The organism is Dokdonella sp. (assembly GCF_035511235.1).
Lineage (GTDB): Bacteria > Pseudomonadota > Gammaproteobacteria > Xanthomonadales > Rhodanobacteraceae > Dokdonella.
Genome location: NZ_DATKFQ010000006.1, coordinates 1 through 56,234, shown reverse-complemented (window position 1 = coordinate 56,234; position 56,234 = coordinate 1). Strand labels below are relative to the sequence as shown.

The window sequence follows — 56,234 nt, the reverse complement described above, 5'->3', positions numbered from 1 at the left end:
GCTGCGCGAGGGCTTGGCGCGCTGGCCGCCCACCTCGATCTTGCCGGTCTCGATCGCCTGCTTGGCGAGGCTGCGCGTCTTGAAGAAGCGCGCGGCCCATAGCCACAGGTCCAGACGGACTGCGGCCGGGGCCGCTTCGTTTCGGGATTCGGAGGATGTCATCGATCGAGTGCAGCGGCGACGCCCGGGTTCGGTCTCCGGCGCGGCGCCTGAACGGATAGGCGAGAACGAGGCGCGACATCGTCCACCGCGTGACGGCCACGGTCAATCTCGGACCATGCTGCGTTCAGCTGCGCGATCGGTTCGCGTGGGGCCGCACCGGCAGCGCGTCCGCATCGCGCCCGACCGCTGCGGCGACGCGCCCTGGCCCCCATCGTATGGTGCGCGTTCGGCCGGCCGGGCGCTCACACCGCCGAACCATGGCACGTCTTTGCGTGTAAGCGCGCCCTCGACCGTTCACGCCGCCATCGTCGGTCTGCGGCGAGCCGGCGCCTCTCGAGCGGCCGTGCGGTCGTACCCGCGTCGAGCGGCGGCGCCCCGGCCGGTATCGGCTCGGCCGGATGCGGCACCGGTGACGCCCTCATCGCCGGCGTGCCGACCGCCGCTGCACCGGATTGTCGATCTGGCGCATGTCCGTTCGTCGGCAGAATGGACACCGCATTCAGGTCGCATCCGCGAATCTGAAGCAGGGCCAGCCGGTCCCCCCTCATCCTGGAGCCAAACCATGATTTCGAAGAACACCATCTGCCTGTGGTACGACGGCACGGCGCTCGAAGCGGCCACGTTCTACGCCGAGACGTTTCCCGACAGCGCGGTCAAGGCGGTCCACCGCGCGCCCGGCGACTTCCCGTCCGGCCAGCAGGGCGACGTGCTGACGGTCGAGTTCACCGTGCTCGGCATCCCCTGCCTCGGCCTCAACGGCGGTCCGGCGTTCAAGCATAGCGAGGCGTTCTCGTTCCAGGTCGCGACCGACGACCAGGCCGAGACCGACCGGCTGTGGAACGCGATCGTCGGCAACGGCGGCCAGGAGAGCGCCTGCGGCTGGTGCAAGGACAAGTGGGGCCTGTCGTGGCAGATCACGCCGCGCGTGCTGACCCAGGCCTACACCAGCGCCGATCCGGCGGCCGCCAAGCGCGCCTTCGACGCGATGATGACGATGCGCAAGATCGACATCGCCGCGATCGAGGCGGCGCTGCGCGGCTGACGCCGGCCACCGCAAGGGCAACCATGAAACCGATCCTGACCGCCTTCGAACGTTCGCCCGACCGCGGCAGGGGCCTGGCGCGCGACGTGCGCGTGCGCTGGGCACTGGAGGAGGCCGGCGTGGACTACGACGTGCGCCTGCTCTCGTTCGAGGCGATGAAGCAGCCCGCGCATCTCGCGCTGCACCCGTTCGGTCAGATCCCCACCTACGAGGACGACGAGCGGGTGCTGTTCGAGTCCGGCGCGATCGTGCTGCATCTGGCCGAGCATCATCCCGGCCTGCTGCCGGCGGACGCCGCCGCGCGCGCTCGCGCGGTCGCCTGGCTGTTCGCCGCGCTCAATACGGTCGAGCCGCCGATCGTCGAACGCGGCATGGCGCTGCTGTTCGAGCGCGACCAGCCCTGGTACGCCGAGCGCATGCCGATGCTCGAGCAGCGCGTCGATATGCGGCTGGCGCAGCTGTCGGCCCGGCTCGGCGATGCCGACTGGCTCGACGGCGCCTTCAGCGCCGGAGACCTGATGATGGTGTCGGTGCTGCTGCGGCTGGGCCGGCCGGGGCCGCTCGACGCCTATCCGAACCTGTCCGCGTACGTCGCACGCGGCGAGGCCAGGCCGACCTACCGGCGTGCGTTCGCCGAGCAGCTGGCGGTGTTCAATCGAAGTGCCGACCCGAGCGGCTGAGACGGCGAATGGCGCGGGCGGGCCGGGTCCGGTCGCGTCCGAACGGAGGTGTGCGGCAACCGCGCACTCTCAACCCGTCGCGTGAGTACCCCTCGTCAAACGCTCGCGGATTGGCGGTGGCTGCCGACCTCGCTCCGATCCGCTGTGCGGGGCGCGGCCCGTCCGCAGCGATGCCGTACATCGTGCTCATCGAGGCAGATGGAAGTTTACGTACTGCCCCTCCCGCTCTTTGGATCGGGCAAAGACACTGCAGCAGCTTGCCGATACCACAGGATCAATTCAGGCGCCGTCCCGACTCGAGCGTCACGGGCATACTGAAAGCAGGATCCGTCGCATCGACGGCGGCGAGACGCTGCGTCAAATCCTCGTCGGTCAGAGCGCCCTCGCGATGCAGCCATCTGAACCGGCTGCGGCACTGGTCCGGCGATTCGTTCGTCGGCATGAAATCGTACTCGCGCCGCAGATGAGCGGCGCGACGCTTCGCGATTTCATCCAGTACGGTCGAGCCTTGCGAATCGTCGATCACGAAGATGTTGCCGTGTCGGGTCGGCACGACCGTGAAGCGAGTCGAGCGCACGCGATAGATGACATAGCACGCCGCACCGATTGCGAGCCAGATCGAGAATTGGGGTCCCTTCTCGCTGGCAAAGCTCAGCGCCGTCAGTACCGTCCCGAGCGCCAGCCATAACAGTCCGGCGTTGCGAAGCCACTGGTTGCGCTCAATCAAAGTTTGCCGATCGCGGCTGATGTCCTCGTAGCGGACTGAGAACGAACGACCGCCGGAACTGTCCTCCAGTCCATAGTCGAGCTCCTCTTCACCGAAGTTGAAACGGATTCTGTTGGAATTTTTGGCTTGCTTGATTTCCATCGCTGCCCCGTGCCTGCACTCTCCTGGCCATCCATCCGCCTACTGGATCGACGGCTGAGTGTTCAGAGCGTACCGCATGCCGACCGGTGGCGCCGAGCATGCGTTCGGCACGCCATATCACCGACAATGAGGGCCGCAGGCAAACCGGATCGGCTCCGCCGGATTTGACACCGCTAGGACGCACTGCCTACCTCCCATCTGCGACCAAGGAAGACGCGTCGTATGCGGTCGCATCAGTCGCGGACCGGCCTCTTCAATCCGATTCGCCGTCAAACTCAGATCAGATGGCGAGGCCTCTCCGAACGGCCTCAATCTGCGGCTCGCTCGAATCGCAGGCGCCGCACGCGGTTACCGAAGCTGACCATCAACGTGTCCGCCGTCGCCTCCAGACGCAACGGCCCGGTGACCAGTCCGCCGTCCGCAGCGAGCTCGAGCCCGCCCCAATCCTCGACGATCGGCCCGGCAGCCAGCGGCGACCGTATCGTGACCTGGACGCCGTCGCCCGCGGCACGGATCGTGTAATCGATCCGCGTTTCCGGCGAGCGCCAATGGCCGACCAGCGCCGCGATCGCCTCGCTCGAGGCTGGCGGCGCCTCCTTGCGCGGCAAGCGAGCGGCCGACGCCTGGGGCTCGGGCCTTGCGCGGTTCGACAGACGCTCGGCGATCGCATCGGGATTCACGTCGCTGCGATTGCACAGCACGATCGCGCCGACCGATGCCTCGGCCTGTCGCAGGTACTGCGCGCGGAATCCCTCGGAACCGCCGTCATGGCTCAGCCACAGCACACCGTCGCGCCGTTCCAGGCCGACGCCGGCGCCGTACGGCGTGCCGAACTCCGGCAGCACGGCCGTCTCGCCGTTCGACAGCCGACCGGGTTCGAAGAACATCGCCTTGACTGCCGGCGACCAGACGCCCTCGCCGCTGCGAAATGCCGCATCGAAGCGGACCAGATCGCGAACCGTCGTCACCAGTCCGCCCGAGCCCGGCAGGCTGGGCTGGTCGTCGGCGATGCGGAAGCCGCCGGAGCGCAGCGGCCGGTAACCGTGCGCGATCGGCGTGCGCGCATCGAATCCGGTGTCGCGCATGCCGAGCGGCGCGAAGAGCTCCTCGTGCGTGAAGGCCGCGAGCGACCGGCCCGACACCCGCTCGACGAGCTGCGCCAGCATCAGATAATGGCCGTTGGAGTAGCGCGCCTGGCTGCCGGGCGCAAAGTTGTTCGAGTCCAGGCCGCGCATCATCGCGAGCACCGCGTCCGGCACGACCTCGGCCATGCGCTCGATGCCGGCCAGTGCCATCAGCGAGGTGTGGTCGCGCACGCCGGCGGTCTGGTTCAGCAGCTGGCGCACCGTCGCGCCCTGCAGGGCGCCGGCCAGATCGGGCAGCCAGCGTTCGGCCGGCTCGTCGAGCCCGACGCGCCCCTGATCGACCAGTCTCAGGACCGCCAGCGCCGTGAACTGCTTGGATGCCGAGGCGATCAGGAAACGCGTGTCGCGGGTGATCGGCACGCCCGCCTCGAGGTCCGCGTAGCCGGCCGCGTCGAAGGACGCGCCTGCCGTTCCCAGCGTCGCGACCGCACAACCGGGCTGGCGGCCTTCGCGCAATGCCGCGAGCGGACCGCGATGGACGCAGCCGGCTGCCAGTAGCGAGGCGAGACATGTCACGACGAGCAGCTCGATCCGCATTGCGTTCATATGGACCTCCGGACCCGGCGAATGCTAGCGTCCGGCTCCGGCTGAGCGCCTGTAGATTTCGGAACCGGTATCCACGTGTCCGCCCTGCCCCTCTCGTTGCGGATGGATTGGCGGCCGGCCGCGCCCGATCTGCGCCGATTCGTCACCGCGTTCGCGGAACGCCGCGATGCGGCCGCATGCGAATCGATGCGCGAGCTGCCGGTACCGGTACCGCTGCTGCAGATCATGCTCGACTCGGACTTCTGTCTGGCCGGCACGCACGGCTACGAAGCCGCGCCGAGAGCGGCCTTGTGGGGTCCGACATCGACTACCGCCCGGTCGCGGACGTGCCGTCCGCTGCATGTCTTCGTGGCCGCGCTGACCGTTCGCGGCGCGGTCGCTCTGGGCCGATCTGCAGCGGGCTGCCTGGCCGACTCCCGGACGCCGCTGGATGCGCTGCTGTCCGCCGCGTCGCGCCGGCTGTACGCCCGCGTCGAGGATGCGTCCAGTTTCGAAGGCCGGGTCGCCGCGACCGAACACTGGCTGCGCGAGACGTTCCGCGATGCGGCCCGGGCCGACCCGGCCGTCACGACGATCGAGGCGATGCTCGATCATCGCCTCCACGGCCCGGTGTCCGGCATCGCGCACGCAGCCGGCGTTTCCGAGCGCGCACTGCACAAGCGCTGCGAGCGTCTGATCGGACTGTCGCCGAAGCGGCTGCTGCGGATCGCGCGTCTGCAGCGCGTGCTGGCCGCCGTGCATCCTTCGCCGTGGCTGAGGCGCGCCAGTCCGGACCAGGTCCGGCTCGAGTTCACCGACGACGCGCATCTGGTCCACGACTTCAAGAGCCTGACCGGCCTGACGCCGTCGGCGTATCGCCATGCCAAACTCGCCAGCGGCGACCGGCTGGTGCACACGCTGATCGACGCTCCGGTCTCCTCCGGTTCCTGATCGGGCCGCCGATGCGCATCGGTCGCGCCGAGCGGATCGTCGCGATCGCTAGCCCTGCGGTATGCCCCGCATGTCGGGCAGCTGGTGCGCGATGCCCTTGTGGCAGTCGATGCAGGTCTTCTCGCCGGTGCCCAGATACAGCTGATGGATCTGTGCGGCGCGCGGTGCCTGGCGCGTGAGATCCATCGAGTCGTACTGATGGCAGTTCCGGCATTCGAGCGAGTCGTTGGCTTTCAGACGCGCCCACTCGTGCTTGGCGAGCTCGAGCCGGTTGTCGAGGAACTTCTCGCGCGTGTCGATCGATCCGAAGATCTTGCCCCACACTTCCTTGGAGGCCTGCATCTTGCGCGCCATCTTGTCGGTCCAGTCGTGCGGCACATGGCAGTCCGAGCAGATCGCCCGCACGCCCGACCGATTGTTGTAGTGGATCGTCGTCTTGAGCTCGGCGAACACGTTGCTCTTCATCTCGTGACAGCTGGTGCAGAACGCCTCGGTATTGGTCGCCTCCATCGCGGTGTTGAATCCGCCCCAGAACACGATGCCCGCGATGAAGCCGCCGAGCGTCAGGAAGCCCAGGCTGAAATGCAGGCTCGGCCGCCACAGCGTGGTCCAGAACGGCGCAATCCGGCTGCGAATGCGCCCCGGTATCGCACGAAGCCGCCTGCCGATCATCGGACGCCTCCTTCCGGAATCGTCGTGTTGAGACCCTCGTACCGGTTCGCGATCAGCGGCTGCGCGTCGGTCTGGACGACGTGACACTGCACGCAGAAATAGCGGCGCGGCGAGATCTCCTCGAGGATCTTCCCGTCGCGCGTCGCGTAATGCGCCGGGCTGACCGGCGGCGCAAGGAAGGTCTGCGCATTGGATCGCGTGTGGCAGAGCATGCAGCGGTTGGTGTTGCGCGTGAGCTGGTAGTTGTCGATCGAGTGCGGAATCGTCGGCGGCTGCATTTCGTAGTTCACCGGACGGATGCGGTCGAAATTCTCGACGCGCGCCATCGCCGGCGGTGTCGCATCCGCATCGATCGGCACGCCGCGCCGCATCGGGTCGATCTGACCGGGCGCGCTGATCAGGACCGGGGCGCTCGGCGCCCGGTGCGGCGTCTCCTCGTGCTTGGCCCCGCATCCGGCCAGCATCGCCGAGGCGAGCAGCGCGATCGTCGCGACCGCTTTCATGCCATCACCACCTTGACCGCGCACTTCTTGAAGTCGGTCTGCTTGGAGATCGGACAGGTCGCGTCCAGCGTCGCCTTGTTGATGAGCTGGGCGGCATCGAACCAGGGCACGAACACCACGCCGGCCGGCATCCGGTTGCGGCCGCGCGTCTCGACCCGGCTGCGTATCTCGCCGCGCCGCGAGACGATCCGCACCTCGTCGCCGCGCTTGAGTCCACGCGCCTTGGCGTCGTCGGGATTCATGAAGACGACCGCCGACGGGAACGCCTTGTAGAGTTCGGGCACGCGCATCGTCATCGATCCGGAGTGCCAGTGCTCGAGCACCCGTCCGGTCGACAGCCACAGGTCGAACTCGGCGTCCGGAGACTCCGCGGGCGGCTCGTACGGCAGCGCCCAGATCACCGCCCGCCCATCCTTGTTGCCGTAGAACTGCCAGCCACTGCCCTTCTTCACGTAGGGATCGGTGCCTTCGTGGTAGCGCCAGAGCGTTTCCTTGCCGTCCATCACGGGCCAGCGGATGCCGCGTGCCGCGTGGTAGGCGTCGAACGGCGCGAGGTCGTGGCCGTGGCCGCGCCCGAACTCGGCGTATTCCTCGAACAGGCCCTTCTGCACGTAGAAGCCGAACGCGGCCGCCTCGTCGTTGGCGTAACCGGCCTCGACTTGGTCCACCGCAAACCGGTCCACCTTGCCATTGCGGTACAGCACATCGAATAGTGTCTTTCCGCGATACTCGGGATGGGCGTCGAGCAGTTCGGCCGGCCAGCACTCCTCGGTCGTGAAGCGCTTGGAGAACTCCATCAGCTGCCACAGGTCCGACCGCGCCTCGCCCGGCGCCTTGACCAGCTGGTGCCAGAACTGGGTGCGCCGTTCGGCGTTGCCGTAGGCGCCTTCCTTCTCCACCCACATCGCGGTAGGCAGGATCAGATCGGCCGCCTGCGCGGTGACGGTCGGATACGGATCGGAGACGACGATGAAGTTCTCGGGGTTGCGATAGCCCGGATAGCCCTCGTTGCCGAGGTTCGCCGCGGCCTGCATGTTGTTGTTCGCCATCACCCAGTAGGCGTTGAGCTGGCCGTCCCTGAGCATGCGGTTCTGCTCGACGATGTGATAGCCGACCTTGTCGACGATCACTCCGTGCGGAACCCGCCAGATCTCCTCGGCGTGCTTGCGGTGCTCCGGATCGGTCACGACCAGATCGGCCGGCAGGCGATGCGCGAACGTGCCCACCTCGCGTGCGGTGCCGCAGGCGGACGGCTGGCCGGTCAGCGAGAACGGACTGTTGCCGGGCGTGGCGATCTTTCCGGTCAACAGGTGGATGTTGTAGACCATGTTGTTGGCCCAGGTGCCGCGCGTGTGCTGGTTGAAGCCCATCGTCCACAGCGACATCACCTTGACCGCAGGATCGGCGTAGAGCTCGGCCAGGTGCCTGAGCCAGCCCTGCTCGACGCCGCTCAGCACGGCGACGTGCTCGAGCGTGTAGGGCTCGACGAACGCCTTGAACGCCTCGAAATCGATATCCGCGCTGCCGGTGGGATCCTTGGCGTGGGCCGCTGCAAGTTCGAGCGGATGGTCGGGACGCAGGCCGTAGCCGATGTCGTCGTTGCCGCGCTTGAAGCGGACGTGCTCGCCGACGAAGGCCTCGTTGACGCGCCCGCTCTGGATGATGTGGTTGGCGATGTAGTTGAGGATCGCCAGGTCGGTCTGCGGCTTGAAGATGATCGGGATGTCGGCGAGGTCGAAGCTGCGGTGTTCGAACGTCGACAGCACGGCGACCTTGACGTGATCGTGCGAGAGCCGCCGGTCGGTGACGCGTGTCCACAGGATCGGATGCATCTCGGCCATGTTCGAGCCCCAGAGCACGAACGCGTCGGCGGCTTCGAAGTCGTCGTAGCAGCCCATCGGCTCGTCCATGCCGAAGGTGCGCATGAAGCCGGTCACCGCCGAGGCCATGCAGTGACGCGCATTGGGATCGATGTGATTGGAGCGGAACCCGGCCTTCATCAGCTTGTTGGCGGCATAGCCTTCCCAGACCGTCCACTGGCCCGAACCGGCCATGCCGATACCGGCGCCGCCCTTCGCCCGCAGCACGCGCTTGAACTGCGCGGCCATGACGTCGAACGCCTCGTCCCAGCTCACCGGCTCGAAGTCGCCGTCCTTCGCGAACTGCCCGTCCTTCTTGCGCAGCAGCGGCGTGGTCAGGCGGTCGGTCCCGTACATGATCTTGGACAGGAAGTAGCCCTTGATGCAGTTGAGTCCGCGGTTGACCTCGGCCTCTGGATCGCCGTGCGTGGCGACCACGCGGTTGCCCTGCACGGCGACCTGCACGCCGCACCCGGTTCCGCAGAAGCGGCACGGTGCCTTCGACCACTTGACCTCCGGTGGCGGCTGCGCGGCGGCGGCGTCCGCGAAGCGGACCGGCACCGCCATGCTCGCGGCGGTGGCGGCCGCGCCGACGGCGCTGGCGCGGATGAACTCTCGGCGTGTGGTCATCGCGGATCGTCCTCGTGGGCAGCGGGCTGGAGGATGTCGTCGAGCGCAGCGCGCGCCTCGGCGTGGTGATAGACGAGACTGGCGCTGATGACGCCCCGCGTCGCCTGGATCGCCTCGATGCAGGCGAGCATGTCGCGCGTGCCTTCGCCTTCGTGCAGCACGATGCAGCGCCCGGCCTCGCGCGTGGCGACCTCGGCACCGGGCATCGCGGCGACGAGCCGGTCTATCGACGCGGCCGCATCCGGGCGATGACGGACGACGATGCTCGCGATATGGATCTCCTCATCCATCGCACGCCTCCGGCGCGGACAGCGCGATGGCAGAGACCGGACACACGCCGATGCAGGCACCGCAGCCGGTGCAGCGCGATGCGTCCAGCTCCACGCGTGCGCCGCCCAGCGCGGGCCGGAAGCGGATCGCAGCCTCGCCGCAGGCATCGCGGCAACTGAAGCAGGTCACGCCGTTGAGGGTCAGACACGAGGGGGCGACCTCGGCCCGAATCGTCCAGGGACCGGCCGCGTCGGCTGCGAGCGCGCCCGATTCGCAGGCATCGACACATCTGCGGCAGAACACGCAGGCACCGAGGCTCGGATCGAACACCGGATGGCCCGCCTCGCCGCGGCGCAGCACCTGTTCGGGGCAGGCGGCGACGCAGGCATCGCAGGCCGTGCAGAGATCGAGGAAGCGCGCTTCGGCGATCGCCCATGGCGGGCGCAGCTGACGTGCGACGGGCTCGCCTCCGCGCAGGAATGCGCGGCGTCCCGGCGAGAACGGCACGTCCCCGTTCATATGCCCGGCGGCCCGTTGACGAGCTGCCACATCCAGACCAGAAAGCCGTACGCGGCGACCACGCCGACCGCGAGCACCGGAAACAGCACGACCGTGATGAACAGGAAAAGCTGGAGTTCCCTGCGCTTCGAGCCGGAATCGACGATGCCTGGCTTCATGAGATCCATCCTGATCCGCCTGACCGACCCTAGCGCGATATCGAGGCGATCAAAGCGACACGGTTCACACCCTATCGGTGCCGGCAAACCCGGCTCGGCGCCTCGATGCGCGGTGCATCGCAACAATCCGCGCGCCTGTCCGCGCGCGTTCGCCGCGGCGATCGGCCGCCGTCCGGATCGGTCCGGGATGCGCCGCGAGCGCGACCGTCGTCGGCGCGGCGCCCGTCGCGCGGCGGCGCGGCCGCGCACCGGCCGGTATCACCGCCGCCGGACATCGAGCCGCGCCACGCGCGGCGCCGCGAAGCGAGCGTCCGCGACGGGACGCAGCGCAACATCACCGACAGGCAGGCCCTTTTCGTTCAGGCGCAGCAAGCTGCTATCGGGCGATGCGGCCACTTCGCGTGCGCGCATCGCCGATGGCGCCGCCTTTCGGCGACACGACGTCGCCGCGAGGCATTCTCGATCGGCCAGCGTGACGCTGCCTTCGGCTTGGGCTAACGTGACCGCCGGTCGCCAAAGGGGTATCGCTCGCATGATCCGGACTCGCATGTGGCTGGCGGCGCTGGCGGTCCTCTGCGCGCTCGGCCTGTATGCGTTGCGCCCGCGGCAGGCTGTCGTGCCGGCCGATGCGCCGGCCGAGCCGGCAAGCCGAGCGGAGACGGCCGCCGCGCCTGACGCGGCGGCCGAGTCCGCGGTTCGATCACCGGACAGGCGCAACCCGCCGGCCGCCGCGCCGCAGCAGGCGCACGAAGCGCAACCGTCGGTGCCGCCGGTCCCGGCACTGCCGCCCGACCACCTGGAAGCGGAGACGCCGCTGCTGGCGGAGATCGATGGCCATCGGGGACTGGACGGCGCCGCCGTCTCGGCGCTGATCAGAGGCGACCGGTTTTCGGACTTCATGGATCGGCTGCAGCGCGAAGCGGCCACGTCTGCGCTGGCGCTGGACCTCACCGAGCTCTACGCGCAATCGGCCGAGCAGGCCCGTGCCGGCAGCGACGACGGCGAACTGGCGATTCGCCTCGTCTGCGGACTCACCGTCTGCGCCGTCTCGGCAGCGGCGCCCTCCAAGGACGTGTTCGACACCTGGTTCCAGGCCTTCATCGGCAACCCGGAGATCCCGCCGTACGGCGCGGGCCGCTACGACATGCTCACCGCCGCCGGCACCGTCGAGCATCGGATCGTCTTCTCGAGCGATCGCGATCGTCAGCACGTGATCATGCCGCGCACGAGACCGGCAACCCCCTGACGGCGACGCTCGCAGCGGCTCGGGGCACGATGGCCGCGTGTGCCGTCACCGGCACCCGAATCACGCCAGATCGCGCGCCCCGTAGCGATCGCTAACGCGCGCTATGCGCCCGCCTGCGCGCACCGCCTGCGGAAGGACGCCCCCGCGGAGTAGCGGAGCGCCGGCGGGTCCGTCAGCTTCGGGGCGTGTGGCGACCGCGCGGCGCAGCCGGCGCTGGCGCGACCTGCCGGTCCGGAGACGCCGCCGCTCGCGAGCGCGTCCAGACATCAGCGCGCGGCGCTGCGGACGCGGCGCGCGCCGCGCCGCGCAGACGCAAGGTCAGGCCCTTGAGGAAGTTGCGCAGCATCTGATCGCCGCAGGGCCGGTAGTTGCGGTGCCCGGGCTGGCGGAACAGCGCGGAGAGCTCCGGCTTGGACACGGCGAAGCCCGCCGCGGCGAACACCTCGTGCATGTCGGCGTCGGTCAGTTCGAAGGCGATGCGCAGCTTCTTGAGCACGAGGTTGTTGCTGATGCGCGCTTCGATCGGGCGCGCCGGCTGGTTCTCGTTCCGTCCGCGACGATGCACGATCAAGCCGTCGAGGAAGCGCGCGAGCACGGCGTCGCTGCACGGCTGGTGGCCGGGCTCGTCTTCCTTCAGCAGCCATGCGCGGACCTCGTCCTTGTCGAGAACGAAAGCGGGATCGGCCAGTTGAACGATGTCGATCACCTTGGGCTCGCTGAGGTCGAGCATGAAACGGACACTGCGCAGGACATCGTTGAGGATCATGGATTCAGCATGCAGCCAAGACAGGGCTCGCAGTGTACCCGCGAGGTGCCTGCGATCGCGGCCCCTTCGATTGCGGCATCGGCGTCCCAGGGTACTCTGGGGTGCCGCCGCGCAACAGGACACGCCACCATGCCCGCACGCGCCACGCTCCGCATCGCCACGTTCAACGTCAACGGCATCGGCACGCGCCTGGGCCATCTGCTGGCGTGGCTCGAGCGCGAGCAACCGGACATCGTCGCGCTGCAGGAGCTCAAGGCCAGCGACGAGGCGTTCCCGATCGCCGACATCGAGGCGGCCGGCTATGGCGCGCTATGGAGCGGCCAGCGCAGCTGGAACGGCGTGGCGATCCTCGGCCGCGGCGTCGGGCCGGTCGAAAGTCGCCGCGGCCTGCCCGGCGATCCCGGCGACACGCAGAACCGCTATCTCGAAGCGGCCGTGCACGGCGTACTGGTCGGCGCGCTGTACCTGCCCAACGGCAATCCGCAGCCGGGGCCGAAGTTCGACTACAAGCTGGCCTGGATGGCGCGCCTGACCCGGCATGCCGAGAGCCTGGTCGATCTGCCGCATCCGGTCGCGCTGATCGGCGACTACAACGTGATCCCGACCGACGCGGACGTCTACGACCCGAAGGCCTGGCGCAAGGACGCCTTGTTCCAGCCCGAGGTGCGCGAGGCCTTCGCGCGCCTGCTCGAACAGGGCTGGACCGACGGCCTGCGCGAGGCGCACGGCCCCGGCACGATCTACACGTTCTGGGACTATTTCCGGCAGCACGCCGAACGCGACCGCGGCCTGCGCATCGACCATCTGCTGCTGAACCCGGCGGCCGCCAAAGGCCTGCGCCATGCCGGCGTCGACCGCTGGGTGCGCCTGCAGCAGAAGGCCAGCGACCATGCGCCGACCTGGGTCGAAATCGCCAGGCCGCGATCTCCGCGCTGAGCCGCGATCCGCGCGCTCCGCCGGATCGCCCGGCATCGGTCCGGTCGTGATGCGCCTGCGCTGACATCGTGTCACCGGTCGGCCGCGCTTTCGCGTAGAGACCAGGCGGGTCTGTGCGGCCGATCGCGCAGGCCCGTGACGAATCGCATCCCGACGAGCCCCCACATGGTCTTTGATGTTCGAATCGAAATCGACGACGCGACCGGCGCGCTCGTACTCGCGCTGGCGACCGTCGAACGGCGCGGCTACACGATCCGCGCCGTGCAGGCCTGGCGGGCCGATCCGGCATCGCCGATGCGCGTGCGGATCGGCGTGGAGTCCTCGCGCCCGATCGAGCCGCTGCTGCGCCATCTGCGCAACCTGTGCGACTGCATCGAAGCGGAGATCGACACGAATGCCGACGGCGCGATGCGACCGGCGCATGGCGACGGCGCCTGATGTCCGCAGCGCGACCCGGCGGCCGGTCGCCGCCGACTCACGAGAACGTCGTCAGCCAGGCGTAGTGGGTCGGCGCGGCGCCGCCCGCCGCCTGAAGCGCTTGGCGCGCATGCGCGCGTCGCCCGGCCATGCGGTCCGGCATGGCGCGCTCGGCGAGCATCCGGCCGATCAACAGATCGAGTTGCCAGACCTGCGGCCGCTCGGCACTGCCGAGGGCGGCCGCCAGTTCGCCGCGCATCGCTTGCAGCTGGACCAGGGCTTCCGGATCGCGTGCGACGGCCCATTCGATCCAGGCCTGATGCGCGCGGCTGCGCAGCGTGGCCGGCGCGGCCGGCCCGAGACTGTCGGAGAACTGGCGCACCGCCGCGGCGATGTGACGGCGCGCGCCGGCCGTATCGCCGTCGGCCAGGGCGCAGCGCGCCAGGCCGTCCTCGATCTCGCCGAGCTCGGCACTGGGCCCTACGCCGACGCGCCCGGTGGTCTCCTCGAGCGCGATGCGCAGATCGCTGCGCGCGCCGTCGATGTCCGCGCGCTGCAGGCGCAGCTCGCCGAGCATCCAGCGCGCACGCGCGACCAGCCTGGTCGGCCCGCTCTGCCGACGCAGCGCATCGACGCGGCTCGACAGCTCGCGCAGGTCCGGCGTGGTGTCGCCTGCATACAGGGCGATCTTGAACCGCGTCATCTCGATCAGCGCGCGCTGGTCGGGATTGAACACCTCCAGGCGGCCGACCGTGTCGCGCACCTCGGCCGACAGCGCGGCGGCGGCGGCGTAGTGCCCGACCCAGGCCTCGCACTGCGCGATCTGGTTGGTCGCGACCAGGGTGCTCTGATGCAGCGGGCCCAGCGTCGAGCGCATGCCGGTCGCGATCTGCCGCAGGGGCTCGATCTGTCCGGCGCAGTCGCCGAGCGAGACGCGCGCGACCGCGACGTGGAAGCGCCGATTGAGCGCACGCTCCTGGCTGTCCTGGCCGCCGGCGGCGAACAAGGCACCGGCCCGCTCGAGCAATGGAATCGCCGCCTGCGCGTCGCCGCCGTTGAGGCGCAGGAAGCCGGCCAGCTCCAGCGCCGGCGCGAGCTCGGCGGCTTGCGTGTCGGGCGAGCGCTCGTACCAGGCCAGGGCGCGGTCGACGTCGTGCAGGGCCGCCTGCTGCTCGCCGAGCCCGCTGCGCGCCCGCGCGCGCATCAGCCAGGTCGCGGCGGCAAAGCCGTCCTCGTGCTGCGCGGCGACCGGCGCCACCTCGTCGGTCAGCGCGACGATGTCGGCGTGGCGGCCGAGCCGCTCGCTGGCGACGAAGTAGGCGTTGACCGCGGCAAAGTAGGCACCGCGCTGCGCGCCGGCGCCGGCGCCGGCGCGCAGCAGATCGATCGCGATGCGTGCGTAGCGCGCCGCGTCCTCGTGCATGCCGAAACCGGCGAAGGTCTGCGCGAGCTCGGTCAGCAGCAGACCGCGCGTCGCCTCGTCCAGATCGGTGCGCGCGTTCAACTTGGCCGCGGCCGCGGTCAGCAGGTCGCGCGCGCGCACGTCGGCCGCCTGGTTGTTCTGCGGATCGCCGCTGCGGAACACCTCGCGCAGGAACGCGATCGTCGTCGCCGCGTGATTGCGCTCCTGCTCGACGATCCGCCGCTGCCGCGCCTCGGACGCAGCGCGGTCGATCGCGAACAGGCTGGTCACGACGAGGCCGGCGACCAGGACCGCGATCGTCGCGGTCGCGATCGGGTGGCGGCGGATCCGCTTGAGCATGCGGTAGCCGAGCGAGCCGTCGTGCGCGAGCACCGGCAATCCGTCGGCCCAGCGCAGCAGATCGTCGGCCAGTGCGCGTGCCGAGTCGTAGCGGTCGCGCGGGTCGGGCCGCGTCGCCTTGGCGATGATCCGCCGCAGATCGCGCGGCAGCCGCCGCACCGTCGCGGCGCCCGCGCGATGCCCGGCCGTCGCGCCGTCCGGTCGCGTGGCCTGCGCAAGCGGCGGCTCCGGCTCGGCGTCGCCGAGCAGGTCCTGCGCGATCAGCCCGAGCTGGTAGACGTCGCTGAGCGTCGTCGCGAGCTCGCCGCGCAGTTGCTCGGGCGAGGCGTAACCGGGCGTCAGCGGCACCAGCACGGTCTCGTTCGCATTGGCCTCGTCGAGCAGCTTGCCGATCCCGAAATCGAGCAGCACCGGCTCGCCGTGCGCGTCGACCATGATGTTGTCGGGCTTCAGATCGCGGTGCAGCACCATCGCGCTGTGCGCGAAGTGGACGGCCGCGCAGACCTTCGCGAGCAGGCGGATGCGATCGGCGAGCGCCGGCAGATGGCGGCGGCAATGGTCGAGGATGTCGACGCCGTCGACGTAGTCCATCGCGAACCACGGCTCGCCCGCTCCGGTCACGCCGGCATCGACGAAGCCGGCGATGTTCGGATGCGACAGCCGCGCCAGGATCCTGACCTCGCGGCGCGAACGGCGCGTGGTCAGCGCAGCGACGTGACGGACGAACTTCAGCGCGACCGGCCGGTCGACCTCGTCGCAGCGCTCGGCGAGGAATACCTCGCCCATGCCGCCGGCACCGAGCGCGCGCACCAGCCGGAACCGCCCGGCGACGATCTCGCCGGGCGCATGCCGGTGCGCCGCGTCGTCGTCCTCGAGCGCATCGCCCTCCAGCGCGATGCCGACCAGGCGACGCACCTCGGCCTCCAGCCGGGCGTCCTCCTGCGCGAGCAGTGCGTACCGACTCTGGCGCGCCTCCGGACCGAGCTCGAGCAGACGATGGAACTCCTCGCGCAGGCGGCGCCGCCAGCGCGTGCGCTCGGCGTTCACGGCTCGAGCCGTTCGCGCAGCCAGATCTTGGCGAGCGCCCAGTCGCGGTAGACCGTGCGCTTGTCGAGCTGGAGGATCGAGGCCACCGCCGGCACGCTGAGCCCGGCGAAGAAGCGCAGCTCGACGATCGCGGCCAGGCGCGTGTCGACCTCGGCCAGCGCGTCCAGCGCCGCGTCGACGGTCAGCGTCGTCTCGCTCGAGGACAGCTCCGGGCAGTTGAGCGCCTCCTCGAAATCGACGCGGGTCCAGCCGACGCCGCGCTTGTCGGTGCCGCTGCGGCGCGCACGGTCGACCAGCAGCTGGCGCATGATGCGCGAGGTCAGGCCGAAGAAATGCGCCGCATCGTCCAGACGAACCGGTTCCTTCGCCTCGACCAGGCGCAGGAAGACGTCGTGGACCAGGGCCGTGGGCTGCAGCGTGTCCTGCCCGCGCCAGCGCCCCATGATCCGCGCGGCCATGCCGCGCAGATCGGCGTAGACCAGCGGCAGCAGCTCGTCGAGCGCGGACGGATCGCCGTCGCGCGCCCGCGCGAGCAGATCGTCCATCGCACGCGCAACGGCAGGATCGACCTCGTGAGCGGACATGGCGTCCCCATCGCCGGCCTCGGCGGGACGCAGTATGCCACTCGTGCGCGGCGGTGCCGCGCCGATCGGGATCGCAAGCGCAGCACTCACGGCGAGGCGGGCGGCGGCACGCCGCCGCCCGCCGCTGCGTGCCCGGCCGGATGTGCGATCGAGCCGGCCGCCCGCGAACCGATTCACTGGACCGTCAGCGCCACCGGCACGGCCAGCCGACGCGAGGTCGGATCGTTGTTGGCGATGCACAGCGTCGCCTGGTAGGCGCCCGGCGCCAGTCCGGCGGCGTCGATCAGCACCTGGACCGTGCTCGGGTCGTCGCCTTCCGGATCCGGCGCGGTGCTGCCGCTCGGCACGGCGTACGACAGCCACGGCACGCTGGCCGGCGTCGCGCAGCGGTTGCCGTCGCGCGCGGCGATCGCGAAGGTCTCGATGAACGTGCCGGCCGGCGCGATGCCGAGCGGCGTCGTCGTGCCGTCGATCGGGTCGACGCGGTACAGATGCATCGGCGATGCCTCGTTGTTGACCAGAAAGAAGGCGGCCAGATACAGGTCGCCGCTGGCCTGGTCGAAGACCAGATCGGCACCGGGCCAGTACGCGTCGATGTCGACGTCGATCGCGGCGATCGGCAGCGCCTGCGCGGTGGTCTTGTCGATCGCGTAGAGCATGCCCTCGGGCAGACCGATCGCGTACATCAGGCCGTTGCGGTCGATCGCGATGTTGCCGATGCAGTCGGTGCCGGTATCCGAGGTGCCGACGTAGACGCCGGTCGGCGCCAGCGGATTGGAGAACTCCATACTGAACAACGTGCCGCCGCAGCGCGTGCCGTCGGCCGACAAGGTCGAGGCGCTCAGGAAGCTGCGCTGCGTCACCGGATCCCACTGCAGCGCCCGCATGAAGCTGCGCGGCAGCAGACCCGGCGGCACGTTGTGCAGCACCGGCGTGTAGGTATTGGTGGACTCGGCGCCGCTGAGCAGGTCGAACCAGTGGAACATGCCCGAGAACGTGCGCAGCGTGCCGAAGTCGTTCGACGGGAAATCGGCGCTGACGTACGTGGAGGAGGATGTGACCGGCATGTCGAGGAAAGCCGACACGCCGCCGCCCGGATGCGCCGGATCGAAGCTGCCGATGCGCCGATTGCGCGTGCCGTCGCCGTTGTCGACCAGCGCGATCGCGACGCCCGGCACCGTATCCGAACCGCCCTCCGTCGCCGGCCGCCAGCGCGGTCGGTGCCGGCACCGCCGGCATGTGCGCGGTCGCGGCCGCTTCGCCGAGCCGCCATTCCAGCGTGCGGTTGCCGCGATTGATGATCTGCAGCGGCACGCTGCCGGCGCTGCCGGACGGCAGCGTCGCGGCCAGACCCTGCGCGGCCGACGGCAGCGTCGAGATCGTCGGACGGCCGACGTTGATCGTCACCGGCGGCGCCGTGGTCGTGAACAGCGTGCTGAACTGCGGCTTCCAGACGATCGACAGGCCGTCGTGCAGCGACGGCGTCGCGTACGAGAACTGGCTGGCACGGAACCGGTCGAACTGCAGGCCGATCGTCGCCGAGGCGCCGCGATCGATCGCGGCATTGCCGGCGCCGAACGCCGTCGTGCGGTAGTTGAACTCGATCGCGCCGTCGCGCTCGCGGAACACCGCCTGGAACGTCAGCTCGTTGCCGCTCGGATCGAGTACGCCCTCGTGTCCCATGCGATGCCACTGCACGACGAACTTGCGGTCCGGCGCCTGGCCGAGCGTCGCGTAGAGCACACGTCCGATGCCGTCCGCCGCATACAGCGCATCCCAGTACGGCGCGACGAACGGCGGATACGCGGCCACCGTCGAGGTCGCCAGCGGATCGTTGAAGCCGTCCATGAAGCAGGTGTCCTGGTTGAAGCTGATCGCGCCCTTGGCGGTGATGCAGGCGGTGGTGACGAGGCCGTCGTACAGATCATCGGAGAAGCGGAACGCGAACGGCATCGGCACGTAGGTGCCGACCTGCAGCGCGCCCAGGTCGGTGCCGATCGCCGAGATGTCGACGAACTGCGCCGGCGGCGCGCCCGCTTCCATGCCGTCGGCGAAGATCCGGTCGGCCGGCCCGGATGCGTCCTGCACGGTCCAGTCGAACGTGCTGCGCGCGTGCTCGGCGCGCCAGGTCAGCCGGCGCGTCTGCGACTGCGTGCCGACCGTGAACGGCACGATCAGCGGCAGCGGGAAATCCCAGCCGGCCGGCACGAAGAACGAGCTCATCGGCGCGACCAGGCCGAGCGAGGCGTCGCTGAACTCGTGGAAGTAGAGATCCTCGCTGCTGCCGTTGTGCATGAACGCGCAGAGCACGGCCTGGTCGCCGGGCGTCAGGTCGGCGCTGGTCGAGCCCTGCAGGCACGGCGTGAACAGATCGGCCGGATCGGTCACGCGGCCGACCACCGCGGTCAGCGCGGTCGCGCCCTCCGCGGGCACCGCGCCGGCAGCGTAGGCGGCCGGTATGGCGGCCGTCGCCGCGAGTGTCGCGATCAGCGCGCCCGTGACGCGGCCGCCGGCTGTGATTCGTATCGTTTGCATCGTGCCCTCCCGGTGGACCCGGCTCATCGTCGTTGTCGTGGCAGCGGCCGCCGGTCGAGGAGCCGTGCTCCTGATCGATACGCGAAGCTCTGGGCAAACGGTGACACGATCGTGTCGACGACCCGGCACGCTGCCGCCAGCGGCTGCCGCCGATCGCGGCCTCCACCGACACCGGCTCTGCGTCAAGTCGTTGAAACGCATGGAAAGCGCGGCACGGGCCGCGACCGCCGACGCACCTCGGCGACCGCGCCGGAGAACGTCGCCGGCCGGCCGGCATGATGCGGCAGCCCGGTGCCGCGGCCGGCCGGTCGCCGTCGCGTTCGCACCGGCCGGCTCGTTCCGGCCCGGCCGCCGAAGCGCGCCGCCGCTACCGAAGTTTTCGCGCCGGCGCGTCCGCGCCGAACGTCGGCGACGGTATAGTGCGCCGGCATGGCGGGACCGTACCCGGCCACGAATACGCAGGAGTCGTCATGGGTCTGATACAGGCAGCGGTAGGGGCGATCGGCGGCACGCTGGCCGACCAGTGGAAGGACTTCTACACGGTGCCGGCCGGCCTGCCGGCGACCGCGGCGCTGTTCGCAGCCGTGCCGCAGGGCACCAATGCCGGCCGCGGCTCGAACACCAAGGGCTCCTCGAACATCATCAGCAACGGCTCGAAGATCGTCGTGCCCGAAGGCTACGGTCTGCTGCTGATGCAGGACGGCGCGCTGACCGGCTTCGTCGCCGAGCCGGGCGGCTACGAGTGGCGCTCGGACGACATCAACTCGAAATCGATTTTTGCCGGCGACGGCATCGTCAGCCCGCTCATCTGGCAGAGCTGGGAGCGCTTCAAGTTCGGCGGCCAGCCCGGCTCGCAGCAGGCCGCGTTCTTCGTCTCGCTGAAGGAGCTGCCGGACAACCGCTTCGGCACGCAGTCGGAGATCTACTGGGACGACGGCTTCCTCAATACGCAGGTCGGCGCGGTCACGCGCGGCTCCTACACGCTGAAGATCGTCGACCCGATCCTGTTCGTGAAGAACTACGTGCCGGCCGCCTATCTGCAGACCGGTCAGGTCTTCGACTTCACCGATCTCGACAACGCCGCGGCCAGCCAGCTGTTCAACGAGGTCGTCAGCTCGCTCGCGCCGGCCTTCAGCCTGTACAGCAACGATCCCGGCAAGGGCAATCGCATCACCAAGCTGCAGCAAGACTCGCTCGGCTTCGCCAGGAGCCTGTCCGACGCTGTCGAGCAGGCCTACCAGTGGAAGTCCGACCGCGGCCTGGCGATCGTCAAGACCGCGATCGTCTCGATCGAGTACGACGCCAACACGCGCGAGCTGCTCAAGACCGTGCAGCGCGCCGACGCGCTGTCGGGCTCGCGCGGCAACTCGAACCTGCAGGCCAGCGTCGCCCAGGGCATCCAGTCCGCCGGCGAGAACGGCGGCGCGGCCGGTCTGGTCGGCGTCGGCATGGCCTCCGGCATGCTCGGCGGCATCGGCAATCTGCAGCAGCCGGCCGCACCGGCCGCCGACGATCCGGTCGGCCGGCTCAAGAAGGCCAAGGAGATGCTCGACCTCGGCCTGATCACGCAGGCCGACTACGACGCGCTGAAGGCCAAGGCGCTGGGTCTCTGACGCCGCCGGGCACACCGCGACCATGTCCGATCCCAAGACGCCGCCACCGGCTCCGCCGGTGAGCGGCCCCGGTTCGCCGCAGGACGTACCGCCGCTGCCCGGCAGCCAGCCGATCGATCCGGCGACGCTGCCCCAATCGATCCGCGACGAGCTCGAGGCGCCCGATCCGGCCGCGATCGACACCGCCTCGGCCGAGCTCAAGGACGGCATCAACCGCTGTCCGAAGTGCGGCAGCACCGAGATCCGGCACAAGCCCGGCACCGACCTGCTGGTCTGCCTGTACTGCCGCAACGAATGGGACGGCGCGCGCGTCGAGGAGGCGTTCGGCCTCGGCGAAGGCCTGCGCGACCTGCGCGGCACGGTCGTCGCGTCCGGCGCGCGCGACATCGCGGCCGACGCCGCCAGCCTGATGAGCTTCAAGTGCACCGCCTGCGGCGCCGAGGTCACGGTCAACACCGAAAGCACGATGACCGCGCGCTGCCACTGGTGCCGGCACGTGTTCGGCGTCAACGAGCAGATCGCCAACGGCGCGGTGCCCGATGCGGTGCTGCCGTTCCACATCAGGAAGGACGATGCCGTCGCGCGGATCCGCCAGTTCGTCGACAAGCGGCGGATGTTCGCGCTGAAGGCGTTCAAGGAGCAGTTCACGCCCGAGAACGTCGTCGGCGTCTATCTGCCGTACATGATCGTCGACGGCAATGCCAGCGCCGACGTCGCCGGCAAGGGCGAGATCAAGACCCGCGAATACACGCGCGGCAGCGGCAACGACAAGAAGACCTATTACGACGCCGACATCTACCAGATCGAGCGCCACGTCGACTTCACGGTCGACGACCTGCCGCTCGAGTCCTCGACCGAGCGCGGCAATCTCGACACACGCGTCAACACCAACAACATCATCAACACGATCCTGCCGTTCGACACCAAGAACGCCGTGAAGTGGAACGCCTCGTACCTGGTCGGCTTCACGTCCGAGAAGCGCAACCGCGACGTCGAGCATCTGCGGCCGCGCCTGGAAGACCAGCTGCTGTCGATCGCGCGCGCCCAGGTCGAATCCTCGACCGGCCGCTACGACCGCGGCGTGCGCTGGGAACAGGAGCAGCTCGATGTGCACGGCACGCGCTGGGTGTCGATGTACCTGCCGGTCTGGCTGTACTCCTACCACCAGCCCGGCCGCAACGGCGGCCTGCTGCACTACATCGCCGTCAACGGGCGCACCGGCGAGACGATGGGCAGCGTGCCGGTGCAGCAATGGAAGCTGCTGACGGCGGCGCTGACGGTCGGCACCTTCATCGAAGGCATCGTGCTCTGGATCCTGGCGGCTTCATCATGAGCGACGACAACGGACTCTGGCTGCTGGCCCTCGGTCCCACCGGCGCGACCGCGCTGTACTGGGCGCTGTACCGCTACTACCGCAACACCGACAAGTCGCACGCGTTCGAGCGCGAAACGACCGTCGAGGCGCAACCGGTGACCGGCTCGGATCGCAAGGTCGACGAGATCAAGGGCACGCGCGCCTCGCGCATCAGCGGCGAGAACGGGGGGGCGTATCGGACGCGGGTGCAGCGGGTATCTGGTGATTCGAGCTGATGCTCGTTTCGCTAGAGGCTGACATACGACTCATGCTGGCAGACAAGCAACGAATCGAAAACTCCGGTCAACTTCAAGCCCATTTCGCTGCGCTGAATTGACCGTAGTGGCCGGTAGCTGCCGAAGCTACTGTTACGGCACCATCTTCTCTCAGTATCAACAATCCAGCATCGAAAAGCGCATGCAGATCCTTACGTAAAAGGACTCCATCCTCGGCGCGATTGTTCCCGCTGCGCCAATCGCGTCCCTGCTTGTGCGCTGCATCCAGAGCTTCAACCACATCGCATCCGGTAATCACGCAGCGACCGCCATAGGCGAGAAACACTCGCCTACGAAATGCTGCTTGCTCTGGTCTCGCCTCTACACTCACGAATCGCGCGGCCCGTGTCGCTAAGTCGTCATCAGTGCGCTGCGGCAAGGCCTCTTCAGCATGCTCCCGCCAGTAATCGAAGAGCCGTCGCCGCTCGTCCACCGGATCGATGCCGAACTCTCGCTCGATGCCACCCGAGCACTCGCCCGTTTTCTTGTTGACAACCAGCGCTGTAAGAATCGGCTCCTCGAGATTCTCGCATTGATGACCGATGTATCGAAGGGCGAACTTCAGGCTGTAGCGATCAAGCCCGAGCGCATTCATGATGTCGCCGTACCTCAGCGTTCCCTCTATACGGGCAACATTGATGAGCCACGCACGTAGGTGCGGAAGCTTGGTCTTGTAAGCGGCCTGTTCGCCCTTCACCGGTTTCAATCGGCGGCGGCTGAGCAAAGCGCGCAGGCGCCCTTCGACCTGGCGTCCTACGTTCGTGGCGGGCTTGAACCCGGCTATCCAAGGCTCTTCATCCGCTTGTAGGATGGCCGAGATGTTTTGCATTCGGTAATCCCATGCCCCAGTGGTTCGCCCAAATCGCGAAACCAGATCGCGAAACTTCTCCCGCTTTGAGTATGCCCGTCGCTCAAGTTCCGCCTGCTGCATCCATCGGTATGCTTCGACTGCGGCGCCGAGTTCATCTTCATTCCATTGCTCTGCCACGTTCTGCCCTCTTCCTGCCAAGCAAGTTGTATCGCGCATGCACGAGAGGTCGGGAGGGAGAACTCCCCCTCGAACTGACGCATGCCAACCATGATGTGATGCCTCACCCCGTAGAGAGCCTCCCATGACGATGCTGGCCCCGTCCACTTCGGCGAAAGGATACGACGCCGAAACACGCACCCGCCTTCGCCGCTCGGTATCGAACACGCTCAAGGGATCGGCCGGCAATCTGGTCGAGTGGTACGACGTCTACGTCTACTCGGTGTTCGCGAGCTACTTCGAGTCGCAGTTCTTCAGTCCCGAGGACAAGAACGCGACCTTGTTCATCTGGGCTATCTTCGCGATGACGTTCCTGATGCGGCCGATCGGCGCCTGGTTCTTCGGCCGCTTCGCCGATCGCCACGGACGCCGGCTCGCTCTGACCGTCTCGGTCACGATCATGGCGACCTGCTCGTTCGCGATCGCGGTCACGCCGACCGTCGTGACCATCGGCGTCGCGGCGCCGATCGTGCTGCTGCTGGCACGCCTCGTCCAGGGCTTCGCGACCGGCGGCGAGTACGGCGCCAGCGCCACCTACATGTCCGAGGCCGCCCTGCCCGGCCGCCGCGGCTTTCTGTCCTCGTTCCACTACGTCACCCTGGTCGGCGGCCACGTGCTCGCGCAGACCACGCTGCTGGTCATGCTGACCTGCCTGGACTCCGGACAGATCGCGCAATGGGGCTGGCGCTTCGCGTTCGCGATCGGCGGCATCGCCGCGATCGTCGTGTTCTGGATGCGGCGGACGATGGACGAATCGCTCGAGTCCGACGCGATCGAGGCCGCGCGCAGCGGCCGGGCGCGTGCCTCGGGCTCGATGCGCGAGCTGCTCGTCCATCAGTGGCGCCCGCTGCTGCTGTGCTTCCTGATCACGGCCGGCGGCACGCTCGCGTTCTACACGTACTCGGTGATCGGCCCGAAGATGGTCCAGAGCCTGTTCGCCGGCGGCGACGCGATAACCGGCGTCGTCATCAATCTGATCGCACTGACGTTCCTGATGCTGCTGCAGCCGATCGGCGGCTGGCTCTCCGACGGCATCGGCCGCAAGCGTCTGCTGGTCTTCTTCGGTATCGGCGGCCTGCTCTACACCGGCTTCATGGTGCTGGTGCTGCCGCAGCAGACGCACTGGCTGCCGGCGTTCGTGATGCTCGCCGTCGCGTTCGTGATCCTGACCGGCTACACCTCGATCAACGCCGTCGTGAAGGCCGAGCTGTTCCCGACCCACGTCCGCGCGCTCGGCGTCGGACTCGGCTACGCACTGGCCAACTCCGCGTTCGGCGGCACCGCGCCGCTGCTGTACCAGGCCGCCCTGCGCACCGGTCACGTCATCGAGTTCGCCATCTACGTCACCCTGGTCATCGCGGTATCGCTGGTCGTGTACGTGTTCTTCCTCGAGAACAAGGGGGCGAACTGGCTGGACGATGCGGCGGCGATGGGTAGCCGGACCGTACGCTGACCACCCTCCACCCCTATCTCACTCTGCCGAGACCCGCACTGGCGGAGAGCGCAAGACTTGCCGCCGCTGGGCAAACGCAAGCCCTCCCATACCGACCAACAGCAGAGATAGCCCCTGCCAATTCGTCGCAGGGACCGGAATCGGTTCGACATACGGCGCTCCGAATATGAAGCGGTAATCGACACGATTGTTATTGGGATTAGGATCTGTCGGCGATGTTGCCGTCCGCCAATGCGTATCGAAGCTGTCGAAAGCACGTGGATAGAATTCAATCTGGAATGTGCAGGTTCGTGACTCACCGGGCTGGAGGATCTGAAAGTAGTAGGTCCACACCAGACCAAAACTCAGATCGACGAAGGGGCCGACTATTTCCTCAACGATCGAACACCCTGACACCGGCCCACGAATCTCGTAAGGAGGTCGATCCGACGGCACTTCCAAACGAAACCCGCGCTGGAACACCCAGGTTGCGAAAACTCCCATATCGGGATCGCCCGATGGTCCGGGCCCCAGATTGTGCAGTGTCAAGGCGACCGTACCGCGGCTCCCAGGACCGAATACCGATGGCACCACCGATACACTGACCGCCAGGTCGGCTTCCTCCGACGTGCCAGCCGTCGCCACGACCGGCAACACGAGGGCGGTCCCCGCCAGGCATAACGTCTGAGCGAACCTCATGCCACCTCTCCAAAAAGTTGACCGCCCCTTCGTCGGTACCTCGAGGACGGACATGCACCCACGTTCTCGACTCCGTCCGCAGAAACGTCGTGTGCTCCGAAGCGCTTCTCGCCACTAGTGGCGATAGCGAGTGAGTTGCTGGAACCGGTCGCATTGTCAGGCGGCGACCTAGCGTAGCCGACTGTGGGACCGAAGAGATGGAGGACACGCGTGATGCCCCTTAACTGATCTGTTTCTTATGAAGATCTGGTACTCCGCGTCGCTATCGATGCCGACTCCAACTGTCGGCAGCGTGCTCACCCTCGACTGCCTACTCGATGCCGGTGATCGCGGCCGCGCGCGGCGGCCCTGGAATGCGATCAGAGTGGCGACTTAGGCGGTATTCGCGGGCGACCACGCGGAACGCCGCTCAGCGCCGAAATGACGATACGTGTGGCGTCGTCCTATCCCGGGCGGGCCTGCACCGCGACAAGCACCGACTCGCCTCGTTCACGCCCGGCCGGCGTCGATCGCTTCCTGCAGGCGCGGAAACAGCGGCCGGAACCCGAGGTCGTCGCGGATGCGGCGGCCGTCCAGCAGTGCGGCGAACGCCTGGCCACGCTCCGGCGTCGTGCCGTCCGGCGGCGGCTGACCCACCGAGGCGAACAGGGTCGCCAGATCGGGCGCTTCGTCGTCCACGACGTTGTAGATGCGATGCGCCGGCGACGGCGCGTCGAGCAAGCGGATCACGGCCTGCGCGACGTCGGCATGGTGGCCGATCGACATGCGCTGCGCGGGCGGGAAGGTCCGCATGAACGGCACCACGTCCGCGATGTGCGGATCGCCGTCGCCGTAGACGAACGGCAGGCGCAGGATGCGCACATCCAGGCCCTCGAACGCCAGCAGCATGCGCTCGGCCGCGAGCTTGCTTTGCGGGTAGGCATCGACCGGCATGCAGGCGTCCTCTTCGCGCGCGATGCCGCCGCCGTTCGGTCCGTAGACCAGGCCCGTGCTCGTGAACACGAACCGCTCCACGCCGGCCTCGCGAGAGGCCTGCGCAAGATGCTGCGTGCGAGATCGTTCACGGCATGTGCCTGCTCGGGCGTGGCGCCGCGGAAGAACGCCGCGCAATACACGACGACATCTACGCCGCGCACGGCAGCCGGGAGTGAATCGGCCTGCAGCAGGTCGCCGATCGCCAGCGTGATACCGAGCTCGGCGAGGTCGGCGGCCCGTGCAGGGTCACGCACCAATGCACGCACGGCATGTCCGTGCTCCAGCAGCCGCCTGGCGAGTCTGCTTCCGACTTTTCCGGTCGCGCCGGTCACGAGTATGTTCATGCAGACCACGATAGCCGGCGCGTGGCGACTCGGATTGGAGAAAGCGGACATCGCCCGCCCGGTTGCGGCGTACCTGACCGGACGACCACAATGCCCCATGTCCATGACTCTCGCCCTGCCCGCCGCGATGCCCGTCGGCGCCGCGTGTCCGATCGTCGCGACGACGGTGAGCCATTTCAGGCACGACCGGCAGCGCGTGGCGATGCCACACGTGGAAGCGCAGGTGGTCGTCCGCTTCGGCCCTGCGCTGCCGGGCGGCGTCGACGTCCATGCGATGGGGCCGGGCAGGCGCGTGCTGCGCAAGTTCATCCGCGCCGGGCACCGCGCGATACTCGTGCGGCTGCGGCCCGGCACGTATCACGCGGCGTTGGGCGTGCCCGCGGCGAACCTCAGCGGTCACCCGATTGCGCTCGACGACCTGTGGGGGCACACCAGGACGCAACGTCTGCTGGAACAGCTTGCGGGCGAGCCTGATGCTCGAGCCGCAGCCACGCTGCTGGAAAGGGCAATCAAGGAACGGACCGACTGTGCGACGCTTGTCGGCGCCACGCCGCGCTTTCTGCATAAGGCACTGCAAAGCCTGCAGACGTCCGGCGTCACGACGGTCGCGCACGAGCTCGGCGTCAGCGAGCGCCACCTGCGGCGTGTGCTGCAGCAGACACTGGGCGTCGGCCCCAAGACCTACGCGCGGCTCAAGCGCTTCGCGCGCGCGGTGCACGCCGCGCAGTCCGGACGCGGGATCCATTGGTCCGCGATCGCGGCCGATGCCGGCTACTACGACCAGGCGCATCTCATCGCGGACTTCCGGTCGATCGCCGGGACGACACCCCAGCTGCTGTTGGCGGAGCTGCGGGACAGCGAGCAAGCGGCGCACGTCGAAAACGATCAGGTCCGCTTTCCGGTCTTGCGCTAGGGCGGCGCCGTACCGTCCACGTCCAGGCCAGCACTGCAGTCACGTCGACCTGCGCTGCAAGCCGATGACGCCGTCAGGGCGAGTCTCCCAGCGAGCAATGTGGGAAGTGCGCGGCAGGGAACCCTTGCGCCGACGGGCGGCAGGGTTTCGCAGCAACCGCATGACATAGAGCCATCGGAAAGTAAGCCGTCCCCGGTAACATCGGGACGAACACCACTCGCCCGGTTGGTCGCGCCGCCTCTCCCATATCCTGAAGACATCGATCGCGTTCATCTTGGATGTCGTTTCATGGGCGCTCTTCGCGGGACGGGCTGTGCAGCACCGCGGTCCTCTTTCACCGCGGCCGCACTGGCCCCGCACACCCGCATCGCTTCGGTCGCAAGGCCGGCACGGACATAGGAGAGCGATCGACATGCTCCGCTCCATCGACACTGCCGCGGCTCCCGCCAGGACGCTGCCCACGTCATACGCGGCCCACGCCGATCTGCGGCATGGGTTGCTGCAGCCGCAGGCGCGGATCTCGCCCAAGTACCTGTATGACGCGCGCGGCTGCGAGCTGTTCGAGCAGATCACGCGACTGCCCGAGTACTACCCCACACGCACCGAGGCGGCGATCCTCGCCGATGCCGGCCCGGCCATGGCGCAGGCGCTGCGCGGGCACGAGGTGCTGATCGAGCTCGGCGCCGGCAACTGCGAGAAAGTGCGCGTGCTGCTTCGCCGCCTGCGGCCGCGCCATTTCGTCGGCGTCGACATCGCCGGCGACTTTCTGCGCCAGGCGGTGCACCGCCTGGCCGAGGAGTTTCCGGGCCTCGACGCGCGCGCGGTGCAGGCCGACATCACCCAGCCGGTGCGGCTGCCGCCGGACCTGCCGCTGGCCGGGCGGCTGCTGTTCTATCCCGGATCGTCGATCGGCAATTTCGATCCGGCCGACGCGCTGGCGATGCTCGAGCGCATGCACGGACTGCTCGGTCCGCGCGGCGGACTGCTGATCGGCATCGATCTGCCCAAGCCGCTGCACTGGCTGGAACCCGCCTACGATGATGCCGAGGGCGTCACCGCACGCTTCAATCTCAACGTGCTGCGCCACGTAAACCGGCTGATCGGCAGCGATTTCGACGAGGACGACTGGGCGCACCTCGCGTTCTTCAACAAAGACCATTCGCGCATCGAGATGCACCTGCGCGCACGCCGCGCGCTGACCGTGACCTGGCCCGGTGGCGCACGCAGGTTTGTTGCCGGCCAGACCATCCATACCGAGAACAGCTACAAGTACGCGCTGCCGCGCTTTCAGCACATGCTGACCGAAGCCGGCTTCACGCCCGGCGAGGTCTGGACCGACCCGCAGCACTGGTTTGCGATGGTGCATGCTCATGCCTGATCTGCTTCAGCGTTTCGACGCCGTCCGCCAGCGCACGCTGCGACTGGCCGCGCCGTTGTCGGCCGAGGATGCCTGCGTGCAGTCGATGCCCGACGCTAGCCCGGCCAAATGGCATCTGGCGCATACCACATGGTTCTTCGAGACCTTCGTGCTGGCGCACGAGCAGCCGTTCGATCCGGACTTCCGCATGCTGTTCAACTCGTACTACCAGCAGGTCGGCGAGCGCCATCCGCGCGCGCAGCGCGGCCTGCTGACGCGGCCGTCGCTGGCGCGCGTGCTCGACTACCGCGCAGCCGTCGACGCACGCATGCAGGCTCTGCTGACGAGCGAGCTGCCGGCGCCGCTGGCCGAGCGCGTCGAATTGGGCCTGCAGCACGAACAGCAGCACCAGGAGCTGCTGCTCACCGACATCAAGCATCTGCTGTCGTGCCATCCGCTATGGCCCGCGTACGAATCGCCGAATGCGACGCCTGAGTCCGCACCGGAAACCGACCTGGGCTGGCTGCCGGTGCCGCGAGGCGTGCACGAGATCGGGCACGCCGGCGAGGGCTTCGCGTTCGACAACGAACGCCCGCGGCACGCGGTCTTTCTGCCCGGCAGCGAGATCGCCAGCCGGCCGGTCAACAATCGCGAATTCCTGTCTTTCGTCGAGGCCGGCGGCTACAGCCAGCCGCAATGGTGGCTCGCCGAAGGCTGGGACTGGCGCTGCGCACAGCAGCTCGAGCACCCGTGGTATTGGCGGCGTTCGGAAGCGGGCTGGCAGGAGTTCACGCTGTACCGCGCGCTGCCGCTGCTGGGCAGCCGGCCCGTATGCCATCTGTCCTACTACGAGGCCGACGCCTACGCGCGCTGGGCCGGTGCGCGGCTGCCGACCGAGGCCGAATGGGAGCACGCCTGGACCGATGCGATGGCGCGGCTGCTGGCACGCGAAGCCCTGCACCCGGCCGCCCTGGCCGGCGCAGGTCTGGGACAGGTCTGGGAATGGACCCAATCGGCCTACGCGCCCTACCCCGGCTTCCGCGTCGCCGACGGCGCGATCGGCGAGTACAACGGCAAGTTCATGGTCAACCAGTACGTGCTGCGCGGCTGCTCCTGTCTGACCCCGCCCGGCCACGCGCGCGCGACCTACCGCAACTTCTTTCCGGCTTCGGCGCGCTGGCAGATGACGGGGTTGCGCTTGGCGCGGTAAACGGGGTCAGGTTCACTTCCCCTCGATGCGATCAATACGAACCGAGCCATCTTCAGAGCCCACCATCAGTCGTTGACGCTATCGGACGCCTCCGTTCAAGGGCGAGATTCGCCGCATGGCCCGTCAGCCCGACTCGACCTCCCGAGATTTCGCAGCACATCGTGCAGCACGGCGATAATTGTCTGCCCTGCTTCTGGATGATGTCGACATAGACAGCTTCCGCGCTATGGTCGAGGCTAAGGCTCAGTGTTTCGCCGCCATCGTCCGCGCACCGGCCGCAAGTGAACCTGTTCCCGCTTTCTTGCGGTGCGTAATGGCCGGCAACAAGCTCATTGCCGGCCATCGTCACAAAGCTTATACAATGTACTCGTACACGTACTGGCAGCTGCTAAGTACGCCATTCACGTAACCACAGACCAACCTTCCACCAAGCGCGCCCGGCGGCGTCCCGCTACCGCCTCCACCACCGCCACCACCGGGTCCCGGGCCACTGGGGGGGAGCTGGGGGACCGGCGTTCCACCCGTGTAAGTGCCATCAGCATTTCGCGTGTACGGCACGCATACGGTGCCATTGCACAGGATGATGACGTCCCCTTCCTCCATCCTGTCTCCCGGATTCATGTTGTTCCAATTGCCCTGATGCAACAAGATCTCATTCCCGGTGTTCTTGTCTGGAAATGGTGAATGCAAGGCGCAATCTTCGCAAAGATAGATGCCGATGGTTCGAGCTTGTGCTTCACCGGGAACAGACAGTCCGATCAGGAGTGTCATCAGAACTGCGATGCTGAAGGCTTTCATTTACGCTTTCCTTGTCATGGGTTGACTAGCCGCAGCAGCGGCGATGAAGAGCACGGGCAATCTGTTGGCCCTGCTCTTGTTGCTCTATGGTCAGATTTCCTCCCATTACCTGGACAAGATTCTGGCTTCGACCAGTGATGAGGTTCGCAAGAACGGCATAGGCGTACGCTCTTACGGAATCTTGGGGCACCAAGACACCCGCGTCGTAAGCGCCGCAGAGCTGCAGGATCGCTGATACGTCTCCTCGCTCGGCCAGCGACATCAAGAAGTTCAGTGACTTCCTCTTGAAGTCGTCGACAGCACGCGGATTCGCCATCATTTCTGCAGCGCCACCCAAGATTAAGGATGAACTGCTCGCGTACGTGAGTTGAGCCAGCGGATCGCCATTGTCGGCCGCCATCGTCAACCACTTCGCTCGGCTATCGATTAGGTCCTGGGTGATTCCCTCGCAGCTCTCCAATCGCGCCAGAGCCTCACTTAACCGCGCCTTCTCTGCGGACTTGGCGGTCTCATCTGTCGTAGGGATCGCCGCTACCGAAGCTTCAATGGCCCACTTGCAGTCATTGATTTTGATGAAAATCTGATGCGCAGCACGCGCATCTCCTGCCTCGGCGCGTGGCGCCAGCTCATCAATCACGTCCATCAGCTTGCCGGGAACCGGCTTTTGAAGATCGCCGATTTCTTCGTTCGTCAATGTCCCCGGCCGCCGAGTGGCATTTGCCAAGGCGCTTGCGGGCGAGCCCTGCGTCTCAGGTGGACTTGAAGTCCGATCGGTCGAAGGCTGCGCAGACACCTCGACCGATGTTGGATGGTCTTGGCGTATACGGTTTGCGGTTGCAATCACAAACACGGAAGCCGCGAGCACCGCAGCCACGAGCATTAGCCATATCCAACGTCTCACGCTTCATCTCCTGCGGCGCTTGTCTTTGCAGCACGCTGCGCGATCAGCGCAGTCGATTTGGACGCGCTTCGCCCGATTCTCCCGGCGTCGTCTCCCTCAAAGTTGCTCGTGCAGCTAAAGCGAACGCTCTACCGCAGAGTACGCGGCGCACCGATCGTGTCAACGGTAAAAGTATAAAGTTTCGGTTGCAAACTGCACGCCACGCAATGCGCGTTCACAGTACTGCACGTTTGCAGAGCGACTTGATGATCGTTCGGCGCTACTGATGCAAAGGCCTCGTACCGCTGCGAGCTTGCCTCGTGGAATCTGACGCGGGGTGCGGTCTTCGTTGCAGCAAACCGCAGTAAGCGGGGCGAGGTTCACGTCTCGAGCAGCCGTGGTGCATATCGAGCCGATTTCTGACGCAAGAATCGGCGATCAGCGCTGACGGATGAGGCCGGGCAGCGGCGAGACTTGCCGCATGGCCCGACAATCCCGGTTCGATCTGCCGAACATCGCCCAGCACGTCGTGCAGCGCGGCAACAATCGCCTGCCCTGCTTCCTGGACGACTGCGACCGACGGCGATACCTGCTTCTGCTGCGCGAATCGTTGCTGGCCACCGAGGTCGCCCTGCATGCCTACGTCCTCATGGACAACCACGTCCACCTGCTCGTGACCCCGACCGAGATCGGCGCGGTAGCCCGGCTGATGCAAAAACTCGGACGCCAGTATGTAGGGCAATTCAATGCCCGCCATCACCGCACCGGAACACTGTGGGAGGGACGCTACAAGTCCTGCCTGGTGGGAGGCGACCGCTACGTGCTGAACTGCTCCCGATACATCGACCTCAACCCGGTTCGGGCACGGTTGTCCGATGTTCCGGAACAGTACGCTTGGTCCGGCTGCGCACACCTGTGCGGCCGGCGCGGCGATCCGCTGCTCTCGCTCCACCCTGCCTATGTGGGGCTCGGCGCCACGGGCACCGATCGCGCGGCGGCCTATCGATCGCTACTCCGCGAAGCGCTCCCGGACGAGGACCTGCAAGCCATCCGCGACTACCTGCAGCAACAGCGCGCATGGGGACGCGATGACCTCCGCGCCATGGTCGAAGCCAAGACCCAGCGCTTCGCCGGCATCCGGCCCGCTCATCGCCCCCGCAGCGATACCGCGACACGGTAAGTGAACCTAACCCCGCTATCTGTATCCAGATGGCTGGACCGCATGCGGTCACTGCCGCCAGAAGTCACCGATCAGATGGAGCTGACGGTATGAAAACGTGGGGAAACCTAAGAACCTGACCCCGTTATTGGACTTTTAGCCGACCGCTCGACTGAATCGCGCGGCTAGCTATCGCGCTTTTTTAGGTCAACTGCCACGAACTCCGCTCCGTGATCTAACGCGTGAATTAGCCGCGCCGCGAAGCGGCGTCGACTTGAATGAATTGTTAGCCAAAGATGTCGCCAGGAAACGCGTTACGGCTAACCACCAGTGCCTTGCCAAGCATTGTGTTTTTCTTGCCGGATGCATTCACATACGCGCGGAGACTCTTGCCTGCCTCCGCAGTTACTAGCACCGTAAGGTTGTCTTCTGGTGCGCCATGACTCTTCTCGCGTCGCTTGAGTAACGCTTGCAAGCCAGCATAGGGCAGCGTGCAAATTTCTCGGTCTTCGACGCAAATTAGCGCTACGAAGGTTGCAGGGGTTATGGCCGCAATTTTGGCGAGATCTGCCAGATGAGCTTTATTGAAAGTAAAGACATACTCTTTATGAGCGCCGATTGGCTTCGAGGCATACTTAAAGTATACGGAGATGTCGTCGTTTATCCGATACGCCACTCGAATGACATTCTTCCCCAGCTTGAGGGCGTTGATGGCGGTAAAATTCGGGTTCTCCGCGATCTGTATAAGTGCGGACCCGTGGTAAAAATGATCATCGTGAATTTTCAAAAGAATCCCCTACTGGTTGATTGACGGCTAACGCTTAATTAAGCCGCGAGGCGGCGTCGGCTTGAATGAATTGTTAGACGTGTTACGAGTACGCCCCCCAATTTCTCGCAACAAACCAGTGCGGTTGCCAAGTGACAAACTCGGCAGGGTCGAACTTGTCATCTAAAACCTCAATCGAGAGGACTTGACCCGGCAACAAACTGAGAACGTGATTCTTCTGGTCGCTCTCATAGTCCCAGGAGTGAAAGCGATCATCCTTGTTGTGAGCGCGTCGGCTCGGGCCAAAGTCCATCGGAGCGCAGACCCGAGACAACGGAGCCCCATCTTCCTTGGAGTGAAAGGTGATACGGACTTTGTTGAGCGAGTGAATGGCACCGACGAATTGCTTTTCCATGCAGTTCTCCCTGGTGGTGGTAAACACGTCTAACACTTGAATTAAGCCGTGCCGCGAAGCGACATCGGCTTGAGTGAATTGTTAGGCGCCAGCAAGCTGCCAAACGCCATGTGGGGAGACCTCGGCCGCTTTCATGATGCCTTTGCGGCGAAGCACATTGGCTGACCAACGCATGTCGTACTGCCACGTGTAGAAGAGATCGCCGGACGAGCGCAGCTCCGACTCATGGTGCTTCCACAGATCACGCGCCACCTCAACAAGAGATGCGCTGCCGCCTAAGCGCCCGAGTGCCGAAGCTACCCAATCAGTAACGTCATGCTTTGTAGCCAACGCGATTACCCTGTTCTGACGCCTAACGCCTCAGCTCACTCGCGGCCGGGCCGCGAGTAGAGCGTCCAGTTGGGCAGTGACAAGCCTTACCTTAAATTGTTGTACCAAAACCGCGACTGCATAAAGCTTCTCTGCGAACTGGGGCGCCCGATCCTCGAACTCGCGCATGGCATAACACCCATATCTACTCTCTCCAAGCCAGCAGGATCAGTGCTGGCGCCGCTGACAAGAGCATCGATGTATGCAAGCTGCTCACGAACCGCAATGAGCGGCCTAAAGGACGGTATCATTGAGCAAACGCTCTGACTGCACGAGAGCCTCAGCAACGATCCGCTTCTGATCGATCTTCATGACGCCCACGCCCCGGTTCACGCGCGCCCCGGACGGGGCGGCGTAGCCGACGCTGGCCGGGACGTCGCGTGGAATCGATGGTTAGGCCTAGCCCTCTCCGATACTGATGCTCTCATTTAGCAGCCTTTCATGCAGCCAAGACAAAGAGAAAGCGAGCTGCGAATCAAGTTCGGTGCCTGCGATTGAAAATGTTAGAGGGTCGTCGCGTCGAATTAGGGCGACGAAGGTCGCGATGTGGCTCTGGCGCTTATCATCCTCTAGTTTGTGAGCGAACGAATTTCTGAGCTTATTTAACCCGCGTAGTGCTTCCCACAGCCAAGGCCGCGTTTGATTGCCTCTTAAGGCCTCTGCGAGGCGGATTTTGGAAGAGAAGGTCATGCGCTCAAGGTTAAGCGCTTCCGGCTTTGCAATGTTGCGCTCGATGAGTTGAATCAGTTGCCGCTCAATGAGCATGTGGCCGCGCAGTACCAACACCTCAATCGGGTGCACCATATCTTCTGGCAGGTGCCGGAGGTACTTCCGCCAGCCTTCCCTGAAGAATGTGGTCGCTTCCGGTTCAAGCATGTGCTTCTCTACTAGGCCCAACGCTTGAGTTAACCGGTGCCGCGAAGCGGAGTCCGGTTGAATGAATTGTTAGGCCCGGCCAAACTGCCGGCAACCAGCCCAAACACTACACGTACTCTCCGTGCGTAAAACCCGCCGACTGGAACTGGCCAGAAGAGGCATGAATGAATGCAATGGCGGGAACTTTTCCGCAAGACAGGCAGGTGGCAGTGGCGTCTGCTTGCAGTTGGAGATTGCGAGAACGGGGTTGAGAACGGGAGAACGGGGGCAGGTTCACTTTTCACGGAACAAGACCAAAGGCGAACAGGGCCAGAGTCTCTTATTTGACGAGCGCGAAGGCCTATCGAACGCGAGAAGCCGCATGCCATTGCATTGACAGGCTGTTCAGCCGCTTGCGAATTGCCAGTCAGGCGCGCAGCGCAACCACGCGCAGTATGGCCGACCACGGCATAGAAACTAATGCGTTGCTCGACCTGTTGCAGGCGAGGCCTTTCAGCCGCGGCATAGGCGGCCCGGCATCGGCAGGCTGCGGCGCGGACGCCGGCAGCACCGATCAGCGCGAGAAGAAAACGGTTCCACGGTGCTTCCCCGCACCGGCATCCAGCCGAGGAGTCCATCCCGAATCTTCGCCCCCTGAAGCGTCGATCGGTGGAGTAAGCAACAAAAAGGCCCGCCGTTCAAGTTGCGTCGCAACCGAGGCGAACGGTCTACGGGCCGCGCTCGTCAGCCTGCCGACGTCATCGCACAGCTCAATTCACGCTGGCGACGAAGAGCCACGGGTACATCAACTCGCGTCATTGCTGCCAATTTTCGAACGATGCGCCGACGAACAATCCCGCCGCGGCTCCAAGCTCTCTGCGTCGCGCAGCGCCAACCGCTCCGGCGACAGAGCGCCGCTGAGGTACGCCAGTTCGATCATCTCCTCGAAGAAGTCGATCTTCGCGCGCGTGCTCAGCTTCACCCATGCGCGCAGCTGCGCACGCTCAGCATCTTCAAACCAGCAATGAGGCTGGCGCCACTCATCACTCACTGTCGGGCTCCAGCATCATTCTCGTGCCCATACAGAACTTGCCGGCTTTCATGCCGTCTCGTCCTCAAGCCGCTGCCGCGTCCTTGCTCAACTGCCCCGTCTCCTGCAGCCGCCGATACAACGATTCGGCGCTGAGATCGAATCCGTTCGGCCAAGCCAGCGTACCCGCCTCGATGAAGCAGCGCGCGAAGAACTTCGAGTCGCGCAAAGGCGAGGTCATCTCCGTCTGAGCATCCAGGTATCGCGAGAAGTCGTAGATACCCCACGCACCATCCGAGAAACGAAGCAGCAGATGACGGCCGTCCTTGGGTTCGATCGCAACGAGCTTGGTCATTGTCGGCTCCAGCAATACGGCTCAACGGCTTCAACGCCTGAGCGTTGGACCCATTCTGCGCCAGTTCGTCGCGATGATCGGCAGGCTACATGTTCCGCCGATACTCGCCACCGACGTCATACAACGCATGACTGATCTGCCCCAGCGAATGCGTCTTGACCGCCTCGATCAGCGCGGCGAACACGTTCTTGCGCTCACGCGCCGTGCGCTGCAGATACGCCAGCCCATGTCCGTCGTGCGCCTCGCCCTCGGCGGCGGCGTCCTCGACCACATGCCCATGCTCGGTCTCGCCTTCCGGCGCCAGGCGGTTGCGTGAGGCCTGCCAGGCCTGCACGTTGGCGATCTGCTGGGCCTTCTCCTCGGGCGTGGAGCGGATCAGCTCGATTTCGGTCGCGATCTCGCCGCCGTGTTCCTTCGGCAGGAACGTGTTGACGCCGACCAGCGGCAGGCTGCCGTCGTGCTTCTTGTGCTCGTAGTAGAGGCTCTCTTCCTGGATCTTGCCGCGCTGGTACATCGTGTCCATCGCGCCGAGCACGCCGCCGCGCTCGCTGATCGCCTCGAACTCCTTGTAGACGGCTTCCTCGACGATGTCGGTCAGCTGGTCGACGATGAAGCTGCCCTGCCAGGGGTTCTCGCAGAAATTGAGGCCGAGCTCCTTGTTGATGATCATCTGGATCGCGACGGCGCGGCGCACGCTTTCCTCGGTCGGCGTCGTGATCGCCTCGTCGTAGGCGTTGGTATGCAGGCTGTTGCAGTTGTCGAACAGCGCGTACAGCGCCTGCAGCGTCGTGCGGATGTCGTTGAACTGGATCTCCTGCGCGTGCAGGGACCGGCCGCTGGTCTGGATGTGGTACTTCATCATCTGGCTGCGCTCATTGGCGCCGTAGCGCTCGCGCATCGCGCGGGCCCAGATGCGGCGGGCGACTCGGCCGATCACCGTGTACTCGGGATCCATGCCGTTGCTGAAGAAGAACGACAGGTTCGGCGCGAAGTCGTCGATCTGCATGCCGCGGGCGAGGTAGTACTCGACGATCGTGAAACCATTGGACAGCGTGAACGCGAGCTGCGAAATCGGGTTCGCGCCGGCCTCGGCGATGTGATAGCCGCTGATCGAGACCGAATAGAAATTGCGCACCTTGTGGTCGACGAAGTACTGCTGGATGTCGCCCATCATGCGCAGCGCGAACTCGGTGCTGAAGATGCAGGTGTTCTGCGCCTGGTCCTCTTTGAGGATGTCGGCCTGCACGGTGCCGCGTACGGTCGCCAGCGTCTCGGCCTTGATGCGCGCGTAGGTCTCGGCGTCGAGCAGCTGATCGCCGGTGATGCCGAGCAGGCCGAGGCCCAGCCCGTCGTTGCCGGCCGGCAGATCGCCGTGATAGCGCGGGCGCGTGCGGCCTTCGAAGAACGCCTCGATCCTCGATTGCGCCTCGGCCCAGCGCTCCGGATCGGCCTTGAGGTACTTCTCGACCTGCTGGTCGATCGCGGTGTTCATGAACAATGCGAGGATGATCGGCGCGGGACCGTTGATCGTCATCGACACCGACGTGGTCGGCGCGCACAGATCGAAACCGGAATACAGCTTCTTCATGTCGTCCAGCGTCGGGATGTTGACGCCGGAGTTGCCGATCTTGCCGTAGATGTCGGGCCGCTCGGCCGGATCCTCGCCGTACAGCGTCACGCTGTCGAACGCGGTCGACAGACGCGCGGCCGGCTGGCCGACCGACAGGTAGTGGAAGCGGCGATTGGTGCGCTCGGGCGTGCCCTCGCCGGCGAACATGCGGATCGGATCCTCGCCGCTGCGCCGGTACGGATAGACGCCGCCGGTGTACGGATAGCTGCCGGGCAGGTTCTCCTTGCCGAGGAAAACCAGCAGCTCGCCCCAGCTCTTGTAGGTGGGCGCGGCGATCTTCGGAATCTGCTGGTGGCTCAGCGATTCGCGGTAGTTCTCGACACGGATCGTCTTGCCGCGGACCTGGTACTCGTTGACCGGATCGGTGATCGACTTCAGCCGCTGCGGCCACTCGCGCAGGTTCTTGAGGTTTTCGCTGGTCAGCGCCTGCACGGCGTCGTTGTAGCGCTGGCGCAGCGTCGTCAGCGAGCGGTCGCCGGCTTCGGTCAGGTCGTCGGCATCGTAAAGGCCGAGTGCCTTGGGCAGCTTCGGATCCTCGATCTCCTGCAGCGCCTGCCAGAACGACTGTGCGCGGTCGGCGGCCTCGGCCTGACGGTCGATCGCCGCATTGATTGCACGGCCCTGCTCGGCGATCTCGGCGAGGTAGCGCACGCGCTGGCCCGGAATCAGCACGGTCGCGCGCGGTTCCTTCAGCGTGGTGTCGAACTTCGGTGTCCAAGCGTCGGCCGGCAGGCCGAGCTTCTCGCGCAGCAGCCGGCACAGGTTCGCGAACATCCAGCTGACGCCGGGGTCGTTGAACTGGCTGGCGATCGTCGGATAGACCGGCACCTCGGCGTCGGGCGTCTGGAACGCGACGCGATTGCGCTTCCACTGCTTGCGCACATCGCGCAAGGCGTCCTCGGCGCCGCGCTTGTCGTACTTGTTGAGCACGATCAACTCGGCGAAGTCGATCATGTCGATCTTCTCGAGCTGGCTGGCCGCGCCGTAGTCGCTGGTCATCACGTACATCGGGAAATCGACGAGATCGACGATCTCCGAATCGCTCTGGCCGATGCCGGCGGTCTCGACGATGACCAGGTCGTAGCCGAGGCTCTTCAGGAAGCCGATGCAGTCCTTGAGCACGGCATTGGTCGCCACGTTCTGGCGGCGCGTCGCCATCGAGCGCATGTAGACGCGGTGCGAGCGCAGCGAATTCATGCGGATGCGGTCGCCGAGCAGCGCGCCGCCGGTGCGCCGGCGCGTCGGGTCGACCGAGATCACCGCGATGCGCATCTGCGGGAAGCTGGCGAGGAAGCGGTTCAGCAGCTCGTCGGTGACCGAGGACTTGCCAGCGCCGCCGGTGCCGGTGATGCCGACGACCGGCGTCTTGCCGCCGGCGAGCTGCCACTGCTTGCGCAGCCGCGCGAGGTCGGGCTCGGTGATCGTGCCGTCCTCGATCGCCGAGAGCAGGCGGCCGATCGCGATCTCGTCCGAAAGGGAGGGGGAAAGGGGGGAAAGGGGGTCAGAGTCACTTTTTTCGGACGCGGCAGACAAGCGAGCGGATTCAGGGAAAAAGTGACTCTGACCCCCTTTGCCCGGGGAAAAGTGACTCTGACCCCCTTTCCCCTGCCCCCCTTTGCCCGCAGCACGGGCGACGACGTCCTCGATCATCTCGACCAGTCCCATCTTCATGCCGTCGTTGGGATGGTAGATGCGCTCGACGCCGTAGGCCTGCAGCTCGCGGATCTCCTCGGGCGTGATCGTGCCGCCGCCGCCGCCGAACACGCGGATGTGGCCGGCACCGCGCTCGCGCAGCATGTCGACCATGTACTTGAAGTATTCGACGTGGCCGCCCTGGTAGCTCGACAGCGCGATCGCATCGGCGTCCTCCTGCAGTGCCGCGCGCACGACGTCCTCGACCGAGCGGTTGTGGCCGAGGTGGATCACCTCGGCACCCTGCGACTGGATCAGCCGGCGCATGATGTTGATGGCCGCATCGTGGCCGTCGAACAGGCTGGCGGCGGTGACGAAACGCAGCGGCGCTGCGTCGGCGGCGGGCGCGCGGGCGGAAACCTGCGGGGCGGGCGAGCTCATGGCGACTCCGGAAGCGGACGTTTCAAGACCGCCTATTCTAGCCGCGGATGCCGCGACACCGTGTCGCGGCGCCGTATCGACCCTGCCGCGGGCGGCCGGTATCCTCGCGGACGGCTTTCCAGGAGCGGCAATCGATGCGCAAGACCCTGATCGTGTTCTCCGCGGCGCTGCTGGCCGCCTGCGCGACCGCGCCGACCGGACGCACGCAGCTGATGATCGTCTCCGACGCGGAGATGTCGCGGATGGGCGCGGCGGCGTTCGACCAGATCAAGTCTCAGGGCAAGCTCGCCAACGATCCGAAGCGCGAGCGCTACGTGCGCTGCATCGCCGATGCGCTGATCGCCGAGCTGCCCTCGCCGTGGCGCGAGCAGACCTGGGAAGTGGCCCTGATGGCCGACGACAGCGCGAACGCGTTCGCGCTGCCGGGCGGCAAGGTCGGCGTCAACACCGGTCTGCTCAAGGTCGCGACGACGCCGGATCAGGTCGCCGCGGTGGTCGGCCACGAGCTCGGCCACGTCGTCGCCAAGCACGGCGCGGAGCGCATGTCGCAGCAGCTGGCTGCACAGGGCGCGATGGCGGCCGCGGCGGTCGCCGGCGCGGCCAGCGGCAACGACAATGCGCAGGCGCTGGCCCTGCTCGGCATCGGCGCGACCGTGGGCGTGCTGCTGCCGTATTCGCGGCTGCACGAGAGCGAGGCCGACGAGCTCGGCCAGCGCTACATGGCCGCGGCCGGCTTCGATCCGCGCGCGGCGGCGACGCTGTGGGAGAACATGCAGGCCGATGCCGGCGGATCGCGGCCGCCGGCACTGCTGTCGACGCATCCGGATCCGGCGCGCCGCGCCGAGCGCCTGGCCGCGCGGGCACCATCGCTGCTGCCGGTCTACGAGGCTGCGCGCGCCGACGGCCGCGCGCCGCAGTGCCGGCTGTGAGCGCCCCCCGAATTCACGTCATGTCTGGAGGACCTCGAATGAAACGACTCGCGCTCGCCGCCCTCCTGATCGCGGCCCCCGCGGCCTGGGCCCAGGCCGGCGGCAAGGCCGGCGCCGCCCAGGACACGCCCAAGGCGGTCAAGCGCAGCGACATCGCGCTGGTCAATCCGGATTTCGAGGACGCGATGCAGGGCGCGGACATCCCTGGCTGGCCGGCGATGCAGCACGGCGGCGTGCCGGCCTACGAGACCGTGGCCGACAAGCGGCGGCCGTCCGCCGGCAAGCAGGCGGCGCGTATCACGCGGCTCACGCCCGAGTATTACGGCCTGATCCATCAGCGCGTGCCGGCGCCGCCGGCCGGGACGATCGTCGAGTTCTCGGCCGCATTGCGCACCGACGAGGTCGGTCCGCTCGGCTGGCGCATCTTCATCCACTTCGAGGACGGCGGCTACGTGATCTCGGACGTCGCGTCCGAGCCGATGACCGGCACGCAGCCGAAATGGCAGCGCGTGACGATCCGCGGTCCGGTGCCGCCGCATGTGCGCGTGGTGTCGGTCGGCGCGGAGCTGCTCGACGGCGGCACCGGCTGGATCGACGACGTGCGTCTGGTCGCGACCGACGACGGCAACGTGCAGCCGGTTCAGGACAAGCCGCATCCGTTCGGGCTGCCGCGCATCAAGCCCAAGGACAAGCCGGCCGAGAAGCCGGCCGATCAGAAGAAGCCGTAGGGCAGATCGGGCGAGGACACCACGCGCTGCCCCACCGCGTCGCCGGCCAGGAAGCGCAGCGCCGCACCGATCACGGCCGGGTCGTTGACGATGCGATGATGGCCCAGGCCGGTCGTCGTCAACAGGCGCGCGCCGGGCCAGTAGCGCGCATAGCGCTCGCCCTCGTCCCACGGCACCTCGCGGTCGGCCAGGTCGTGCACGATCAGCGCCGGCAGCGTCAGCGCCGGCGCGGCGCGGTGCGCCTGCAGGCTGTCGACGCGGACCTGCGCGCGCGCCTGCCAGTCGTCGAACAGACGCACGGCCAGATGCTCGGCCAGACCGATCCGCCGCGCGAAGCGCTCGCCGGCCGCGAACGGATCGGCCGGCGGCGCGATCAGCACCGCGCGGTCAGCCGAGAGGCCGCCGGCCAGCGCGAGCATCGTCGCGGCGCCGCCGAGCGAGTGGCCGATCACGACGGACGGGCGGCCGTACCGCGCGGCGACGCGGCTGAGCACCTCGGCGAACGCCGGCAGGCTCGATCGCGAGCCGTCGCTGCGGCCGTGTCCGGTCTGGTCGAACGCGACCACCGCATAGCCGGCCGCGCGCAGCGGCGCGACCCACGGCAGCAGGAACAGGCCGTAGCTCGACCAGCCGTGCGCGAGCACGGCGACCGGCTCGCGTGCCGGATCGCCCCAGAGATAGGTCGCGATGCGGCCATCAGCGGTGTCGACCTCGCCGAGCGCGGCGCCGGCCGGATCGGCATCGCGCGCACGGACGCGCGCGATCGCGAGCGGCGTCGCGAACAGATCGGCCGCGCGCTGCAAGGTCCGGCGCGGCTGCAGCCAGCCGCCGAGCGCGAAACGGGCGCGCAGGCCGTACTCGCGGACCCATCTTTTTAGAACGATCGTGCTATTTTTCGACGAGACAAGAGCGGGCATGGGCAAACTCCGGTGGACGCTCAGGAAACGGGGCGGCCGAGCAGACGGTCGAACGCCCGCAGCGACTGCTGCGCGGCCGGTTCGATCTCGAACAGTCGCGCATCGTGGTGGTAGGCCAGGACCAGACCGAACAGTTCGAAGCCGACCTGCGCGGCGTCGGTATCGGGCGGCAGTTCGCCGGCGTCGATCGTCATCTGCACGGCGCGGCGCAGCTCCGAGCGCCAGCGCGTCTGCAATGCGACGATGCGCTCGCGCAGGATGCCGGGACGGCCGTCGTACTCGATCGCCGCACTGAGGATCGGACAGCCGTCGCGGTTGTCGCGGACCCAGTCGAGCCAGCCGACGAAGATCGCGCGCAGCCGCGCATGGCCGCGTTTCGCACGCAGCGCCGGCACCAGGACCTCTTCGGTGAAGCGCTGCGCGGCATGGTCGAGCACGGCCAGCTGCAGATCCTCGCGCGAGCCGAAATGCGCGAACACGCCGCTCTTGGACATGCCGGCCGCGCGCGCCAGCTCGCCGAGCGAGAGCCCTTCCAGGCCTTGCGCGGCGGCGATCGCATAGGCGTGATCGAGCAATGCATCGCGCGTGGCGACGCCCTTGCGCGTGGCGGCGAGGCGGTTCATGGGCGCTGATAATAGAACGATCGTGCTAATTTTGGAACGGGGGCAAACGGGGTCAGAGTCACTTTTCTGTCGCTTTCTCTCTGAGTCGGCGATCGGCAAAAGTGACTCTGACCCCATTCGGACCGCGGCGCCGCCATTCGCGCTCATCGCAGGCTGGCGCCGGACCGCGGCCGGACGGCATCATGGCGGTTCGTGTCCGCTGCCCGGTATCGCCTGCCCATGTCGTCCCCTGCCCGCTTCCGCGCCCTTCGCATCCACAACGACGCCGACGGCTACCGCGCCGCGCTGGAGGAGATGTCCGCCGACGAACTGACGCCGGGCGAGGTGCTGGTCAAGACCGCGTTCTCGTCGATCAACTACAAGGACGCGCTGGCCGGCACCGGCAAGGGCAAGATCCTGCGCCGCCATCCGCTCAACGGCGGCATCGACGCGGCCGGCTACGTCGCGGCGTCGACCGACCCGGCGTTCCGCGAGGGCGATGCGGTGCTGTGCACCGGCTGCGGCCTGTCCGAGACGCGCGACGGCGGCTACGGCGAATACGTCAAGCTCGAATCGCAGTGGGCGATCCCGCTGCCGGCCGGGCTGACGCTGCGCGAGTCGATGATCCTCGGCACCGCCGGCTTCACCGCGGCGCTGGCGGTGTTCCAGCTGATCCGCAACGGCCAGACGCCGGACATGGGGCCGATCGTCGTGACCGGCGCCACCGGCGGCGTCGGCATGCTCGCGATCGACATCCTGACGCGCGCCGGCTTCGAGGCGCAGGCGATCACCGGCAAGGCCGACCAGTTCGACTTCCTGATCGGGCTCGGCGCGACGCAGTGCATCGCGCGCAAGGAGCTGTACTGGGGCCAGCGTCCGCTCGAGGCCGCGCACTGGGGCGGCGCGATCGACAACGTCGGCGGCGACATGCTGTCGGGCCTGACTCGCGTGATCCGTCCGTACGGCGCGATCGCGACCTGCGGCAATGCCGGCGGCGCGGAACTGGCGACCACGGTGATGCCGTTCATCCTGCGCGGCCTGTCGGTGCTCGGCGTCGCCTCGACCGGCACCGCGCGGCCGATCCGCGACGAGATCTGGCAGCGCCTGGCCGGCGACTGGAAGCCGCAGCACCTGGAGACGATCGCGACCGGGAACGTCACGCTGGACGAGCTCGGCGGCGTGTTCGAGACGATGCTCGGCGGCGACTCGTTCGGCCGCAAGCTGGTCACGGTCGGCTGAGCCGGCGACCGGCGGTCGGCGTTTTGGCGCCGTTCCCGCGCTGCCCGGCACGCCGTGTGGCGGACCGGGAGCGCGCTGTTTAGAATGCCGCGACGTATACCCGGACTCTATCGTGCTGACATGGCGCGCATCCTGATCGTCGATGACTCTCCTTCCCAGCTGGTCGGCCTGAGCCGGCTGGTGGAAAAGCTCGGCCACCAGGTGCTGACCGCCGAGGACGGCGCCGCCGGCGTCGAGGCCGCGCGCCGCGACCTGCCGGACCTGATCCTGATGGACGTGGTCATGCCGAACCTCAACGGCTTCCAGGCCACGCGCACGATCTCGCGCGATCCCAAGACCAGCCATATTCCGGTGATCCTGGTCACCACCAAGGATCAGCAGACCGACCGCATCTGGGGCGCACGCCAGGGTGCCAAGGCCTACGTGACCAAGCCGGTCAACGAGTCCGAGCTGATCGCCGCGATCAGCACCTCGCTGGCGGCCTGACGGCCGCAGCGTTCCGGCGCGGCGCCGCGTCGCGTCTTGCGGCCCACCCCCCGCAGTCTTCGCGCATGTCCCGGCGCCGTCTGCTGCCGCGAACCGCACCGAGACCGGGCATCGCCGCGGCGGGCCGGCGCATCGCTGCGCCCTGCCCGCCGCGGCTTCGTCATGCCGGCTGCGGCGCCGCCTCGGGCCGGCGCGCGCTGTCCGGGCGGATCTTGAACCAGATCGCGTACATCGCCGGCAGGAACACCAGCGTCAGGATCGTACCGGCGAACGTGCCGCCGATCAGCGTGTAGGCGAGCGTGCCCCAGAACACCGAGTGGGTCAGCGGGATGAAGGCGAGAATCGCGGCCAGGGCGGTCAGGATCACCGGGCGCGCACGCTGCACCGTGGCCTCGACGACCGCGTCGTACGGACTCAATCCCTCCTGCTCGTTGTGATGGATCTGCCCGATCAGGATCAGCGTATTGCGCATCAGGATGCCCGACAGCGCGATCAGGCCGACCAGGGCGTTGATGCCGAACGGCTGCTGGAACAACAACAGGGTCGGCGCGACGCCGATCAGGCCGAGCGGGCTGGTCGCGAACACCATGACCATCGCCGCGATCGAGCGCACCTGCACGATGATGATCAGCAGCGTGAGCGCGATCATGATCGGAAACAGAGGCAGCATCGCCGTGGTGGCCTTGGCCGATTCCTCGATCGATCCGGCCAGCTCGATCCGGTAACCGGAAGGAAGCCGCTCGATGACCGGCTGCAGCTGTTCCAGGACCGCCGTGGAGACGTCCGGCGGCTGCAGCCCCTCGGCGATGTCGCCGCGCACCGTGATGGTCGGCGTGCGGTCGCGGCGGCGCAGGATCGGATCTTCCATGCGCACCTCGACCGTGCCGACCTGTGACAGCGGAATGCGCTGCCCGGCCGATCCGGCCAGCGTGAATCCGGCGATCTTCGCGGGGTCCAGGCGAATGTCGCCGGCCGCGCGGCCGACCACCTGCACCGAGCGGATGTCCTCGCGCACCTCGGTCAGCGCCACGCCGCTCAGCAGGAACTGCAGCTGCAGCGCGACCGAACTGGAGGTCAGCCCGACCGCATTGAGCCGATCCTGATCGAGCGTGAAGTGCAGCGTCGGCACGCGCGGGCCCCAGTCGGTATTGACGGTGCGCATCATCGGGCTGGCCTGCAGGACGCGCCTGACCTCATCGGCGATCGTGCGCAGCGTGTCGGGGTCGGGCCCCATGACGCGGTATGCCACCGGAAACGGCGAGGGCGGACCGAACACGATCTGGGTGACGCGCACCTGCGCCTCGGGCGCTAGGCCATCGGCGATCGCCTCGCGCAGCCTGAACTTGAGGGCTTCGCGCTCCTGGTCGTCGCCGGCGAGCACGACGATCTTCGCGAACGACGGATCGGGCAGTTCCGGCGACATCGCCAGGAAGAAGCGCGGCGCGCCCTGGCCGATGTAGGCGGTCACGATCCTCGCCTCGGCCTGCCGCGCCAGCCAGGCCTCGACCTTCGCCGTCGCGGCGCTGGTCTGCTCGATCGAGGTGCCGTACGGCATCTGCACCTCGACCAGCACTTCGGGCCGGTCCGACGTCGGGAAGAACTGCTTCTTGACCACGCCCATGCCGAGGATCGCCAGTACGAACGCACCGACCACGGCGCCGGCGACCAGCCACTTGCCGGCGATGACGCGGCCCAGCAGCCGCCGGAAGCGGTTGTAGTGGCGCGTGTCGTAGATCGCCGCGTGACCGCCTTCCACCCGCCGGATGTCCGGCAGCAGCTTCACGCCCAGATACGGCGTGAACGCGACCGCGACCACCCACGACGCGATCAGGGCGATGCCGACGATCCAGAACATGTTGCTGGTGTATTCGCCGGCCGTGGAGCGGGCGAAGCCGTTGGGCATGAAGCCGATCGCCGTGACCAGCGTGCCGGAGAGCATCGGCGCGGCCGTATGGCTCCAGGCATAGGCCGAGGCGGCGATGCGGCTGTAGCCTTCCTCCATCTTCACCACCATCATCTCGATGGCGATGATGGCGTCGTCGACCAGCAGGCCCAGCGCCAGGATCAGCGAGCCGAGCGTGATGCGGTCGAAGTTCTTGCCGGAGGCGGCCATGATCACGAACACCGCCGCCAGCGTCAGCGGCACGGCGGCCGCGACGACGACGCCGACGCGCCAGCCCATGCTGAGGAAGCACACCACCATCACCACCAGCAGGGCGACGAAGAACTTGACCATGAACTCGTCGACCGCCGCACGGATGTTGACGGCCTGATCGGTCACCTTGCTCAGCGTCATGCCCAGCGGCAGTCCCGCATTGATCCTGGCCACTTCCGCCTCGAGCGCCTCGCCGAGGTCCAGTCCGTTCCAGTCGTCGCGCATGACGATGCCCAGCAGCAGCGCCGGCTCGCCGCCGTTGCGGACCAGGAAGGTGGCCGGGTCCTCGTAGCCGCGCTCCACGGTCGCCACGTCGGACAGGTTCAGCGTCCGTCCCTGCGCGACGATCGGGGTCCGGCGGATCTGCTCGAGGTTGTCGAACGCACCGTCGACGCGCACGAAGACCTGCGGTCCGCGGGTCTGGATCGAGCCGGCCGGGGTCAGCACGTTCTGGCTGTCGAGCGCGGCGAAGATGGCCTGCGGCGTGACGCCGAGCGTGGCCAGGCGGTCGTGCGAGAACGACACGAAGATGCGCTCGGGCTGCTCGCCGATGATGTTGACCTTCTTGACGCCCGGGACGTGCAGCAGCTGCTGGCGCAGCGTTTCGGCGTCGCGCACCAGCCGTCGCTGCGGCTCCCCCTTGGCCTTGAGCGCGAACAGCGCGAAGGTCACGTCCGCGTATTCGTCGTTGATGATCGGCCCGATCACGCCGGCGGGCAGTTTCTGCGCCTCGTCGCCGAGCTTCTTGCGCGCCTGATAGAACGCTTCCGGCACTTCCGACGGCGGCGTGGCGTCGAGCAGCGAGAGCATCGTGAACGCGAGGCCCGGACGCGTGAAGGTCTCCGAGCGGTCGTACCAGCGCAGCTCCTGCAGGCGCTTTTCCAGCGGTTCGGCGACCTGGTCCTGCATCTCCTGCGCGGTGGCGCCGGGCCAGGCGGTGACGATCGTCATCTGCTTGATCGTGAACGGCGGATCCTCGGCGCGCCCGAGCTGGAAGAACGCCAGTACGCCCGCGGCGGAAATCAGGAAGAGCAGGAACAGCGTGACGGAGCGCTCGCGCACCGCGAGCGCCGACAGGTTGAAGCGACCCTCGCTCATCGGCGATCCCCGGCGGCCACCGAGTCGCCCGGCGCGATCGGCCTGACGCTCTGGCCTTCGCGCAGAAGATGGGCGCCGAGCGAGACCACCGCATCGCCGGCGCGCAGATCGCCCTGCACCTGCGCCGCCTCGTCGGACAGGCCCAGCACCTGCACCGGGCGCCAGGCCACCTTGGCCGGCTGGCCCTCGACGACCCAGACGCCCGGCCCCTGGCCCGGATCGAACAGCGCGCCGATCGGCACCTGCAGCGCGGTGGCCGCCTGCAGATCGTCGGCGATGTCGACCGTGACGGTCGCGCCCAGCGGCGCCTGCGCCAGGTCGTCTTCGAGCACGTAGCGCGCCTCGTAGGTGCGGGTCGTGCGGTCGGCCGCGTCGGACAGCTGGCGCAGACGAGCCGTCACGGCGGCCTCCCGATGGCCGTACAGCCGCGCCTGCGCGACCGATCCGACCGCCGGGCGCAGCGTCTCGGGCAGATGCACGATGGCCTCGCGCTGGCCGGCCCGCGCCAGCCGCACGACCGGCTGGCCGGCGCTCACGACCTGGCCCGGCTCGGCGAGCGTCTCGACGACGACGCCATCCGCATCGGCCGGCAGGATCGCGTAGCTGGAGGCGTTCCGGGCCACGTCGGCCTGCGCCTCGGCGGCCTTGAGCTGCGCCCGCGCGGTCTCGGCCGCGGCCTTGATCTGATCGTAGGCGGATGTCGAAACGGCCCCTCGGGCGACCAGATCGCGATAACGCGCTTCGTCGTCAGCGGCCTGCCGGGCCAATGCCCGCGCCGCCGCGACCGCCTCTTGTTGCGCGCGCGCCTGCAGGCGCAGATCGACCGGGTCCATGCGCATGAGCGGCTGGCCGCGCGTGACGGTCTGGCCGGTATCGACGAGGCGCTCGAGCACCTTGCCCGAGACGCGGAAGCCGAGGTCGCTCTGGACGCGCGCGGCCACCACGCCGGTGAACGATCGCGACGCGGCGGTCGCGCCCTGCGCGGCACCGACCCGCACCCAGGGGGGATCGGTGCGTGGATCGGCCATGCGGTCCTCGCCGCATGCCGTCAGGACCAGAGGCAACAACCACATGGCATACGAAGCAAGCGGACGCCGACGCATGGGAACCCTTCCGGATGGGACAGGGCGCCTATTCTATTCCTGTGACCAAATCAGTCAATAGTCACATCAATCTTTCATGGCGTCAGGCTGCGCAGGATCAGGCTCGACAGCCGCGCCGTCGCCTCGTCGGCCTGGTCGAGGTTGTACTGCAGCAGCAGCGGATTGAGGTACGGGCGCATGACCAGATAGATCGCGTCGGCGGCCTCGTCCAGCGGTGTCTTGCGCTCGAACTCGCCGGCCTCGCGGCCGTCGCGCACGATCCGCTCGATCAGGCCCTTGACGTGTCCTTCGTAGTCGCGAGCGGACGGCCAGGCCTCGCTGGCCGAGGTGGTGGCGATGTCGTAGAGCTTGCGGTCGTCGAAGAACAGCTCGCTGCCCGACTCGACCAGGGTCTTGAACAGACGGCGCAATTGCTCGGACGCCGAGGGCGCGCCGGCGACGGCCTCGTCGATGGCCGATCGGATCATGCTCAGCCGGTTGGAGCAGATGACCTCGCCGATCGCCTGCTTGGAGTCGAAGAACTTGTAGATGTAGGCCTTGGAGAAGCCGATCGCCTTCGCCAGATCGGAGACCGTGGTCTTCTCGTAGCCGTAATGACCGAAGTACTCGGTGGCCGCTTCGACGATCTGGTTGCGGACCTCATGGTCCGAAGGCCCCCTCGCCTGGGGGACGGGCGTACGTGTCCTGGTCATGTCCGGAAGCTTAGCGCCCGAGGCCGGGGCTTACAACTTGTGACCATTTCATAATGAAGTCACAAGACACCAGACCCGTTGCCTCGCTGCGCGAAGGCGGCCGCCTCCGCGCGACGGCCAGGCGCGCGAGGGGCCGACTGCCGATTCGGTCGCGCCGCTTTCGCAGATGGGCTGCCTGGCATGGCCGTCGGGCGGACGAGCCCGTGGAGCACCGGCGCCCGAACGAATCCATCCGTCGGAAAGGCCGCGGCCCGCGCTTCGGCGCGGATACCGCTACGACGCCTGGACAGTGTGCGCCTCCTGCCTGCCGGGCCGTCTGAGCCGGCGGACGGCGCCCGCCGTGGGAATACCGACCTTCACCGTCTGCCCTCGCCGGCGGAGGCTCTGGACGAGTTCGCGATGCGCGCAAAGAAAAAGCCGCCTGCTCGCGCAGGCGGCCTCTCGTCTCGATGCGACACGCGCGGACGCAGTGATCAGCGCGTCGCCGTGCCGGCACGCAACGCGGCGATGCGCTCCTCGATCGGCGGGTGGCTCGAGAACAGCTTGCGCAGGTCGCCGCCGGAGATGCCGAAGGCCTGGATCGCCTTGGGCAGCGTGTTCTCGCCGTGGTTGCCGGCCAAGCGCGCCAGGGCGTTGATCATCTTCTCGCGGCCGGCCAGCGTGGCGCCGCCGGCATCGGCGCGGAACTCGCGCCAGCGCGAGAACGCCATCACGATGATCGAGGCCAGCACGCCGAGCACCAGCTGCAGCACCAGCACGATCAGGAAGTACGCAGGTCCGGTACCACCCTCGCGGTTGCCGCTGATCGCGCGGTCGACGACCGCACCGATCACGCGCGCCAGGAAGATCACGAAGGTGTTCACGACGCCCTGGATCAGGCCCATCGTGACCATGTCGCCGTTGGCGACGTGGCTGACCTCGTGCGCGAGCACGGCCTCGACCTCGTCCTTGTTCATCTGCTGCAGCAGGCCGGTGCTGACCGCGACCAGGGCGCTGTTGCGGTTCATGCCGGTCGCGAACGCGTTCATCTCGGGCGCGTCGTAGATCGCGACCTCGGGCATGCCGATGCCGGCCGCGTCGGCCTGCTTGCGCACGGTCGCGACCAGCCAGGCCTCGGTCGGGTTGCGCGGATTGTCGATCACGTGGGCGCCGGTCTGCGTCTTGGCGATCCACTTGGACATCGCCAGCGAGATGAAGGAACCGCCGAAACCGATCACGCCCGACAGGATCAGGATGCCCTGCAGGTTGATGCCTCCGTTGCGATAGGTATAGGTGTCGATGCCGAACAGCTTGACGATGATCGTCAAGAGCAGCATCACCGCCAGGTTGGTCGCAATGAAGAGAAGGATTCTGCGCATGGGTTCCTCGCGTAGGGCTGGGCGCGTCGTGCAGGCGAAGCTGAGGATAAACTGTCCGCATTTCAAGCAGCGAGCGGCTTCGACTCGAGGTCGGGGACGTTGGTTCACCGCCGAACATCCCGCTCCGGAACTTTCTGCACGCGATGAGCTACCGCGGACGCTTCGCTCCCTCGCCGACCGGCACGCTGCACTTCGGATCGCTGGTGGCCGCGCTCGGCAGCTGGCTGCGGGCGCGCTCGCAGGAGGGCGAATGGCTGGTGCGGATCGAGGACATCGATCCGTCGCGCGAGGTGCCCGGCGCCGGCGAAGCGATCGTGCGGCAGCTGATCGCGTTCGGCCTGGCGCCGGACGGACCGGTGGTCCGCCAGAGCGCGGACCGTGCCCGCCACGCGGCCGCGCGCGACCGACTGATCGCGGCGGACCTGGCCTATCGCTGCGCCTGCAGCCGCGCCGACCTCGCACCGTACGGCGGCCGCCATCCGGCGCGCTGCATCGCGCCGCCGCCGGCCGCGGACCGGCCGGCCGCGGTGCGTCTGCGCGTGCCGCCCGGCGTCGTCCGCTTCGACGATGCCGTGCAGGGGCCGATCGAACAGGACGTCGTGGCCGAGGTCGGCGACTTCGTGATCTGGCGCAACGACGGCTGGCCGGCCTACCAGCTGGCCGTGGTCGTCGACGATGCCGCGCAGGGCATCACCGAGGTGGTCCGCGGCGCCGATCTGCTGGACTCGACGCCGCGCCAGTGCCTGCTGCAGCGCCTGCTTGGCCTGCCGCAGCCGGCCTGGATGCATCTGCCGCTGGCGCTCGACGCCGACGGCCGCAAGCTCGGCAAGCGCGACCAGGCGCGCCCGGTCGACCCGGCCGATCCGCTGCCGGCGCTGCGCCTGGCGCTGCGCTTCCTCGGCCAAAGCGTGCCGGACCGCGACGATCTCCACGGCCTGCTCGCCGCAGCCGTGCGGGCGTTCGACCCGGCGCGAATCCCGCGCGGTACGCGGCCGGCGCCGGGACGTGACGCAACGCAGCGGGAAGTTTCATGAACCGGCCGGCACAATCGCCGCACGACGTGCGCGAGCGGCCTCGCGATCCGACCACCGGCGCGAAGATGCACGCAACCGCGCCCGGCGCCCGCTTTCTTCTTCCGACGACAGGGAATACATCATGACGGCACGCGTTGCACTGGTAACCGGCGGCACCGGCGGCATCGGCACCGCCATCTGCCGCTACCTGGCCCAGCAGGGTCACAAGGTGGCGACCAACTACCGCGACGAGGCCCGCGCGAAAGCCTGGCAGGCCACGCAGAAAGCCGACGGCTACGATTTCGTGCTGGCCCACGGCGACGTGTCCGACACTGGCTCGGCCGAGGGCATCGCGCGCGAGGTCGAGCGTCAGCTCGGCCCGATCGAGATCCTCGTCAACAACGCCGGCATCACGCGCGACACGACGTTCCACAAGATGAGCGCCGAGCAGTGGCACGAGGTCATCAACACCAACCTCAACTCCTGCTTCAACATGACCCGTCCGGTCATCGACGGCATGCGCAACCGCAAGTGGGGCCGCGTGATCCAGATCAGCTCGATCAACGGCCAGAAAGGCCAGTATGGCCAGGCCAACTACGCGGCGGCCAAGGCCGGCATGCACGGCTTCACGATCTCGCTGGCGCAGGAGAACGCCAAGTTCGGCATCACCGTCAACACGGTCTCGCCTGGCTACGTCGGCACCGACATGGTCATGGCAGTGCCCGAAGAGGTCCGCGCCAAGATCGTCGCGCAGATCCCGGTCGGCCGCCTCGGTGAGCCGTCCGAGATCGCCTATGCAGTCGGCTTCCTCGCCGCCGAGCAGGCGGCCTGGATCACCGGCACCAACCTGGCGATCAACGGCGGCCATTACATGGGCTGGTAGGCGCGACCGCCGCCGCGCGCATGGTGCGCAAACCGGGGCCATACCTGCCGGTTTGCGTGCAGCAAAGACGAGTCGACACGAACGCCGCGCCCCTGCGCGGCGTTCGCGCATCGGTGCCGGACGATACCGCCGGGTATGGCTAAGTCACGGATTTGAAATCTCTTTGTGTACCGCCGGGTTTGCCCGTGCTGCGCAACAAACGGCCCTGGTGCGGCGCGGCGCGTTCTGGTAGCTTCGCCGCATGGCACAAATCCGAATCATCAAGAAGTACCCGAACCGCCGGCTCTACGACACCGAGATTTCCAGCTACATCACGCTGGAAGAAGTGCGTCAGCTGGTCACCGACGGTGAACAATTCGAGGTCCGCGACGCCAAGTCCGGCGAGGACCTGACCCGTTCCGTGCTGCTGCAGATCATCTCCGAGCACGAAGAACACGGGCAGCCGATGTTCACGACCAACCTGCTCTCCCAGGTGATCCGCTTCTACGGGGATTCGCTGCAGGGATTCATGGGCAGCTACCTCGAGAAGAGCCTCCAGGTCTTCCTCGACCAGCAGCATCAGTTCCGCAGCCAGTTGAACAACATCCTCGGCCAGACGCCGTGGTCGATGTTGAACGACATGACCGAGCGCAACGTGGATCTGTGGAAGTCGCTGCAGCAGGGCTTCCTGACCGCCGCGGCCAACTCGGTTCAGCGCGCCGGCCCGCCCGGCACGCCGCCGCCGCCCGGCGCCAAGCCCAAACCCGACAGCAAGCCGTAACGGCTGAACGTCCCAAGAGCCGCGACGCCCTGCGTCGCGGCTTTTTCGTTTTCATGCTGCGCCACGGCAGCTATCGCGGTGCAACAGCATCCGACGACGAAACCGTCTTCAAAGGGGAAATCGACCATGCAACAGCGCGTCGCCATCGTCACCGGTGGTATCGGCGGTCTCGGTACCGAGATCTGCAAAGCCCTGGCTCGCTCCGGCCGCCAGGTCATCGCGGCCGACCTTGCCGCCCGCAGCGAGCGCGTCGCCGCGTTCAACGACGAAGTGGCCGGCTTCGACGGGCGCATCGCGTTCGCGCCGCTCGACGTGGCCGACCACGCCGCCTGCCGTGCGCTGGTCGAGCAGGCCGAGGCCGATCACGGCTCGGTCGACATCCTCGTCAACGCCGCCGGCATCACGCGCGACGGCACGCTGCGCAAGATGGACCAGGCGCAGTGGAACGACGTGCTGCGGATCAACCTCGACGGCGTGTTCAACCTGTGCCGCCACGCGGTCGACGGCATGACGCGGCGCGGCTTCGGCCGCATCGTCAACATCTCCTCGGTCAACGGCCAGACCGGCCAGTTCGGCCAGACCAACTACGCCGCCGCCAAGGCCGGCATGCATGGCTTCACGATGGCGCTGGCGCGCGAAGTCGCCGCCAAGGGCGTCACCGTCAACAGCGTCTCGCCGGGCTACTGCGCGACCGCCCTGGTCATGGCGATCCCCGGCGAGATCCGCGAACGCATCGTCGCCGACATCCCGGTCGGCCGCCTCGGCGAGCCCTGGGAGATCGCGCGCGTGGTCGATTTCCTCGCCGCCGACGAGTCGGGGTTCATCACCGGCGCGAATATTCCGGTAAATGGCGGGTATTTCATGAGCTTTTGAGGGATCGCGTGGAAAAGCGCCCGCATCGGAATATCACGCCGCGCCACTCGCCCAGCCCCTGGACAGTCATTTGCCGAGTCAGCATTCGAAAAGTCGAGGGTGACCGAAGGTTTTGCCACCTGCGGGCTTGAATGCAACCGCATTCGAGCCTGCACGATGACAGCCTGCAAGCACGCAACCCGCACTCGGCGCTGTAATCGAAGCGCTTCGCCGAGCGCAAGACGCTCGGCAACGAAGCTTAGTCTCAACTTCCAAGCGCAACACCCAGGAACGGATAGGGTGTCGCCATGGCAAGACAGTATCAGCATCTGAGCGCAGAGGAACGCGCGGTGATCCAGATCGAGCGGAGGAATGGATCATCGCTGCGTGCGATCGCTCGTGGTCTGGATCGGGACGTGTCGACGGTCTCGCGCGAGCTGGCGCGTAACGAGGTAGAGATGGAGCCGGGGATGCGGGTTCGCTACGAGGCGAAGACGGCCGGCATGGCCTATCGCCTGCGGCGGACTCGCAGTGTTCGGCCGCGTAAGCTGGTGGAAGGCAGCTGGCTTCACGAACGCGTCCAGGATCACCTCGTGTACGACCGCTGGTCGCC

Annotated in this window: 54 protein-coding genes and 2 pseudogenes (1 of these 56 running past the window's edge); 24 read left to right on the top strand and 32 right to left on the bottom strand. The window is 67.4% G+C overall.

Annotated elements, in window-relative coordinates:
* A protein-coding gene (locus tag VMR06_RS03385; protein ID WP_325372996.1) for an RNA-binding S4 domain-containing protein crosses the window boundary here: on the bottom strand, positions 1 to 162 show its 5' end (the start). 258 nt of this gene lie to the left of the window's left edge; the window shows 162 of its 420 coding nt (coding positions 1-162); the start codon lies at positions 160 to 162; its stop codon lies off the left edge, out of view.
* A 562-nt stretch (positions 163 to 724) separates the two neighbouring features.
* On the opposite strand from VMR06_RS03385, the gene VMR06_RS03380 reads away from it, so the two are divergent.
* Positions 725 to 1,204 carry a VOC family protein gene (locus tag VMR06_RS03380; protein ID WP_325372994.1) on the top strand — a complete coding sequence of 160 codons (480 nt, stop codon included), beginning with the start codon at positions 725 to 727 and terminating at the stop codon, positions 1,202 to 1,204.
* A gap of 23 nt (positions 1,205 to 1,227) precedes the next feature.
* Positions 1,228 to 1,884 carry a glutathione S-transferase family protein gene (locus VMR06_RS03375; RefSeq protein ID WP_325372992.1) on the top strand — a complete coding sequence of 219 codons (657 nt, stop codon included), beginning with the start codon at positions 1,228 to 1,230 and terminating at the stop codon, positions 1,882 to 1,884.
* A 274-nt stretch (positions 1,885 to 2,158) separates the two neighbouring features.
* Here VMR06_RS03375 and VMR06_RS03370 read toward each other — a convergent pair whose 3' ends face one another.
* Entirely contained in the window at positions 2,159 to 2,752 is a 594-nt protein-coding gene (locus VMR06_RS03370; RefSeq protein WP_325372990.1) for a hypothetical protein, read from the bottom strand.
* Positions 2,753 to 3,060: 308 nt separating this feature from the next.
* Positions 3,061 to 4,443, bottom strand: coding sequence for a serine hydrolase domain-containing protein (locus VMR06_RS03365; RefSeq protein ID WP_325372988.1), 1,383 nt, complete (start codon positions 4,441 to 4,443; stop codon positions 3,061 to 3,063).
* A gap of 75 nt (positions 4,444 to 4,518) precedes the next feature.
* On the opposite strand from VMR06_RS03365, the gene VMR06_RS03360 reads away from it, so the two are divergent.
* Complete coding sequence (locus VMR06_RS03360) at positions 4,519 to 5,373, top strand: helix-turn-helix transcriptional regulator (RefSeq protein WP_325372986.1); 855 nt, start codon at positions 4,519 to 4,521, stop codon at positions 5,371 to 5,373.
* 48 nt (positions 5,374 to 5,421) lie between these two features.
* Here the strand turns inward: VMR06_RS03360 and VMR06_RS03355 are convergent, their stop codons facing one another.
* From VMR06_RS03355 to VMR06_RS03325, 7 genes are all read right to left on the bottom strand, one after another.
* Positions 5,422 to 6,045 carry a cytochrome c3 family protein gene (locus VMR06_RS03355; RefSeq protein WP_325372984.1) on the bottom strand — a complete coding sequence of 208 codons (624 nt, stop codon included), beginning with the start codon at positions 6,043 to 6,045 and terminating at the stop codon, positions 5,422 to 5,424.
* Positions 6,042 to 6,548 carry a nitrate reductase cytochrome c-type subunit gene (locus tag VMR06_RS03350; protein WP_325372982.1) on the bottom strand — a complete coding sequence of 169 codons (507 nt, stop codon included), beginning with the start codon at positions 6,546 to 6,548 and terminating at the stop codon, positions 6,042 to 6,044. Before VMR06_RS03350 ends, VMR06_RS03355 begins: the two co-directional genes overlap by 4 nt.
* On the bottom strand, positions 6,545 to 9,037 hold the full coding sequence (gene napA, locus VMR06_RS03345; RefSeq protein WP_325372980.1) for a periplasmic nitrate reductase subunit alpha: 2,493 nt from the start codon (positions 9,035 to 9,037) through the stop codon (positions 6,545 to 6,547). Before napA ends, VMR06_RS03350 begins: the two co-directional genes overlap by 4 nt.
* Positions 9,034 to 9,327, bottom strand: a complete 294-nt coding sequence (locus tag VMR06_RS03340) for a chaperone NapD (protein WP_325372978.1) — start codon at positions 9,325 to 9,327, stop codon at positions 9,034 to 9,036. Before VMR06_RS03340 ends, napA begins: the two co-directional genes overlap by 4 nt.
* Complete coding sequence (gene napF / locus VMR06_RS03335) at positions 9,320 to 9,826, bottom strand: ferredoxin-type protein NapF (protein WP_325372976.1); 507 nt, start codon at positions 9,824 to 9,826, stop codon at positions 9,320 to 9,322. The genes VMR06_RS03340 and napF overlap by 8 nt, the downstream gene beginning before the upstream one ends.
* Entirely contained in the window at positions 9,823 to 9,984 is a 162-nt protein-coding gene (gene napE / locus VMR06_RS03330; protein WP_325372974.1) for a periplasmic nitrate reductase, NapE protein, read from the bottom strand. The genes napF and napE overlap by 4 nt, the downstream gene beginning before the upstream one ends.
* A gap of 258 nt (positions 9,985 to 10,242) precedes the next feature.
* The gene (locus tag VMR06_RS03325; protein ID WP_325372972.1) at positions 10,243 to 10,518 is read right to left on the bottom strand and encodes a hypothetical protein; all 276 of its coding nucleotides are present in this window, start codon (positions 10,516 to 10,518) and stop codon (positions 10,243 to 10,245) included.
* 13 nt (positions 10,519 to 10,531) lie between these two features.
* Between VMR06_RS03325 and VMR06_RS03320 the strand changes: the two genes are divergently transcribed.
* Positions 10,532 to 11,230 (top strand): hypothetical protein, encoded by a 699-nt coding sequence (locus VMR06_RS03320; protein ID WP_325372970.1) that lies wholly within the window; start codon positions 10,532 to 10,534, stop codon positions 11,228 to 11,230.
* Positions 11,231 to 11,528: 298 nt separating this feature from the next.
* Here VMR06_RS03320 and VMR06_RS03315 read toward each other — a convergent pair.
* Positions 11,529 to 11,996: pseudogene (locus tag VMR06_RS03315) on the bottom strand (DUF1456 family protein); the annotation flags it as partial.
* Positions 11,997 to 12,125: 129 nt separating this feature from the next.
* Here VMR06_RS03315 and xth point away from each other — a divergent pair.
* On the top strand, positions 12,126 to 12,932 hold the full coding sequence (gene xth / locus VMR06_RS03310; RefSeq protein WP_325372968.1) for an exodeoxyribonuclease III: 807 nt from the start codon (positions 12,126 to 12,128) through the stop codon (positions 12,930 to 12,932).
* A gap of 165 nt (positions 12,933 to 13,097) precedes the next feature.
* A complete protein-coding gene (locus VMR06_RS03305) occupies positions 13,098 to 13,370 on the top strand; it encodes an ACT domain-containing protein (RefSeq protein WP_325372966.1) in 273 nt (90 codons plus the stop codon).
* 37 nt (positions 13,371 to 13,407) lie between these two features.
* Here VMR06_RS03305 and VMR06_RS03300 read toward each other — a convergent pair whose 3' ends face one another.
* From VMR06_RS03300 to VMR06_RS03290, 3 genes are all read right to left on the bottom strand, one after another.
* On the bottom strand, positions 13,408 to 16,158 hold the full coding sequence (locus VMR06_RS03300) for a serine/threonine-protein kinase (RefSeq protein WP_325372964.1): 2,751 nt from the start codon (positions 16,156 to 16,158) through the stop codon (positions 13,408 to 13,410).
* A complete protein-coding gene (locus VMR06_RS03295; RefSeq protein WP_325372962.1) occupies positions 16,155 to 16,742 on the bottom strand; it encodes an ECF-type sigma factor in 588 nt (195 codons plus the stop codon). Before VMR06_RS03295 ends, VMR06_RS03300 begins: the two co-directional genes overlap by 4 nt.
* Before the next feature lie 173 nt (positions 16,743 to 16,915).
* A complete protein-coding gene (locus VMR06_RS03290) occupies positions 16,916 to 17,809 on the bottom strand; it encodes a hypothetical protein (RefSeq protein WP_325372960.1) in 894 nt (297 codons plus the stop codon).
* On the opposite strand from VMR06_RS03290, the gene VMR06_RS03285 reads away from it, so the two are divergent.
* The 4 genes from VMR06_RS03285 (at position 17,727) to VMR06_RS03270 (ending at position 22,480) form a co-directional block, all read left to right on the top strand.
* Complete coding sequence (locus tag VMR06_RS03285) at positions 17,727 to 19,556, top strand: hypothetical protein (RefSeq protein ID WP_325372958.1); 1,830 nt, start codon at positions 17,727 to 17,729, stop codon at positions 19,554 to 19,556. The genes VMR06_RS03290 and VMR06_RS03285 overlap by 83 nt on opposite strands.
* Positions 19,557 to 19,747: 191 nt before the next feature.
* The gene (locus tag VMR06_RS03280; RefSeq protein WP_325372956.1) at positions 19,748 to 20,890 is read left to right on the top strand and encodes an SPFH domain-containing protein; all 1,143 of its coding nucleotides are present in this window, start codon (positions 19,748 to 19,750) and stop codon (positions 20,888 to 20,890) included.
* A gap of 22 nt (positions 20,891 to 20,912) precedes the next feature.
* Positions 20,913 to 22,223 (top strand): TFIIB-type zinc ribbon-containing protein, encoded by a 1,311-nt coding sequence (locus VMR06_RS03275; RefSeq protein WP_325372954.1) that lies wholly within the window; start codon positions 20,913 to 20,915, stop codon positions 22,221 to 22,223.
* The gene (locus tag VMR06_RS03270) at positions 22,220 to 22,480 is read left to right on the top strand and encodes a hypothetical protein (protein ID WP_325372952.1); all 261 of its coding nucleotides are present in this window, start codon (positions 22,220 to 22,222) and stop codon (positions 22,478 to 22,480) included. Before VMR06_RS03275 ends, VMR06_RS03270 begins: the two co-directional genes overlap by 4 nt.
* Before the next feature lie 73 nt (positions 22,481 to 22,553).
* Here the strand turns inward: VMR06_RS03270 and VMR06_RS03265 are convergent, their stop codons facing one another.
* Positions 22,554 to 23,507, bottom strand: a complete 954-nt coding sequence (locus VMR06_RS03265) for an HNH endonuclease signature motif containing protein (protein WP_325372950.1) — start codon at positions 23,505 to 23,507, stop codon at positions 22,554 to 22,556.
* A 130-nt stretch (positions 23,508 to 23,637) separates the two neighbouring features.
* Here VMR06_RS03265 and VMR06_RS03260 point away from each other — a divergent pair, with 130 nt between their 5' ends.
* On the top strand, positions 23,638 to 24,999 hold the full coding sequence (locus tag VMR06_RS03260; protein WP_325373085.1) for an MFS transporter: 1,362 nt from the start codon (positions 23,638 to 23,640) through the stop codon (positions 24,997 to 24,999).
* An 18-nt stretch (positions 25,000 to 25,017) separates the two neighbouring features.
* On the opposite strand, the gene VMR06_RS03255 is transcribed toward VMR06_RS03260, so the two are convergent.
* The 3 genes and pseudogenes from VMR06_RS03255 to VMR06_RS03245 form a co-directional block, all read right to left on the bottom strand.
* Positions 25,018 to 25,677, bottom strand: coding sequence for a hypothetical protein (locus VMR06_RS03255; protein WP_325372948.1), 660 nt, complete (start codon positions 25,675 to 25,677; stop codon positions 25,018 to 25,020).
* Between the two features lie 489 nt (positions 25,678 to 26,166).
* A complete protein-coding gene (locus tag VMR06_RS03250) occupies positions 26,167 to 26,787 on the bottom strand; it encodes an SDR family oxidoreductase (protein WP_325372946.1) in 621 nt (206 codons plus the stop codon).
* A pseudogene (locus VMR06_RS03245) lies at positions 26,754 to 26,996 on the bottom strand (SDR family oxidoreductase); the annotation flags it as partial. The pseudogene VMR06_RS03245 and the gene VMR06_RS03250, both read right to left, overlap by 34 nt.
* Positions 26,997 to 27,099: 103 nt before the next feature.
* On the opposite strand from VMR06_RS03245, the gene VMR06_RS03240 reads away from it, so the two are divergent.
* The 3 genes from VMR06_RS03240 to egtB all read left to right on the top strand — a co-directional run bounded on the left by VMR06_RS03240 (position 27,100) and on the right by egtB (position 30,476).
* Entirely contained in the window at positions 27,100 to 27,909 is an 810-nt protein-coding gene (locus tag VMR06_RS03240; protein ID WP_325372944.1) for a helix-turn-helix domain-containing protein, read from the top strand.
* Positions 27,910 to 28,321: 412 nt separating this feature from the next.
* The gene (egtD, locus tag VMR06_RS03235) at positions 28,322 to 29,287 is read left to right on the top strand and encodes an L-histidine N(alpha)-methyltransferase (RefSeq protein WP_325372942.1); all 966 of its coding nucleotides are present in this window, start codon (positions 28,322 to 28,324) and stop codon (positions 29,285 to 29,287) included.
* Complete coding sequence (gene egtB, locus VMR06_RS03230) at positions 29,280 to 30,476, top strand: ergothioneine biosynthesis protein EgtB (RefSeq protein WP_325372940.1); 1,197 nt, start codon at positions 29,280 to 29,282, stop codon at positions 30,474 to 30,476. Before egtD ends, egtB begins: the two co-directional genes overlap by 8 nt.
* Positions 30,477 to 30,830: 354 nt before the next feature.
* On the opposite strand, the gene VMR06_RS03225 is transcribed toward egtB, so the two are convergent.
* Positions 30,831 to 31,274, bottom strand: coding sequence for a hypothetical protein (locus tag VMR06_RS03225; protein ID WP_325372938.1), 444 nt, complete (start codon positions 31,272 to 31,274; stop codon positions 30,831 to 30,833).
* 25 nt (positions 31,275 to 31,299) lie between these two features.
* The gene (locus VMR06_RS03220; protein WP_325372936.1) at positions 31,300 to 32,175 is read right to left on the bottom strand and encodes a hypothetical protein; all 876 of its coding nucleotides are present in this window, start codon (positions 32,173 to 32,175) and stop codon (positions 31,300 to 31,302) included.
* A gap of 460 nt (positions 32,176 to 32,635) precedes the next feature.
* On the opposite strand from VMR06_RS03220, the gene VMR06_RS03215 reads away from it, so the two are divergent.
* Positions 32,636 to 33,334, top strand: a complete 699-nt coding sequence (locus tag VMR06_RS03215) for a transposase (RefSeq protein ID WP_325372934.1) — start codon at positions 32,636 to 32,638, stop codon at positions 33,332 to 33,334.
* 265 nt (positions 33,335 to 33,599) lie between these two features.
* Here VMR06_RS03215 and VMR06_RS03210 read toward each other — a convergent pair whose 3' ends face one another.
* From VMR06_RS03210 to VMR06_RS03185, 6 genes are all read right to left on the bottom strand, one after another.
* A complete protein-coding gene (locus VMR06_RS03210; RefSeq protein ID WP_325372932.1) occupies positions 33,600 to 34,100 on the bottom strand; it encodes a hypothetical protein in 501 nt (166 codons plus the stop codon).
* A gap of 82 nt (positions 34,101 to 34,182) precedes the next feature.
* Complete coding sequence (locus tag VMR06_RS03205; protein WP_325372930.1) at positions 34,183 to 34,494, bottom strand: hypothetical protein; 312 nt, start codon at positions 34,492 to 34,494, stop codon at positions 34,183 to 34,185.
* Positions 34,495 to 35,262: 768 nt separating this feature from the next.
* On the bottom strand, positions 35,263 to 35,739 hold the full coding sequence (locus VMR06_RS03200) for a hypothetical protein (RefSeq protein WP_325372928.1): 477 nt from the start codon (positions 35,737 to 35,739) through the stop codon (positions 35,263 to 35,265).
* A 784-nt stretch (positions 35,740 to 36,523) separates the two neighbouring features.
* Positions 36,524 to 36,769, bottom strand: coding sequence for a hypothetical protein (locus VMR06_RS03195; RefSeq protein WP_325372926.1), 246 nt, complete (start codon positions 36,767 to 36,769; stop codon positions 36,524 to 36,526).
* A gap of 64 nt (positions 36,770 to 36,833) precedes the next feature.
* On the bottom strand, positions 36,834 to 37,103 hold the full coding sequence (locus VMR06_RS03190) for a DUF2442 domain-containing protein (RefSeq protein WP_325372924.1): 270 nt from the start codon (positions 37,101 to 37,103) through the stop codon (positions 36,834 to 36,836).
* 85 nt (positions 37,104 to 37,188) lie between these two features.
* Positions 37,189 to 40,806, bottom strand: coding sequence for a methylmalonyl-CoA mutase family protein (locus tag VMR06_RS03185; RefSeq protein WP_325372922.1), 3,618 nt, complete (start codon positions 40,804 to 40,806; stop codon positions 37,189 to 37,191).
* A gap of 134 nt (positions 40,807 to 40,940) precedes the next feature.
* Here VMR06_RS03185 and VMR06_RS03180 point away from each other — a divergent pair, with 134 nt between their 5' ends.
* Positions 40,941 to 41,735, top strand: coding sequence for a M48 family metallopeptidase (locus VMR06_RS03180; protein ID WP_325372920.1), 795 nt, complete (start codon positions 40,941 to 40,943; stop codon positions 41,733 to 41,735).
* Positions 41,736 to 41,773: 38 nt separating this feature from the next.
* Complete coding sequence (locus tag VMR06_RS03175) at positions 41,774 to 42,463, top strand: hypothetical protein (RefSeq protein ID WP_325372918.1); 690 nt, start codon at positions 41,774 to 41,776, stop codon at positions 42,461 to 42,463.
* Here VMR06_RS03175 and VMR06_RS03170 read toward each other — a convergent pair.
* Entirely contained in the window at positions 42,448 to 43,380 is a 933-nt protein-coding gene (locus VMR06_RS03170; RefSeq protein WP_325372916.1) for an alpha/beta hydrolase, read from the bottom strand. The two genes, VMR06_RS03175 and VMR06_RS03170, sit on opposite strands and share 16 nt — an antisense overlap.
* A gap of 20 nt (positions 43,381 to 43,400) precedes the next feature.
* The gene (locus tag VMR06_RS03165) at positions 43,401 to 44,003 is read right to left on the bottom strand and encodes a TetR/AcrR family transcriptional regulator (protein ID WP_325372914.1); all 603 of its coding nucleotides are present in this window, start codon (positions 44,001 to 44,003) and stop codon (positions 43,401 to 43,403) included.
* Between the two features lie 219 nt (positions 44,004 to 44,222).
* Between VMR06_RS03165 and VMR06_RS03160 the strand changes: the two genes are divergently transcribed.
* Together VMR06_RS03160 and VMR06_RS03155 are read left to right on the top strand one after the other, a co-directional pair.
* On the top strand, positions 44,223 to 45,221 hold the full coding sequence (locus tag VMR06_RS03160; RefSeq protein ID WP_325372912.1) for an acryloyl-CoA reductase: 999 nt from the start codon (positions 44,223 to 44,225) through the stop codon (positions 45,219 to 45,221).
* A gap of 120 nt (positions 45,222 to 45,341) precedes the next feature.
* On the top strand, positions 45,342 to 45,707 hold the full coding sequence (locus VMR06_RS03155) for a response regulator (RefSeq protein ID WP_067645292.1): 366 nt from the start codon (positions 45,342 to 45,344) through the stop codon (positions 45,705 to 45,707).
* 160 nt (positions 45,708 to 45,867) lie between these two features.
* Here VMR06_RS03155 and VMR06_RS03150 read toward each other — a convergent pair whose 3' ends face one another.
* The 4 genes from VMR06_RS03150 to htpX all read right to left on the bottom strand — a co-directional run bounded on the left by VMR06_RS03150 (position 45,868) and on the right by htpX (position 52,113).
* Positions 45,868 to 48,960, bottom strand: coding sequence for an efflux RND transporter permease subunit (locus tag VMR06_RS03150; protein WP_325372907.1), 3,093 nt, complete (start codon positions 48,958 to 48,960; stop codon positions 45,868 to 45,870).
* Entirely contained in the window at positions 48,957 to 50,063 is a 1,107-nt protein-coding gene (locus VMR06_RS03145; protein ID WP_325372905.1) for an efflux RND transporter periplasmic adaptor subunit, read from the bottom strand. Before VMR06_RS03145 ends, VMR06_RS03150 begins: the two co-directional genes overlap by 4 nt.
* Positions 50,064 to 50,137: 74 nt before the next feature.
* On the bottom strand, positions 50,138 to 50,755 hold the full coding sequence (locus VMR06_RS03140; RefSeq protein ID WP_325372903.1) for a TetR/AcrR family transcriptional regulator: 618 nt from the start codon (positions 50,753 to 50,755) through the stop codon (positions 50,138 to 50,140).
* Between the two features lie 473 nt (positions 50,756 to 51,228).
* Positions 51,229 to 52,113 (bottom strand): protease HtpX, encoded by an 885-nt coding sequence (gene htpX, locus VMR06_RS03135; protein WP_325372901.1) that lies wholly within the window; start codon positions 52,111 to 52,113, stop codon positions 51,229 to 51,231.
* 143 nt (positions 52,114 to 52,256) lie between these two features.
* Between htpX and gluQRS the strand changes: the two genes are divergently transcribed.
* From gluQRS to VMR06_RS03110, 5 genes are all read left to right on the top strand, one after another.
* Positions 52,257 to 53,147, top strand: coding sequence for a tRNA glutamyl-Q(34) synthetase GluQRS (gene gluQRS / locus VMR06_RS03130; RefSeq protein WP_414648054.1), 891 nt, complete (start codon positions 52,257 to 52,259; stop codon positions 53,145 to 53,147).
* 121 nt (positions 53,148 to 53,268) lie between these two features.
* On the top strand, positions 53,269 to 54,009 hold the full coding sequence (phbB, locus tag VMR06_RS03125; RefSeq protein WP_325372899.1) for an acetoacetyl-CoA reductase: 741 nt from the start codon (positions 53,269 to 53,271) through the stop codon (positions 54,007 to 54,009).
* Positions 54,010 to 54,250: 241 nt separating this feature from the next.
* Positions 54,251 to 54,769, top strand: coding sequence for a polyhydroxyalkanoate synthesis repressor PhaR (phaR, locus tag VMR06_RS03120; RefSeq protein ID WP_325372897.1), 519 nt, complete (start codon positions 54,251 to 54,253; stop codon positions 54,767 to 54,769).
* 126 nt (positions 54,770 to 54,895) lie between these two features.
* On the top strand, positions 54,896 to 55,642 hold the full coding sequence (gene phbB / locus VMR06_RS03115) for an acetoacetyl-CoA reductase (RefSeq protein WP_325372895.1): 747 nt from the start codon (positions 54,896 to 54,898) through the stop codon (positions 55,640 to 55,642).
* Between the two features lie 287 nt (positions 55,643 to 55,929).
* Positions 55,930 to 56,234, top strand: a 305-nt coding sequence (locus VMR06_RS03110) for a helix-turn-helix domain-containing protein (protein WP_325372893.1), incomplete at its 3' end; no start/stop codon positions are given.

Coding starts and splice junctions, on each gene's coding strand:
- VMR06_RS03160 (WP_325372912.1), top strand. CDS start 44,223: ATGTCGTCCCCTGCCCGCTTCCGCGCCCTTCGCATCCACAACGACGCC.
- VMR06_RS03165 (WP_325372914.1), bottom strand. CDS start 44,003: ATGAACCGCCTCGCCGCCACGCGCAAGGGCGTCGCCACGCGCGATGCA.
- VMR06_RS03380 (WP_325372994.1), top strand. CDS start 725: ATGATTTCGAAGAACACCATCTGCCTGTGGTACGACGGCACGGCGCTC.
- phbB (WP_325372899.1), top strand. CDS start 53,269: ATGACGGCACGCGTTGCACTGGTAACCGGCGGCACCGGCGGCATCGGC.
- xth (WP_325372968.1), top strand. CDS start 12,126: ATGCCCGCACGCGCCACGCTCCGCATCGCCACGTTCAACGTCAACGGC.
- VMR06_RS03340 (WP_325372978.1), bottom strand. CDS start 9,327: ATGGATGAGGAGATCCATATCGCGAGCATCGTCGTCCGTCATCGCCCG.
- egtB (WP_325372940.1), top strand. CDS start 29,280: ATGCCTGATCTGCTTCAGCGTTTCGACGCCGTCCGCCAGCGCACGCTG.
- VMR06_RS03365 (WP_325372988.1), bottom strand. CDS start 4,443: ATGAACGCAATGCGGATCGAGCTGCTCGTCGTGACATGTCTCGCCTCG.
- napF (WP_325372976.1), bottom strand. CDS start 9,826: ATGAACGGGGACGTGCCGTTCTCGCCGGGACGCCGCGCATTCCTGCGC.
- VMR06_RS03355 (WP_325372984.1), bottom strand. CDS start 6,045: ATGATCGGCAGGCGGCTTCGTGCGATACCGGGGCGCATTCGCAGCCGG.
- VMR06_RS03260 (WP_325373085.1), top strand. CDS start 23,638: ATGCTGGCCCCGTCCACTTCGGCGAAAGGATACGACGCCGAAACACGC.
- VMR06_RS03370 (WP_325372990.1), bottom strand. CDS start 2,752: ATGGAAATCAAGCAAGCCAAAAATTCCAACAGAATCCGTTTCAACTTC.
- VMR06_RS03180 (WP_325372920.1), top strand. CDS start 40,941: ATGCGCAAGACCCTGATCGTGTTCTCCGCGGCGCTGCTGGCCGCCTGC.
- VMR06_RS03200 (WP_325372928.1), bottom strand. CDS start 35,739: ATGCTTGAACCGGAAGCGACCACATTCTTCAGGGAAGGCTGGCGGAAG.
- VMR06_RS03150 (WP_325372907.1), bottom strand. CDS start 48,960: ATGAGCGAGGGTCGCTTCAACCTGTCGGCGCTCGCGGTGCGCGAGCGC.
- VMR06_RS03145 (WP_325372905.1), bottom strand. CDS start 50,063: ATGCGTCGGCGTCCGCTTGCTTCGTATGCCATGTGGTTGTTGCCTCTG.
- VMR06_RS03175 (WP_325372918.1), top strand. CDS start 41,774: ATGAAACGACTCGCGCTCGCCGCCCTCCTGATCGCGGCCCCCGCGGCC.
- VMR06_RS03205 (WP_325372930.1), bottom strand. CDS start 34,494: ATGGAAAAGCAATTCGTCGGTGCCATTCACTCGCTCAACAAAGTCCGT.
- VMR06_RS03280 (WP_325372956.1), top strand. CDS start 19,748: ATGGGTCTGATACAGGCAGCGGTAGGGGCGATCGGCGGCACGCTGGCC.
- VMR06_RS03190 (WP_325372924.1), bottom strand. CDS start 37,103: ATGACCAAGCTCGTTGCGATCGAACCCAAGGACGGCCGTCATCTGCTG.
- VMR06_RS03155 (WP_067645292.1), top strand. CDS start 45,342: ATGGCGCGCATCCTGATCGTCGATGACTCTCCTTCCCAGCTGGTCGGC.
- VMR06_RS03185 (WP_325372922.1), bottom strand. CDS start 40,806: ATGAGCTCGCCCGCCCCGCAGGTTTCCGCCCGCGCGCCCGCCGCCGAC.
- VMR06_RS03305 (WP_325372966.1), top strand. CDS start 13,098: ATGGTCTTTGATGTTCGAATCGAAATCGACGACGCGACCGGCGCGCTC.
- VMR06_RS03350 (WP_325372982.1), bottom strand. CDS start 6,548: ATGAAAGCGGTCGCGACGATCGCGCTGCTCGCCTCGGCGATGCTGGCC.
- VMR06_RS03240 (WP_325372944.1), top strand. CDS start 27,100: ATGACTCTCGCCCTGCCCGCCGCGATGCCCGTCGGCGCCGCGTGTCCG.
- VMR06_RS03225 (WP_325372938.1), bottom strand. CDS start 31,274: ATGAAAGCCTTCAGCATCGCAGTTCTGATGACACTCCTGATCGGACTG.
- VMR06_RS03275 (WP_325372954.1), top strand. CDS start 20,913: ATGTCCGATCCCAAGACGCCGCCACCGGCTCCGCCGGTGAGCGGCCCC.
- egtD (WP_325372942.1), top strand. CDS start 28,322: ATGCTCCGCTCCATCGACACTGCCGCGGCTCCCGCCAGGACGCTGCCC.
- VMR06_RS03375 (WP_325372992.1), top strand. CDS start 1,228: ATGAAACCGATCCTGACCGCCTTCGAACGTTCGCCCGACCGCGGCAGG.
- htpX (WP_325372901.1), bottom strand. CDS start 52,113: ATGCGCAGAATCCTTCTCTTCATTGCGACCAACCTGGCGGTGATGCTG.
- VMR06_RS03170 (WP_325372916.1), bottom strand. CDS start 43,380: ATGCCCGCTCTTGTCTCGTCGAAAAATAGCACGATCGTTCTAAAAAGA.
- napE (WP_325372974.1), bottom strand. CDS start 9,984: ATGAAGCCAGGCATCGTCGATTCCGGCTCGAAGCGCAGGGAACTCCAG.
- VMR06_RS03140 (WP_325372903.1), bottom strand. CDS start 50,755: ATGACCAGGACACGTACGCCCGTCCCCCAGGCGAGGGGGCCTTCGGAC.
- napA (WP_325372980.1), bottom strand. CDS start 9,037: ATGACCACACGCCGAGAGTTCATCCGCGCCAGCGCCGTCGGCGCGGCC.
- gluQRS (WP_414648054.1), top strand. CDS start 52,257: ATGAGCTACCGCGGACGCTTCGCTCCCTCGCCGACCGGCACGCTGCAC.
- VMR06_RS03285 (WP_325372958.1), top strand. CDS start 17,727: ATGCCCGAGAACGTGCGCAGCGTGCCGAAGTCGTTCGACGGGAAATCG.
- VMR06_RS03295 (WP_325372962.1), bottom strand. CDS start 16,742: ATGTCCGCTCACGAGGTCGATCCTGCCGTTGCGCGTGCGATGGACGAT.
- VMR06_RS03270 (WP_325372952.1), top strand. CDS start 22,220: ATGAGCGACGACAACGGACTCTGGCTGCTGGCCCTCGGTCCCACCGGC.
- phaR (WP_325372897.1), top strand. CDS start 54,251: ATGGCACAAATCCGAATCATCAAGAAGTACCCGAACCGCCGGCTCTAC.
- VMR06_RS03215 (WP_325372934.1), top strand. CDS start 32,636: ATGGCCCGACAATCCCGGTTCGATCTGCCGAACATCGCCCAGCACGTC.
- phbB (WP_325372895.1), top strand. CDS start 54,896: ATGCAACAGCGCGTCGCCATCGTCACCGGTGGTATCGGCGGTCTCGGT.
- VMR06_RS03290 (WP_325372960.1), bottom strand. CDS start 17,809: ATGCCGGTCACATCCTCCTCCACGTACGTCAGCGCCGATTTCCCGTCG.
- VMR06_RS03255 (WP_325372948.1), bottom strand. CDS start 25,677: ATGAGGTTCGCTCAGACGTTATGCCTGGCGGGGACCGCCCTCGTGTTG.
- VMR06_RS03325 (WP_325372972.1), bottom strand. CDS start 10,518: ATGCGAGCGATACCCCTTTGGCGACCGGCGGTCACGTTAGCCCAAGCC.
- VMR06_RS03320 (WP_325372970.1), top strand. CDS start 10,532: ATGTGGCTGGCGGCGCTGGCGGTCCTCTGCGCGCTCGGCCTGTATGCG.